The organism is Paenibacillus sp. IHBB 3054 (genome assembly GCF_051594305.1).
In the GTDB taxonomy this organism is placed as follows: domain Bacteria; phylum Bacillota; class Bacilli; order Paenibacillales; family Paenibacillaceae; genus Paenibacillus_AQ.
In genome coordinates this window covers 114,690-172,360 of sequence record NZ_JBOFBG010000002.1, presented here as the reverse complement: position 1 = coordinate 172,360, position 57,671 = coordinate 114,690, and the positions used below count along the sequence as shown (strand labels likewise).

At 50.0% G+C, this 57,671-nt stretch carries 45 protein-coding genes and 1 pseudogene (2 of these 46 cut by a window edge); 38 read left to right on the top strand and 8 right to left on the bottom strand.

Annotated features, from left to right (window positions below; genetic code table 11):
- Positions 1-194 carry the final stretch of a glycoside hydrolase family 36 protein gene (locus ACQ76X_RS04440; protein WP_438491852.1) on the top strand. Its footprint begins 1,594 nt before the window's first position, so 194 of the gene's 1,788 nt are visible here — the last part of the coding sequence; the start codon falls outside the window, past its left edge; it ends in the stop codon at positions 192-194.
- Positions 195-1,163: 969 nt separating this feature from the next.
- Positions 1,164-1,637 (top strand): Cys-tRNA(Pro) deacylase, encoded by a 474-nt coding sequence (gene ybaK, locus ACQ76X_RS04435; RefSeq protein ID WP_438491850.1) that lies wholly within the window; start codon positions 1,164-1,166, stop codon positions 1,635-1,637.
- Between the two features lie 61 nt (positions 1,638-1,698).
- Here ybaK and ACQ76X_RS04430 read toward each other — a convergent pair whose 3' ends face one another.
- The gene (locus tag ACQ76X_RS04430) at positions 1,699-2,445 is read right to left on the bottom strand and encodes a YdcF family protein (RefSeq protein WP_438492103.1); all 747 of its coding nucleotides are present in this window, start codon (positions 2,443-2,445) and stop codon (positions 1,699-1,701) included.
- Between the two features lie 372 nt (positions 2,446-2,817).
- On the opposite strand from ACQ76X_RS04430, the gene ACQ76X_RS04425 reads away from it, so the two are divergent.
- From ACQ76X_RS04425 to ACQ76X_RS04400, 6 genes are all read left to right on the top strand, one after another.
- Entirely contained in the window at positions 2,818-4,416 is a 1,599-nt protein-coding gene (locus ACQ76X_RS04425; protein WP_438491848.1) for a response regulator, read from the top strand.
- Positions 4,417-4,449: 33 nt separating this feature from the next.
- Positions 4,450-6,198: a cache domain-containing sensor histidine kinase gene (locus ACQ76X_RS04420; RefSeq protein WP_438491846.1), complete on the top strand. Its 1,749-nt coding sequence runs from the start codon at positions 4,450-4,452 to the stop codon at positions 6,196-6,198.
- Positions 6,199-6,228: 30 nt separating this feature from the next.
- On the top strand, positions 6,229-7,575 hold the full coding sequence (locus ACQ76X_RS04415) for an ABC transporter substrate-binding protein (RefSeq protein ID WP_438491844.1): 1,347 nt from the start codon (positions 6,229-6,231) through the stop codon (positions 7,573-7,575).
- A gap of 366 nt (positions 7,576-7,941) precedes the next feature.
- A complete protein-coding gene (locus tag ACQ76X_RS04410) occupies positions 7,942-9,294 on the top strand; it encodes an ABC transporter substrate-binding protein (RefSeq protein WP_438491842.1) in 1,353 nt (450 codons plus the stop codon).
- An 83-nt stretch (positions 9,295-9,377) separates the two neighbouring features.
- A complete protein-coding gene (locus tag ACQ76X_RS04405) occupies positions 9,378-10,310 on the top strand; it encodes a carbohydrate ABC transporter permease (protein WP_052092152.1) in 933 nt (310 codons plus the stop codon).
- A gap of 1 nt (position 10,311) precedes the next feature.
- Positions 10,312-11,148, top strand: coding sequence for a carbohydrate ABC transporter permease (locus tag ACQ76X_RS04400; RefSeq protein WP_197073602.1), 837 nt, complete (start codon positions 10,312-10,314; stop codon positions 11,146-11,148).
- Positions 11,149-11,249: 101 nt separating this feature from the next.
- Here ACQ76X_RS04400 and ACQ76X_RS04395 read toward each other — a convergent pair whose 3' ends face one another.
- Positions 11,250-12,188, bottom strand: a complete 939-nt coding sequence (locus ACQ76X_RS04395; protein WP_438491839.1) for a helix-turn-helix domain-containing protein — start codon at positions 12,186-12,188, stop codon at positions 11,250-11,252.
- A gap of 176 nt (positions 12,189-12,364) precedes the next feature.
- On the opposite strand from ACQ76X_RS04395, the gene ACQ76X_RS04390 reads away from it, so the two are divergent.
- From ACQ76X_RS04390 to ACQ76X_RS04380, 3 genes are all read left to right on the top strand, one after another.
- Entirely contained in the window at positions 12,365-14,476 is a 2,112-nt protein-coding gene (locus ACQ76X_RS04390; RefSeq protein ID WP_438491837.1) for a glycoside hydrolase family 52 protein, read from the top strand.
- 225 nt (positions 14,477-14,701) lie between these two features.
- Positions 14,702-15,070: a BlaI/MecI/CopY family transcriptional regulator gene (locus ACQ76X_RS04385; RefSeq protein ID WP_438491835.1), complete on the top strand. Its 369-nt coding sequence runs from the start codon at positions 14,702-14,704 to the stop codon at positions 15,068-15,070.
- Positions 15,067-16,974 (top strand): M56 family metallopeptidase, encoded by a 1,908-nt coding sequence (locus ACQ76X_RS04380; RefSeq protein ID WP_438491833.1) that lies wholly within the window; start codon positions 15,067-15,069, stop codon positions 16,972-16,974. Before ACQ76X_RS04385 ends, ACQ76X_RS04380 begins: the two co-directional genes overlap by 4 nt.
- Positions 16,975-17,055: 81 nt before the next feature.
- On the opposite strand, the gene ACQ76X_RS04375 is transcribed toward ACQ76X_RS04380, so the two are convergent.
- Positions 17,056-18,162: a glycoside hydrolase family 88 protein gene (locus tag ACQ76X_RS04375; protein ID WP_438491831.1), complete on the bottom strand. Its 1,107-nt coding sequence runs from the start codon at positions 18,160-18,162 to the stop codon at positions 17,056-17,058.
- 245 nt (positions 18,163-18,407) lie between these two features.
- Here ACQ76X_RS04375 and ACQ76X_RS04370 point away from each other — a divergent pair, with 245 nt between their 5' ends.
- The gene (locus tag ACQ76X_RS04370) at positions 18,408-19,859 is read left to right on the top strand and encodes a glycosyl hydrolase family 28 protein (RefSeq protein ID WP_438491829.1); all 1,452 of its coding nucleotides are present in this window, start codon (positions 18,408-18,410) and stop codon (positions 19,857-19,859) included.
- On the opposite strand, the gene ACQ76X_RS04365 is transcribed toward ACQ76X_RS04370, so the two are convergent.
- Positions 19,856-20,758, bottom strand: coding sequence for a helix-turn-helix domain-containing protein (locus ACQ76X_RS04365; RefSeq protein WP_438491827.1), 903 nt, complete (start codon positions 20,756-20,758; stop codon positions 19,856-19,858). The genes ACQ76X_RS04370 and ACQ76X_RS04365 overlap by 4 nt on opposite strands.
- 91 nt (positions 20,759-20,849) lie before the next feature.
- Here ACQ76X_RS04365 and ACQ76X_RS04360 point away from each other — a divergent pair, with 91 nt between their 5' ends.
- The 3 genes and pseudogenes from ACQ76X_RS04360 to ACQ76X_RS04350 all read left to right on the top strand — a co-directional run bounded on the left by ACQ76X_RS04360 (position 20,850) and on the right by ACQ76X_RS04350 (position 23,908).
- Complete coding sequence (locus ACQ76X_RS04360) at positions 20,850-22,439, top strand: glycoside hydrolase family 43 protein (protein WP_438491825.1); 1,590 nt, start codon at positions 20,850-20,852, stop codon at positions 22,437-22,439.
- Between the two features lie 34 nt (positions 22,440-22,473).
- Positions 22,474-22,626: pseudogene (locus ACQ76X_RS04355) on the top strand (DUF5060 domain-containing protein); the annotation flags it as partial.
- A 1,147-nt stretch (positions 22,627-23,773) separates the two neighbouring features.
- Positions 23,774-23,908: a DUF5605 domain-containing protein gene (locus ACQ76X_RS04350; protein WP_438491823.1), complete on the top strand. Its 135-nt coding sequence runs from the start codon at positions 23,774-23,776 to the stop codon at positions 23,906-23,908.
- A 192-nt stretch (positions 23,909-24,100) separates the two neighbouring features.
- On the opposite strand, the gene ACQ76X_RS04345 is transcribed toward ACQ76X_RS04350, so the two are convergent.
- Positions 24,101-24,295, bottom strand: a complete 195-nt coding sequence (locus tag ACQ76X_RS04345) for a hypothetical protein (RefSeq protein WP_438491821.1) — start codon at positions 24,293-24,295, stop codon at positions 24,101-24,103.
- A 458-nt stretch (positions 24,296-24,753) separates the two neighbouring features.
- Here ACQ76X_RS04345 and ACQ76X_RS04340 point away from each other — a divergent pair, with 458 nt between their 5' ends.
- The gene (locus ACQ76X_RS04340; protein ID WP_438492101.1) at positions 24,754-29,508 is read left to right on the top strand and encodes a LamG-like jellyroll fold domain-containing protein; all 4,755 of its coding nucleotides are present in this window, start codon (positions 24,754-24,756) and stop codon (positions 29,506-29,508) included.
- Positions 29,509-29,610: 102 nt separating this feature from the next.
- Here the strand turns inward: ACQ76X_RS04340 and ACQ76X_RS04335 are convergent, their stop codons facing one another.
- Positions 29,611-29,925, bottom strand: a complete 315-nt coding sequence (locus ACQ76X_RS04335; protein ID WP_038593196.1) for a winged helix-turn-helix transcriptional regulator — start codon at positions 29,923-29,925, stop codon at positions 29,611-29,613.
- A 200-nt stretch (positions 29,926-30,125) separates the two neighbouring features.
- Between ACQ76X_RS04335 and zwf the strand changes: the two genes are divergently transcribed.
- The 6 genes from zwf to ACQ76X_RS04305 all read left to right on the top strand — a co-directional run bounded on the left by zwf (position 30,126) and on the right by ACQ76X_RS04305 (position 35,430).
- A complete protein-coding gene (zwf, locus tag ACQ76X_RS04330; RefSeq protein ID WP_438491819.1) occupies positions 30,126-31,664 on the top strand; it encodes a glucose-6-phosphate dehydrogenase in 1,539 nt (512 codons plus the stop codon).
- 71 nt (positions 31,665-31,735) lie between these two features.
- Positions 31,736-32,629, top strand: coding sequence for a phosphogluconate dehydrogenase (NAD(+)-dependent, decarboxylating) (gene gnd, locus ACQ76X_RS04325; RefSeq protein ID WP_438491817.1), 894 nt, complete (start codon positions 31,736-31,738; stop codon positions 32,627-32,629).
- 216 nt (positions 32,630-32,845) lie between these two features.
- Entirely contained in the window at positions 32,846-34,135 is a 1,290-nt protein-coding gene (locus tag ACQ76X_RS04320) for an L-cysteine desulfidase family protein (protein WP_438491815.1), read from the top strand.
- A gap of 160 nt (positions 34,136-34,295) precedes the next feature.
- Complete coding sequence (locus ACQ76X_RS04315; protein WP_438491813.1) at positions 34,296-34,496, top strand: hypothetical protein; 201 nt, start codon at positions 34,296-34,298, stop codon at positions 34,494-34,496.
- Positions 34,497-34,816: 320 nt separating this feature from the next.
- Positions 34,817-35,134 carry a transposase gene (locus ACQ76X_RS04310; RefSeq protein WP_438491811.1) on the top strand — a complete coding sequence of 106 codons (318 nt, stop codon included), beginning with the start codon at positions 34,817-34,819 and terminating at the stop codon, positions 35,132-35,134.
- A gap of 11 nt (positions 35,135-35,145) precedes the next feature.
- Positions 35,146-35,430 (top strand): IS3 family transposase, encoded by a 285-nt coding sequence (locus ACQ76X_RS04305; RefSeq protein WP_438491809.1) that lies wholly within the window; start codon positions 35,146-35,148, stop codon positions 35,428-35,430.
- 224 nt (positions 35,431-35,654) lie between these two features.
- Here ACQ76X_RS04305 and ACQ76X_RS04300 read toward each other — a convergent pair whose 3' ends face one another.
- Positions 35,655-36,410 carry a DeoR/GlpR family DNA-binding transcription regulator gene (locus ACQ76X_RS04300; RefSeq protein ID WP_076109577.1) on the bottom strand — a complete coding sequence of 252 codons (756 nt, stop codon included), beginning with the start codon at positions 36,408-36,410 and terminating at the stop codon, positions 35,655-35,657.
- 569 nt (positions 36,411-36,979) lie between these two features.
- Here ACQ76X_RS04300 and ACQ76X_RS04295 point away from each other — a divergent pair.
- The 7 genes from ACQ76X_RS04295 (at position 36,980) to ACQ76X_RS04265 (ending at position 44,615) form a co-directional block, all read left to right on the top strand.
- A complete protein-coding gene (locus tag ACQ76X_RS04295) occupies positions 36,980-38,131 on the top strand; it encodes an iron-containing alcohol dehydrogenase (protein ID WP_438491807.1) in 1,152 nt (383 codons plus the stop codon).
- A 26-nt stretch (positions 38,132-38,157) separates the two neighbouring features.
- Positions 38,158-39,636 (top strand): rhamnulokinase, encoded by a 1,479-nt coding sequence (gene rhaB / locus ACQ76X_RS04290; protein ID WP_438491805.1) that lies wholly within the window; start codon positions 38,158-38,160, stop codon positions 39,634-39,636.
- Between the two features lie 205 nt (positions 39,637-39,841).
- Positions 39,842-41,098: an L-rhamnose isomerase gene (rhaA, locus tag ACQ76X_RS04285; protein ID WP_038593179.1), complete on the top strand. Its 1,257-nt coding sequence runs from the start codon at positions 39,842-39,844 to the stop codon at positions 41,096-41,098.
- Between the two features lie 58 nt (positions 41,099-41,156).
- Positions 41,157-42,002, top strand: a complete 846-nt coding sequence (rhaD, locus tag ACQ76X_RS04280) for a rhamnulose-1-phosphate aldolase (protein WP_438491802.1) — start codon at positions 41,157-41,159, stop codon at positions 42,000-42,002.
- Positions 42,003-42,174: 172 nt separating this feature from the next.
- On the top strand, positions 42,175-43,269 hold the full coding sequence (locus ACQ76X_RS04275) for an NADH:flavin oxidoreductase (protein ID WP_438491800.1): 1,095 nt from the start codon (positions 42,175-42,177) through the stop codon (positions 43,267-43,269).
- 34 nt (positions 43,270-43,303) lie between these two features.
- Positions 43,304-43,432 carry a hypothetical protein gene (locus ACQ76X_RS04270; RefSeq protein WP_438491798.1) on the top strand — a complete coding sequence of 43 codons (129 nt, stop codon included), beginning with the start codon at positions 43,304-43,306 and terminating at the stop codon, positions 43,430-43,432.
- A complete protein-coding gene (locus tag ACQ76X_RS04265; protein ID WP_438491796.1) occupies positions 43,425-44,615 on the top strand; it encodes a beta-ketoacyl synthase N-terminal-like domain-containing protein in 1,191 nt (396 codons plus the stop codon). Before ACQ76X_RS04270 ends, ACQ76X_RS04265 begins: the two co-directional genes overlap by 8 nt.
- A gap of 12 nt (positions 44,616-44,627) precedes the next feature.
- Here the strand turns inward: ACQ76X_RS04265 and ACQ76X_RS04260 are convergent, their stop codons facing one another.
- Positions 44,628-46,205, bottom strand: a complete 1,578-nt coding sequence (locus ACQ76X_RS04260) for an alpha/beta fold hydrolase (RefSeq protein ID WP_438491794.1) — start codon at positions 46,203-46,205, stop codon at positions 44,628-44,630.
- 470 nt (positions 46,206-46,675) lie between these two features.
- Between ACQ76X_RS04260 and miaB the strand changes: the two genes are divergently transcribed.
- The 9 genes from miaB to ACQ76X_RS04215 all read left to right on the top strand — a co-directional run.
- Complete coding sequence (miaB, locus tag ACQ76X_RS04255; RefSeq protein ID WP_438491792.1) at positions 46,676-48,283, top strand: tRNA (N6-isopentenyl adenosine(37)-C2)-methylthiotransferase MiaB; 1,608 nt, start codon at positions 46,676-46,678, stop codon at positions 48,281-48,283.
- A 60-nt stretch (positions 48,284-48,343) separates the two neighbouring features.
- Positions 48,344-48,760 carry a RicAFT regulatory complex protein RicA family protein gene (locus ACQ76X_RS04250; protein WP_341380381.1) on the top strand — a complete coding sequence of 139 codons (417 nt, stop codon included), beginning with the start codon at positions 48,344-48,346 and terminating at the stop codon, positions 48,758-48,760.
- Positions 48,761-48,898: 138 nt separating this feature from the next.
- Positions 48,899-49,669: an NUDIX domain-containing protein gene (locus ACQ76X_RS04245; RefSeq protein ID WP_038593164.1), complete on the top strand. Its 771-nt coding sequence runs from the start codon at positions 48,899-48,901 to the stop codon at positions 49,667-49,669.
- A gap of 22 nt (positions 49,670-49,691) precedes the next feature.
- Positions 49,692-50,234, top strand: a complete 543-nt coding sequence (locus ACQ76X_RS04240; protein ID WP_438491790.1) for a cysteine hydrolase family protein — start codon at positions 49,692-49,694, stop codon at positions 50,232-50,234.
- A gap of 53 nt (positions 50,235-50,287) precedes the next feature.
- Positions 50,288-51,739 (top strand): nicotinate phosphoribosyltransferase, encoded by a 1,452-nt coding sequence (locus tag ACQ76X_RS04235; protein ID WP_438491788.1) that lies wholly within the window; start codon positions 50,288-50,290, stop codon positions 51,737-51,739.
- A gap of 319 nt (positions 51,740-52,058) precedes the next feature.
- Positions 52,059-53,288, top strand: a complete 1,230-nt coding sequence (locus ACQ76X_RS04230; protein ID WP_438491786.1) for a glycosyl hydrolase family 8 — start codon at positions 52,059-52,061, stop codon at positions 53,286-53,288.
- Positions 53,289-53,712: 424 nt separating this feature from the next.
- Complete coding sequence (locus tag ACQ76X_RS04225) at positions 53,713-54,723, top strand: 2-oxoacid:acceptor oxidoreductase family protein (protein ID WP_438491784.1); 1,011 nt, start codon at positions 53,713-53,715, stop codon at positions 54,721-54,723.
- Between the two features lie 26 nt (positions 54,724-54,749).
- Complete coding sequence (locus ACQ76X_RS04220; RefSeq protein ID WP_341378875.1) at positions 54,750-57,056, top strand: thiamine pyrophosphate-dependent enzyme; 2,307 nt, start codon at positions 54,750-54,752, stop codon at positions 57,054-57,056.
- Between the two features lie 225 nt (positions 57,057-57,281).
- Positions 57,282-57,671: the 5' portion of a DUF1349 domain-containing protein gene (locus ACQ76X_RS04215; protein WP_438491781.1), read on the top strand. Its footprint extends 213 nt past the window's final position; the window shows 390 of its 603 coding nt (coding positions 1-390); its start codon is at positions 57,282-57,284; its stop codon lies beyond the right edge, outside the window.

Genomic DNA, 57,671 nt, shown 5'->3' with positions numbered 1-57,671 from the left:
TGATTATAAACGGTACCTTGCTCTCCCGTATCGTAGTGGAACTGGACCGGGAATCCGGTCAGCGGGAGGTCATTGTCCGGGATTGTCAGGGAAACGTGGTTTCGATACAATCAATGGCTTGGAACAGCGGGGTTTACGCCATGGAGGTTCCGGCGGCTGGGGTTATCACGATTCGTGCCATTCTGGCGGAATGACGAGTAAGTAAACCAGTACAGTCCATAGAGATAGAAGCGTATTATAACCGCTGATCGAATCAATGCGGTGGAATGAGCATAGATGCTGCCGATCCAGTCGATGTAGTGGAATGAACGTGGATGCTGTGATCCAGCTGGAGTGGTGGAATGAGTGTGGATGCTGTGATCCAGCTGGAGTGGTGGAATGAGCGTGGATGCTGTGATCCAGCTGGAGTGGTGGAATGAGTGTGGATGCTGTGATCCAACTGGAGTGGTGGAATGAGTGTGGATGCCTTGATCCAACCGATGTAGTGGAAAGAGTGTAGAAGCCGCTGGCACAGCCCTTTGTAGCTGGGGCAGCGGTTTTTTGTTATACGGAGGCGGTTAGGAGGAAGGCATGCGATGAGCGGTTGTATAACATCAAACTACTGTCTCATAACACATTTAAGCATTGATTTATGATGTCTATGGTTTGTATATCTGTATAGATAGCTTTCGAAGAGCCCGTATTGGCCTTCAGGCGCAGACTTTATCGCTTCATACATACTGCTCGGGTATCGCTACCGATCTTTTTAACGGGAAAAGTTAACGCTAGGTAAAACCGAACAATCTGATTGGAGTAACTAGCGGGAATTTCGCCTGCTAATAAATCTTATAACAATAGAATTTGAATATTCATCAATATTAGCGGTACGGATTCCCGCTACATTGTTCAGAAGAAGGATATATACATAATTAGCGGGAGGTATTCCCGCTACAAATGTTTAAGCAGTTTTGATTGGGTGGTGGATGATTTTTACAGGTTGGACCTTATCTATATTGTTGTTTTTGACAATTGGTGTTGTTAATGTTCGAAGTCATTGATGAAGTTGATGAAGTTGATGAAGTTGATGAAGTTGATGAAGTAAATGTCCATGATATAATAAATAGAAGCAATTACGCTGCAAAAACTCGGTAGCTATGAGGGGCTGCCGGAAAGGCTGATGAAGGATGCAAATAACCAAAACGAATGCTATGCGGATGCTGGATGCCAAGGGAATTGGCTATGAAATACATACCTATGATAATGAGGACGGGGCCATCCACGGAACTGCGGTAGCGGAGAAGATTGGCAGACCGCCGGAAACCGTCTTTAAGACGCTGGTCTCGCATAGCGGAGCAAACCTGTATGTGTTTGTCATTCCGGTTGCCGAAGAGCTCGATCTGAAGAAAGCCGCAAGAGCTGCGGGTGAGAAGAAGATTGAAATGCTTCCGCTGAAGGATCTGCTGAAATGGACCGGTTATGTCCGGGGCGGCTGTTCGCCGGTCGGGATGAAAAAGCTGTATCCGACCTATATCGAGCAAAGCGCGGAGGGACTGGAGACCATAGCGGTTAGTGGCGGCAAGATCGGCATGCAGATTGAGCTTGCACCGGATGAACTCGCCGGAATGGTCAATGCGAAGTATGGCGATTTGATTAAATAGAATGAAGCAGAAAAAGCAGCGGCCCGGGGAAGCTTGGGCCGCTGCTTTTTTGTGTCTGCTCTTAAAAATGCGCTGCCAGTATCCCCAAGTATTCCTTCAGCGCGATTCCGGTGTTCTCCGCTGAACCGGGGGAAGGGGAGAACTTGCCTAGATAGAAGGAAGATTCCCGGCTGGCAATGTAATCAGTGGGAAAGGCCAGCGGAGACAGCCCGGCATGTTCAAACTCCAGCATGGCACGCGCCATATGGAAGCCTGAGGTTACGAGCACGGGACGGCTAAAGCCGTGAGCCTTCATCAGCGCAGCCGTATTTACGGCATTTTGCTCTGTGTTCAGCGACTGGTTCTCCGCCAGTACATCAGCCTCGGGGATTCCTAACCCGATTAACTGGCGTTTGGCGATGTCAGCTTCATTCCCGCTATCGGTATAGACCTGTCCGCCGGAGAATAGAATCGGCAGCCCGGTCTCGCGGTACAGCCGCGCGGCGGTCAGCAGCCGGTTCGCCGCCGGTCCGAGCAGGTTGCCTTCACCGTCCAGATCCCGGTTACCGGAGGAAGCGCCGCCGCCCAGCACCACAATAACATCGCCGTCAACGGTGTTTGGCTGGTCATATTTCCGCTCCAGACTGCCGATTAACGGATCGGCAACCAGGCTGGTCATGGACAGATAGAGCAGCAGCGTGATGCCCAGCAGTACCAGGGCGGGGCGGCGGTTTTTTCGCCATAACCACACGGCTACCGCGGTGAACAACAGTACAAACAGACCCGGCGGCAGAATGAAGCTGTAGACGAATTTAATAATATAGATCAGCAGGATCAACCTCCGTTCCCTTTATATGTATACTCTATAGCCGTATTGTACCACGTAAGCTCTCCATATAGATGCTTAAGGCAGAAGGACGATGCCTCGCCGAGCCCCTTTTTGAATACGTGACTAAGATGATAAAGTTTCCCCTATAATCCCATGTTCGAACAGGCATTTGCAATAGGTGGATTTTGAAGTGCACATACACATATTTCTTAAAAAACTGCGCTTATCTGTTAAAAAAGCGGCACCCGGCATTCCTTCCTTCCGTGGTAAAGTATAGGTGGATCAATCTGGTTATAATGGCACTGTACAATAGGGGAAGCTAGTCTGCTAAGATGGGAACTAACGAACGAATATACAAGCGGAGGGAAAGCGATGAACAGAAATATTCGGGTGCTGCTGGCGGATGATGAACCGGTAATTCTGCGCGGGCTCAAAAAGCTTATTTCCTGGGATGCGCTTGGTCTGGATATTGTCGGAGAAGCGTGTGACGGCATTGAGCTGAAATCAATGATAGCTGCCTGCAACCCCGATCTTGTAATTAGCGACATCAGCATGCCGGGATTTACCGGAATTGATATTATACGCGATATTCATGAGTCCGGGCTTCCGATCAAGGTGGTGTTTATCAGCGCCTATCAGGAGTTTTCGTATGCACGGCAAGCCCTGCAGTACGGGGCTCTTGATTATCTGGTGAAGCCGGTGAACACCGGCCAGCTGGAGCAGGTCGTGAGCAGAGCCGTCGCTGTAATCCGCCAGGAAACGGAAGAAGAGCGGAACAAGGAAATGCTCAAATCCTATGAACGGAAGAATCATTCCGTAACCATTGAAGAATTGCTCGAACAGATTACCGACGGCAGCAAAGGAGCGGCGGCGGCACTGGCCCGCATGGGCAATATAGCCATCAGCCGTTATGCCACCGTATGTGTCGTGGAGATTGACGAATACAGCGGGATGCCCACCCGCTGGGAGGAACGCGAACGCAAGCTGGTAGAATTCGCGTTGTCCAACATTATCAAGGAAACCGTAGAAGAGGCGGGCAGCGGTTATGTGTTCCGCAAAGGAGAGCGCTTCGGAATTCTGCTTCAACACGAGCATGAAGGGGAGCCGCAGCGGTTGATGGAAGATCTTCACCATAAGATCAACAGCTTTCTGAAGCTGCAGGTGTCTATCGGGGTCGGCAAGTCCGTGAGTGGCATCGAAGAGGCGGTGGAATCTTACCGCAGTGCGCTCAAAGGCCTCAGGGCCCGATATTTTGCCGGATTAAACCGGGTTATCCCAGATATTGAGGAGCGCCAGGAAGCCTCGTTCCCAATATCAGAATTGACCTCCCTTCAAGCTTCACTTTCGGAAGCGCTTAAATCGCTGGATAAGGAGCAGCTTGCTGCAAGCTCCGGGAAACTGCAGGAAGCAGTACAGCTTCTGTCGGGAGACAGCCGGAATCAGGCGGTTTCCCATATCTACAATGCCATTATTCAGCTGGAGCAGGAGCTTGCTGACTATGGTGTGGACGCCGGGCTGCTGGTTCAGGACGACAAGCCGCTGCTGGAGAAATTGACCGATGCGCCAACCTATGCTGAGCTGCAGCAGGCATTTGAGGATGTCGTCAATAAGATGTATGATCAGCTGGCCTGTAAGGCTGGCGGGAAAGAGATGCCCCAGCTCATGCAGGTGAAGGCTTATGTGGAAGAGCATTATGCGGAGAACATCACACTGGAGTCAACAGCGTCACTGGTTTATATGAATCCGTATTATTTCAGCAGTTTCTTCAAAAAGCATACCGGGCAAAATTTCAAATCCTATCTCACCGAAGTCAGAATGGGCCATGCGCTGCGCCTGCTGCTGCAGAGTGACCTGATGGTGTATGAAATTGCCGAGCTGGTGGGCTATAATAATGCCCGGCATTTCAGTGATATGTTCAAGAAGAAATACGGCAAGCTGCCGCAGGAATATAAACATTCACTCAGAAATTAACAGACATTTTTCTTAGAGAAAAGAGGGGTGTTCGTGCTGATCTGGGGACGCAGATCCAAGAGCATTTTCGTGAAATTTTCCGCTTCCTTTTTATTGGTCGGGCTGATACCGCTGCTTGCACTCAGCTTCTTCTCCGTGAAGACCTTCTCTGGCTATGTGGAGCGCTACACCACCAGTAATTTGCAGCAGATGGTTCTGTATATGAGCTACAATCTGAATACCGCATTTAATCAATATAATGAAACCTCCAAGCTGATGTATACCGGCCGTTATGAAGGTTTTATTGAGAGCTATACACAGAACCAGGCGACCAATGTCAATGAGCGGGAGCAGATCAACACCATTCCGATTGACTCCTTTCTGAAGACGCTGCTATTCAGCGATCCTTATATTACAGGAGTGCAATTTGTCCGCCAGTCTGACGGCAAGATTTATTCCCAGGAGAAAGAGAACCGCTCGTTGTCCGGTGAACCGGTCCCAATCCCGGCCTGGCTGGCGAAGATGGAAGAGAACCCCTCGAAGGTGGAAATCTTTCCTACGCATATAGATAATTATTTCTTCCAGTCGCAAAGACAAGTGTTCACCATCGGGCGCAGTCTGATTGACACCTCAGGGCGTGTGACCAAAGAACCGAAGGTTGTGGGAACACTTTTTCTCGATATCGACACCGCTTTGTTCCAGCAGTTCTTCAGAGAGCTGAATCTTGGGGAGAAGGATGAACTGTATTTGCTGGACGGTGAAGGCAGAATTTATTTCAGCAATCAAAAAGAGACTTCAGGCATCATCGCACAGCCAGACAATCAGAACAATGAAATGATTATCCTCAGCGAGGATATCCCTTTTTTGCAGGGGAAGCTTATCGCCAAGATCCACCGGGGCAGCTTGTTCGAACAGCTTCTGTCTGCCAGAACCACCGTATACATCGCCATTCTGATCTGTGCCTTTGTAATGATTATTATGGGAGTGTGGTTTTCCCGCAGGCTTGCCGCTCCGATCCGTGAGCTCATAAAACAGATGACGGTGGTGGAATCGGGCAAGCTGGACATTCAGGTCAGCGTGAATACCAATGATGAAATGGGCCGGCTGGCGCATGGATTCAACCGGATGGTGGAGCGGCTGCAGGTCTATATTGATGAGGCGTACGTGGCTCAGATCAAGCAGAAACAAACAGAGCTGAATGCGCTGAAAAGCCAAATCCGCCCTCATTATTTATATAACACGCTTGAAGTTATCCGTATGAATGCGGTGGACAAGGAAGCCGGAGAAGTGGCCGATATGATTCTTGCCCTCTCCAACCAGCTGAAATATGTCATTGATTACGGGGAAGACCGTGTAAGTCTTGGCAGTGAGCTGGAGCATTTGCAGAATTACTTTTATATTATTTCCGTCCGTTTTGAGAACCGGTATGAGCTTCATCTGGACATCGCTGCTGACATTCAGATGGATTGGCCGATACTGAAACTTTCGCTGCAGCCCATTGTAGAGAATGCGGTTCAGCACGGCCTGCGGCTTAAAGGGAAAGGTACGGTAGGCATCACGGTGGAACGTCGGGGGAATGTCCTTGCGGTCACCGTGTACGATGATGGCATCGGCATGAGCAGGGAAGAACTGGCGCGTATTACCCAATCATTGAATGATGCCGAGGCCCCCAGCAAAAATGTTGGTTTGAAAAATGTGCATGAGCGGATCCGTTCCAGCTTCGGTGAGGCGTACGGGTTGTCCGTCAGCAGCCGCGAGCATATCGGAACCTCCATTACACTGCTGTTTCCGATTAGCGAATAATCCCACATTATACCCGGGAGGTCACTGCTTATGTTCTGCAAAAAAATGTTTACCCTGCTGTCTTTACTGCTGCTAATGACCACCGGCATTCTGACAGCTTGTGAGAGTGATCGTGGCTCTAACAGTAATTCTGCGAATCATGGGGGTGACGTTACAGGAGCTGACGATATTGAAGCAGACAGCGGGGAAAAGGTTCAATTCAGCATCGCTTATGCAGCCGGCGACCCGGCAACCAGACAGGCCATTGCGGCGGCGATCAAAAGCTACATGCAGCTTCATCCCCATGTGATGATCAATGATGTGGCTGAGATGTCCTCAAACGCCTACCTGGATTGGCTGAAAATCAAGGACGCGGTAGGGGAGTTTCCGGATTTGCTTGAAATGCGCGATACCGAAGCCTTTGCTGCTGCCGATAAAATTGTCCCGCTGCCGTCCGATTTAGTGGAACTGTTCGATCACCCGCCGCTGGTTGACGGCAAGGTCTGGAACGCACCGCTTTTCATAAACGTGCCAGAAGGGATTATCTATAGTAAAAAAGCCTATGCTGCTGCCGGTATTACCGAGCTGCCGACAACTTACTATGAATTCCTGGACATCCAGGAAAAGCTGAAATCGAGCGGCATTACTCCCCTGGTTGTCGGCGGTAAGGATATATTCCACATGGGCTTCTGGGTGAATAAATTTCTGATTGACGAGGTGTACTCCAAGGACCCGGACTGGAACTCCAAGCGTACTGCGGGAATCGTCAGCTTCACGGATGATAATGTGATTCAGGCGATGAGTGATTTTAAGGATCTGTTCACTAATTATGTGAATAAAGACTGGCTCAGCACCGGAGATAACCAGACGGCTTCCATTCTCGTATCCGGCAAGGCGGCGCAGCTTTTCTCGGGAACCTGGATGTTCTCGCAGATAGAGGAAGCCGATCCAAGCTTCGAATACGGATTTTATGCTGTGCCTGACCGTGAAGGCAACATAAATGTTGTGGGACTGCCGTCTCCCTCAGGCTGGTCCTTGTCGGCGGAAGCCGCGGGTGACCCTGACAAAAGAGAAGCAATTAAAGACTTTATCAGGTTTTTCTTTGCCCCGGAACAATATTCCACCTTCCTGGCCCGGCTGAACGTGATTCCCTCTACCACAGACAAGATTACCTACAATACGGGTGAACAAATGAAGGCAGCTCTGGACCTGATCAAGGATCCGAAGGTGACCAAGTCACTGAAGATCAACAACTGGTGGGGCAGCAACCTTATTCCTCAGCAGTTCCGCAACTGGTACTACAAGCTGCTGCAGGAGATGGTAGTGAAGGGTGGTAACGTAAGAGATTATATGAAGCTAGTGGATGCAGAATACGACAGGCAGGTAAAGGAAAACTAGCCTTAGTAAGAGTAATCTCTTGAAGAAACTTGATGATAAAGTAGCCTTTTTATACAGACGGAGGTCCCCGGACCTCCGTTTTTTTGTACTTTTTGGGAATGCTCAACCACTTCTGCTTGGGTTTTCCTCTTAAATTTACCGCACATGAGCCTTAAGAAACTTCATTCTAACCCGAATCGGCGGGTGCTATGCTAGTAGCAAGGAAACGCTTTCGAAAAGATGATGCGCACATCAAACCCCAGTTTCCAGTCTGCAACCAACTTACGGTTCCACAGCAGTTTTCCAAAATTCATACTCTGTTTTATACGAAGGTACGAAGTGTTTCCCGTAGTGATGCTAACAAAATTTTAGGGGGTTGTTCTACAGATGATTACAAAAACAATGACAAAGCTGTCAGTGACGCTGCTTGCTGCTACGGCTATCCTGTCGGCTTGCGGCAGCAACAATAATAACGGAAATGCCAATACCGGTGATAAGACAGCGGCATCCAATGCTCCGAGTGCGGCAGCGGCGGATACGAAGAAAGAGGTTAGTTTCACCATCGGTTACGCCGCCGGTGATCCTGCAACGAAACAGGCGATTGCCAATTCGGTCAAAGCCTTTATGGCAGCTAATCCGAATGTGAAGATTAAAGATCTCAGCGAAACGACCTCCGCCGCTTATCTCGATTGGCTGAAAACCAAAGATGCGGTAGGTGAATTCCCGGATTTGGTGGAAATGCGTGATACCGAGGTATTTGCCGATGCCGGTAAAATTGTTGAGCTGCCAACCGACCTGCTGGATTTATTCGATAATCCTCCGCAGGTAGAAGGCAAGGTCTGGAATGCTCCGCTGTCCGTCAACGTGCCACAAGGCATTATTTACAGCAAAAAAGCTTATACCGATGCCGGAATTACTGAACTCCCCAAAACCTATGATGAGTTCCTGGCGATCCAGGAGAAGCTGAAATCTGGCGGAATCACCCCGCTGGTGGTTGGCGGTAAGGATATTTTCCACATGGGCTTCTGGGTGAATAAATTCCTGATTGACGATGTGTATTCAAAGGACCCGGATTGGAACTCCAAACGTACGGCCAAAACAGTCAGCTTTACGGATGCCAATGTGGTTCAGGCCATGACGGATTTTAAAGACCTGTTCAAGAATTACGTCGACAAGGGCTGGCTAAGCACCGGTGACAACCAGACGGCATCTATTCTGGTCTCCGGCAAAGCCGCTCAGCTCTACTCCGGCACATGGATGTTCTCGCAAATTAAAGAGGCCGATCCAAACTTCGATTTCGGGTTCTATGCGATTCCTGACCGTGAAGGCAAAGTGAACGTAATTGGCCTTCCGTCACCTGCCGGCTGGTCTCTGTCCGCTGAAGCCGCCAAAGACGCCGACAAAACACAAGCCATTAAAGAATTTATCAGATACTTCTTTGCACCTGAACAATATTCACCGTATCTGGCCAGCGTTAATGCCATTCCATCCACAAAAGAGAAGGTAACCTACGAGACGGGCGAGCAAATGAAGATAGCCCTGGATTTGATTGCTGATCCTAACGTTACCAAATCCCTGGCAATCAACAACTGGTGGGGGGATAACCAGATTCCGCCGCAGTTCCGCAACTGGTACTATAAATTGCTGCAGGATTTGGTTGTGAATGATGAAGATGTAGCTAGTTATATGAAACAAGCCGATACCGAATACGATGCGCAAGTGAAGGCTAATCAACAGTAAAGAAAGAGCGTCCGGAAGAGGAGTGCCTCCGTTCAAGGTGAACCACTCCTCTTCACCGGCGATCTCCGGGAGGGAGAGTAACTATGGCTACAGCAATAGAGAGAGCAGACAAGCCGCTGGCGGCAGCCGTTCCGAAGAAAAAGAAGAAGTGGCAGTCCTACGCGTTCATGTTTATTTTGCCATCATTTTTGATTTATACGTTGTTCGTTATTGTTCCTACTGTAGGAAGTATATATTTAAGCTTCACCTCATGGGATGGCATCAGCGAAGATGTGAGGTACATCGGGTTCGCTAACTTTGTGGAAATCTGGCATAGCCCCCGCGTTCACAACGCGCTGAAGAATACTTTGCTTATGACGGTCAGCCTGGTAGTGCTGGAGAATATCGCCGCTATTGCCTTGGCCATTCTTGTAGATAAAGTACGCTGGTTCCGCAATCTGTTCAGAAGTATTTTTTATTTCCCTACTCTGCTCAGCGGGATTGTAATGGGGTTTGTCTGGGCCATGATTTTGAACTATAACTTTGGTGTGTTTAATCAGATTCTGGATAGTGTCGGGCTGGGAAGCTGGATGGTAGACTGGCTCGGGAATCCGAAGTATGCGATGATTTCGATCATTTTGTCCACGGTGTGGAAAGGCGCGGGGTATTACATGATCATCTATCTGGCGGGGCTGCAGGGCATTCCTGCTGAGCTGAATGAAGCGGCGAGCATTGACGGTGCGAACGGCTGGCAGCAATTCCGCCACATTACCTTCCCGCTATTAGCCGGATCGATGACCGTATGTATGGTGCTCTCCATGATCAGTGCGCTGAAGATTTTTGATCAGATTGCAGTAATGACCGATGGGGGCCCCGGCTTTGATACCGAGACATTGACCTATATTATTTATAAAGTCGGCTTTGGCGAACTAAGGCAGGGCTTTGGTACGGCGCTGGCAATGGTGCTCTTCCTGATCATTATGATTATTACGGTCATCCAGGTTAAATTCCTCCGGAAACGTGAGGTGCAGATGTAATATGACGATTCATACGAAAAAAAGACTCTGGGAGATTTCCCTGTTTATTGTAACGCTGCTGCTGGCGATCATTTTCTTTTTCCCGATCTTCTTTAACCTGATGTCCGCCTTTAAAAGCAACGCCGAAATTATGAGGGACGCCATCGCGTTCCCTAAGGGATTATATCTGGACAGCTTTAAATACCTGCTCACAGAAACCGAATTTCCCCGGGCGATCCTGAACAGTCTGATTCTAACACTGGTTTCGATCGTTGCTCAGGTCTTGATCATTCCTATGGCGGGTTACGCCATCGAACGCAGAAATGTCCGCTGGACCAAGTTTATGTTCCTGTATTTCCTGGCCGGGATGATGATTCCGTTTCAGGCTTACATGATCCCTTTGTTCAAAGAGCTGAGAATGTTCGGGTTGTACGGAAGTCTTGCCGGTCCGATTCTGGTCTATGTTGCCGGGGCTGTCGGCTTTGGCTGCCTGCTCTACACCAGCTTTGTCAAAGGCATTCCGCAGGAAATTGAGGAAGCGGCAGAGATTGACGGCTGCTCCCGTTACGGAATCTTCTGGAAAATTGTCTTCCCGCTTATGGGACCGGTTACGGCAAGCATGGTTGTGCTTAACGGTCTGGGGATCTGGAATGACTTCCTGCTGCCGATGCTCGTGCTTCCTTCAGGCGAAGCCAAGACGATGGTCGTGGAAATCTACCGCTATATCGGTGAATTTTCCTCCCGCTGGGATATGATTTTTGCCGGAACAGCGATGTCCGTTGTGCCTGTGCTGATTGTTTTTGTATCGCTGCAAAAGTATTTTGTTAAAGGCATCGCCGCAGGCGCTACCAAAGGTTAAGCATAATCTGTTATTGAGGCTGCCCCTAGATCACAGGGGCGGCCTTGCTGCATTTCCCTATACACTGCCGGGCTTAACCTTTCACTTTCAACCCCTGATGTTTAGCTTAATTTATCGTTTGACAGCTCAGGATCAGCTGTAAGCCTGCGGTAGCCCATTGGAGGCAGGCCAGTCCAGCGCTTAAATTGTTTGCTGAAATGGGAGACGTCGCGGTAACCGAGCCGATGGGCAATCGCTTCGACGGACAGGCTGTTGTCAAGCAGCAGCAGCTTGGCATGGCGGATAATCAGATCGGAGAGATATTGTCTCGGAGACATCCCGTAGATCTGACGGAAGGCCCGGTTGCAGTGATTCGGGCTATAACCCAGCTGCGCTGCAATGCCTTCAATACCTTCACCACGGCTGCCTGTAGCTTCTGCCGTGAAGACGGATTCCTGCAGCAGGCCTTCGATGGCATTCGCCAGGGCAACGGTATTCTCCGTGACTCCCGGAAGTGCGCTTCCAGAAACAACAGGCATTTCGGCCAAGACCCAGCCGCTGAGTGCGGTGAATAGCTGCAATGAGGCGTTCAGTATCATCAACCGGTTCAACTGCGAATCGCTGGCTTCGGAGAGAATCACCCTGCTGATGATAATGTCCAGCGCAGAGCGGATAGACCGCAGCTCCGGGCTGCTCCCGCTGAGACTTACCGTATCCATCGTCATTAGGGAACGCCGCAGAATCAGATCATCAATATCAAAATGCAGGCAGAAATAAGTCATTTCATTGCCGGAATCCGCGCCGAGGCTGGAATGCTGCACGCCGGGGCGGATGAATAGAATATCTCCGCTTTCCTGAACGTAAGCGCGGCCGCCGACCGTCATTTGCTGCCTGCCTTGCAGAACTACATTGATTTCAAACATTGGGTGGGTATGTACTGGATACTGCCACTGCGTATTTACTTTGCGCCAGTGGGCGGCAAAAATATGAAAAGCTGCCTGGATGTCTGGTGACATCCGGCCGTCGAGGGAATGCTGAATGCCGGGATCATTTGACTTCATTGCCATCCTCATTTTCGAATAGAATATGGGTTTATTATAGCATAGCTTGCTCCAGGCGATTGATTTGCCCAAATAATAGGCGGCTTTGGCCCTGTCGCACCCAGGGCGGCATAGATAACATAGAGATAGAGCCCGGCCGCCGCCGGGAATCAGCCTGGAGGGAGTGTTTTTACGATATGCCGCAGAATCAGTTTTTCAACGCCCATCATTCACCGATCGGCTCTTTTGCCAGCTTTACATTAGGATTTAAGGGTGCGGGAGGCGGCTTTGATCTGGAAGCCGGGAAGCCGCCCAGACAGAATATATTTATCGGACTGCAGCGGAAGGATGGCAGCGGCTTTGATACGCTGCCGTTTCACGAGCATGACGGGGAGGATGAGAGCAAGCGCTACGATATCGAGAATCCTGATCCTAAACCGTCTAAGCCGCGGATCCTCTTTCCGTTTGCGGACGGGGAAATTGTCCGGGATTTCAAGCTGACTACAGACAGCTGGCAGGCCGGTGATTTGACCTTTCGCATTTATTCGCCGGTGCGGTCCGTGCCGGACCCGGAGACGGCTTCGGAAGAAGAGTTGAAGGGGATTTTGCTGCCGGCACTGCTGGTGGAATTTGAAGTAGATAACACTGCCGGTGAAGTTGAGCGGCGTGCATTTTTCGGCTTCCAGGGCAACGATCCCTATAGTGCGATGAGAAGACTGGATGATTGCTCCGCAGAGCTTGCCGGTGTCGGTCAGGGAAGATTTGTGGCGATTGCCGCAGAGCAGGGAACGGCAAGGTCGGCCATGCATTTCAAATTGGAGGATATTCTGCTGTCGGAGCTGGAGGAGAATTGGACCTTTGGCCTTGGCCGGGTAGGAGCGCTTGTTATGGATGTTCCGCCTGGTGTCCGGAAGACCTACCGTTTCGCTGTCAGCTTCCACCGGTCAGGTTACGTTACCTCCGGTATGGATGCTTCTTATTACTACAACCGCTATTTCAGCAATGTGGAGTCCGTGGCGGAATATGCGTTGTCGCATTTTGATGAATTGAAGCAGCAGGCGCTGCAGGCGAACAGCCTGCTGGAAAACACCGGCCTTAGTAGGGATCAGACCTTTATGCTGGCCCATGCTATCCGCAGCTATTACGGCTCGACGCAGCTGCTGGACTACAAGGGCAAGCCGTTCTGGATCGTAAATGAAGGCGAATACCGGATGATGAACACCTTCGACCTTACCGTCGATCAGCTGTTCTATGAACTGAAGATGAATCCATGGACGGTGCGCAACGAGCTGGATATGTTCGTAGACAGATTCAGCTACGTCGATACGGTCCGCTTCCCTGGCGACCAAACGGAGTACCCTGGAGGTCTCAGCTTTACCCATGATATGGGGGTGGCAAATGCTGTATCACGTCCCGGTTATTCCGCCTATGAGATGTACGGCATTGACGGCTGCTTCTCGCATATGACTCATGAACAGCTGGTCAACTGGGTTCTTACGTCGGCCGTTTACCTGGAGCATACAGGCGATCTTTCCTGGATGGAGCGGAATCTGACCGTGCTGGAGAGCTGCCTGCAAAGTATGCTGAACCGCGATCATCCGGACCCGGAGCAGAGAAACGGAGTTATGGGCCTCGACAGCTCGCGCACAATGGGTGGTGCCGAAATTACCACCTATGACAGCCTGGATGTTTCGCTTGGCCAGGCCCGCAACAACATCTATCTTGCCGGGAAGTGCTGGGCGGCTTATCTGGCCATGGAGAAGATTTTCCGGGAGAATGGAAACACGGAACTGTCAGAAACAGCCGGAGCTCAAGCAGAACGCTGCGCGGCAACTATTGTTGCCAGCGTGACAGAAGATGGTTATATCCCGGCAGTGATTGGGGAAGGGAATGATTCGAAGATCATCCCGGCGATTGAAGGTCTGGTCTTCCCGTATTTCACAGGCTGCAAGGAAGCACTGGAACGCGGAGGCCGGTTCGGCGCTTATATCGCGGCATTGGAGCGGCATCTGGAGGCGGTTCTTGTGCAGGGTGTCTGCCTGTTCGAGAACGGCGGCTGGAAAATCTCCTCTACCAGCAACAACAGCTGGCTGAGCAAAGTGTATCTCTGCCAATTTATCGCCAGACAAATTCTTGGGCTGGAATGGAATGAAGCCGGCCGGGAAGCGGACCGGGCGCATGTGGAATGGCTCACGCATCCGCAGCTTTCCATTTGGAGCTGGAGCGACCAGATCATCTCCGGGGAAATTACCGGCAGCAAATATTATCCTCGCGGGGTAACAGCTATCCTGTGGCTGGATGAACACTAAGCGGAGTGCTCCAGCACAAGCACAAGGCGAGTATTTGATATAGGGAATACCAGAATAAGCGGTCCTCCGGTTAGATCATGACCGGGTGACCGCTTTTTAGTCATTTTGAAATACGGAAATCCTGTAAGAGAAATAAAATTTCCAAAAACTACTACAGTAGTCTTGAAATGTGCAGACTATCGTAGTAGTATGAACTTACAAACTATTGCAATAGTCTGAAAGGAGATGATCCATATTCAAATTAAACTTTTTGACTCTGAGCTCAAGGTGATGGATGTCTTATGGAAGGAAGGGACTATAACCGCCAAGCAGCTTGCTGAAGTCCTGAGTGAGCAAGTGGGCTGGAACAAGAATACCACCTACACTGTGATCAAGAAATGTATCGACAAGGGTGCCATAGAACGGCTTGAACCTAATTTTCTCTGCCGGGCTATTCTCCCTAAAGAACAGGTACAGGAACAAGAAACAGCTGAGTTGATAAACAAGGTCTTTGACGGCTCCACCGAGATGTTGTTTGCTTCCCTTTTGAACACGAAGAAACTATCCGCTAAGGAGATCGCAAGACTCAAGCAGCTCGTGGAGCAATTGAAATGAGCTGGCTGATGGATGTTTTTCAAATGAGCCTGACCGCGGCTGTACTCATTATTGCGATCGTGGTTGTTCGTGCGCTAACCTTGCATAAGCTCCCGAAGAAAACGTTTCTCGTACTTTGGGGCGTGGTGCTCTGCCGTTTGCTTATTCCGTTCTCGATCCCGTCTCCCTTCAGCTTCTACACAGGTTTAGAGAAGCTGGAGCGGGTATTTAGGACAACATCCTCAACTCCGCCTCCTGCGGAAGCAGCAAGAATCTTACATACCGTGAATTTTTCAGGGACAGCGGAGTCAATTGGAAATGTCGCGTCATCGGGATCGGCATCAGCATCCATTTCACCTCTTGTCATCATTGGGCTGCTAGGGATGTGTGCCTTTGCCCTGTTTTTTATCGTGACCTATATTAAATGCCGCAGGGAGTTTCAAACCTCTCTGCCGGTCGGGAATGATTTTACCGCCCGTTGGCTGCAGGCACATCCCCTGCGCCGGCAGGTACAAATCAGGCAATCGGATCAAATCAAAGCGCCGTTGACGTATGGCATTCTCCACCCTGTAATACTCATGCCTAAAGATATGGATTGGACTGATGAAACGAGGCTGCGGTATATTTTTACCCATGAATTTGTGCATATCCGGCGGTTTGATGCATTGACCAAGCTGGTGTTGACATTTGGCCTGTGCCTGCACTGGTTCAATCCAATGGTGTGGGTGATGTATATCCTGGTCAATCGTGATATTGAACTCTCCTGTGATGAAACCGTCGTGCGGACATTTGGGGAACCCGTAAAAGCGGCTTATGCTATGACGCTGATTGGGATGGAGGAGAAGAAAAGCAAGGTGACTCCGTTATTCAATAGCTTCAGTAAAAATTCAATTGAAGAGAGGATCATTGCGATTATGAAAATGAAAAAAACGACAGCTTTTGGATCTGCAGCTGCATTGCTGCTGATTGCGGGTACAGTCACTGCTTTTGCAACCAGTGCTGCTAAGCCGGTTTCTGGCAGTGCTTTGGGTGATAATTCGCTGGCGGTTTATGAACCCTACGGTCTGGTCTATGATGCAAAAAGCCACGAGTTAATGTATCAAAATGAAGAAGTCCGTGATTTCTTTGATGAACAGGCGGGAGTCGGCCAGTCCATGATGGATGGAACTGTAGATGTATATGCAGTCTATAAGAATGGCAAACTGGCCGGAATCGAAAAGCGGAGCCCGGAAGAGTTCAGCAAGACAACAGCCGAGAAGAAAGCTTTGCAAAAGGAGTTCGCTGAGAAAAGAAAGGAACTCGGTATTGCGGACAATGAAGACTTCGCCTATTCGGATGATTCCGAGGGCCAGCCTGACACAGCGGGTCAGTCGTCTGGTACTGCTTATTCCTATAGCGATGAAACTGGAGCAGTTCAAATCAGTATCAATGACGGGAAAACGTGGACGAGTGAAGAAGCATATGAACAAGCAAATCCGACGCCAGAGGTTGTATGGTGGACCTATGAAGAATATAAAGCATGGCTTGCGGAAGAAAAGAAATCGCTGCAAACGATCATCGGCGGAAAAGGCTGGAATCCGACCGACGGCTGGTATGAATGGACCCCCAAGAAGGTTAATGAGGCCATCGCCATGTATGAAGGAATATTGGAGGATATTAAGAAGGGTGTGAAGGTCTCAAAATCGGTGGATGGAAAAGATGACGTGATATTGTCGTATAACCCTGGAGAAATAGAGGTATCTTCAGCCCACGGAATGACAATTTCCGATGACAACGGAAATACATCAGACATCGGGCCCTATGACACCAAAGAAGAATTGCTGGCTGCAATAAAGCTTTATTGCGAAAGACAGGTGAAAGCTGGAAAGTTAACTCCAATAGAAGCTGAAAAACTGATCAATGAAGCGAATACTCAGCATAAATAAACTGTACGTATCAATACAAAACGCCTTGTCCTCTTAGGGAGAGCAAGGCGTTTTCTATGGTCACATGCTTCATTCTCAAGCTTAGAAAATGCGATGTTTCCATCCATTCAATTTCGAGACAGCTTCCACATAGTAGTAGTCCCCGTAAATCAGTGACACGTCGATGAAGGAGGTTCCGCTGCCCGTACCGTGCAGCAGAATGGCTTCATGCTCCGGCTGGTTCCAGGTGGCGTAGTTCTCTGTCAGCGAGCGCAAGATCCGTTCTGCAGCATTAGCGTAAAGGCTCTTCTCACCGGGCGGAACAACTTCAGCGAGTTCCAGCAATCCGGAGGCAGCGATGGATGCAGCCGAGCTGTCTCTGAACATCCGCTTGTCATCCTCCAGACGGAAATCCCAATACGGCACCTGATCCTCAGGCAATGCCGCGATGAAATAATGGGCAATCCGCTTGGCCGTATCCAGAAAACGCTCATCCCCGCTGTGGCGGTAAGTGTTGATGAAGCCATAAAGTCCCCAGGCTGCCCCGCGGCTCCAGCAGGATTCGGCGGAATAACCCTGTCCGCCAAAGTTCTCGATGTATTCTCCGGTCTCTGCGTCGAAGGAGAGAATATGTTTGGTCGATCCGTCTTCATTGACGCCATATTTCATCGCCGTTTCGGCATGGCTCACAGCAATATGCTTGTACCGCGGATCGCCGCTGACCTTGCTCGCCCAGAACAGCAGAGAGATATTCAGCATGCAGTCGATAATTACCCAGCCGTATTTATCCTCATTCCACGCACGGATGAATTTGCCCACCGGATTGTAGCGTGCAGCGAGGAAATTGGCGGCCTCAAGTCCTCTGCGCAGCCCATCCTCATCTCCGGTCAAAGTATTCTTGATTACGGCTGTCGGCAGAAATTGAAAACCTACATCATGATGCAATTCAACGGTCGGTTTAACAAACCATTCCTCGAGTGTGCCGTCCCAATGCCAGGCGGCCTCCTTGTACAGGTCCTTTCCGGTCATATCATGCATAATCCACAGGAGGCCCGGCCAAAAGCCCGTCGTCCACCAGTCTGAGCCGATATCGTCAAATTTGCCGTCTGCTCCGGCGAAATGCGGGCATTTGCCGCCGATTTGCTCCACCATGCGCGTTACCTTTGTATCGAGTCTGTCCATGATTTCCTGCCAATACGTTTTACTCATCGCGAATCCTCCAATGTTTAGATGTGCCCCCAGTATATCGCTATCCGTATTGTCAAAGTTGCGATTTGATATTCAAAAATATCGAAATATTGTCATGATAATAACTGAATAAAGATCATTCGCGAATTCCACAACTACTGCTAACGCGACAAAATATAAACATTTCCTTATAACGTTGCCAAACTCTTGTGCGGCCCCTGAACTTTATAATATGAATAGGAAAATTACAGGGGGGACTCAGGTCAATGAACCAAGTGCAAATTTATAACGCTCCTAATTACATACCGCTCAGGGAGGATTTCAGGGTTAAGGTTCGTCCGGTTGGAGGGGAATGGCAGCCGCTTTTGATTTACGAGGTCAAAGTGGACATGCATCAGGTCCGCCCGGCATCGCTCGCTTTTTTTGATCTGCAGGGTGTGGCTGAAGTGGAAATTACATGTCTCTATACAGAAATTACTCATGTGAATATTGCTCCGGCAGCAAGAAATATCAAATTTGAGCAGGATGGCCGCAAACTCTCATTCCTGTTGAACGGCCCGCAAAAGCTTTCGGTGGAAATAAACGGCGACCGTTTCCGTAATCTGCATCTGTTCGCGAATGAGCAGGAGGAAAATGTGCCTCAGCCTGGGTATGCCAGCGTGCACCTGATTCAGCCGGGCATTCACCGGACTCCCGATCTGTTAAGCCTGCTCGAAACGACCAGAGAGGCCGGAGGCGGAACCCCGCAAACACTCTATTTTGCACCAGGCACCCATTACATCGAAGAAACGGCATTTCCGGTGCCCTCGGGAACGACCGTATATCTTGCCGGAGGGTCAGTCCTAGTAGGTTCACTGGTGTGTGAAGGAGTAGAGGATGTAACCATCCACGGGCGGGGTGTCATTTATTTGGCGGATTTCCACCGGTTTTCGGCTTTTCGCGGTGTACGAATTGTCTTCTCGCAACGGGTGAATGTGGAAGGAATTACCGTCATTGACCCGCCGCATTACAGTGTATTTATCGGGCAGTCTGCTAAGATTTCGATCAACAACCTGAAGTCATTCAGCACACGGGGCTGGAGCGACGGAATCGACATCATGGCGAGCAGCGATATTGACATCCGTGATGTCTTCATGCGGAATTCCGACGACTGCATCGCCATTTACGGCTCCAGATGGGATTTCTATGGAGACAGTCGTAACATTAGCGTACGGGACTCCATTCTATGGGCCGATGTGGCTCATCCGCTGATGATTGGCACCCATGGAGATCACCAGCGGAGCGGGGATTTGATCGAGAACATTGTGTTCGAGAATATCGATATTCTGGAGCATCATGAACCTCAGGAGAATTATTGGGGAGCACTGGCGATTAATGCCGGGGACCGCAATATGGTGCGGAATATCCTGTATAGCGATATCAGGGTGGAACGGATAGAGCAGGGTCAGCTGCTGGATCTGCGTGTGGTGATGAACAAGGATTATAATCCGGAACCGGGCTCGGGCATCGAAAATATTACGTTCCGCAATGTCCGTTATGACGGAGCTGACATCCAACCTTCCCGTATTTATGGATACGATGGAAAACGGGGCGTAGACGGTGTATCTTTTATCAATTTGCAGATCAATGGCGAAGTGATAGGAGAGGCGCGCACAGACCTAATGCTGATCAATGAATATGCGCGCAATATTGTTTTTGTAAGTGAAGATTCCCGTTAATTACTCTTCCGGTATTTTAGGGGAGTGGTGCAGAGGACTCTTTTGAACAGCTGGTTGAAATAGGAGGCATTCGGGAAACCCACCTTGATACCGATCTGCTCCACAGGCATGTCCGTTGTGCTGAGCAAGCGGCAGGCTTGCTTGATCCGCCGGGCGGTCAGATAGTCGACCAGGCGGCTTCCCGTTTCCTGGTGGAAGATCCGCGAGACATAAGACTTCGATAAATGGGTCTCCGCTGCGAGCTGCTCGAGGTTCACCTCTTCCTGGTAATGCTCCTCGATCCAGTTCATGATCTGCTCGGAATAGCGGAGATTCCGCCGTTCCTTCGGTTGGATCAACATGTTGCCGCCGGTTCCCAGGCAGCTCAGTAATTGCGTAAGCAGCATTGTAATATCCTCGGAATCTTCCACTGGGGAATGGGTCCGGCACTGATCATACTGGGTATAAATCCATTGTATGGCCTCATTCTGACTGCCGAGATCAAACCCGCAATAGGTGTTCTTGCCCTGCCATAAGGCAGAGAAGAGCGCCTTGCGCTTGGGGAAGTCCTTCAGCAGATTCTCAGCGGTATGCGGATCCACATAGAAAATGCTGCGCACAAATGGGCATTCCGCAGAGACCTCCGAATAAATCCGGTGCAGCTGATAAGGCTGGAAAAAAAACAGCATGCCGGAGCGGATATCATACATTTGCTGATTGACGACAACATTGCCCTGACCGCTGTGGATATACATGATCTCGCAGCACTGGTGCCAGTGGTAGTAGCCCTTGTAATAGTCATCGGTGTATAGCTGATAGTCCCAGATCAGCGACTTGTGGTCCGTGAAAATAACAGGTTCGAACAGCTGCTTCATAGTTCCTCCATCATGACAAAATACAAACATTTTATAATAACTCATTATAACTTTCAACTCCTGCAAGCGCTACAATATTAACTGTAAATCCAAAATTTAAATAGACAATCCAATCATCCCTGGAGGTTTAGAATTTATGGTGCAACCGATTGTGAATCCGGTATTGACCGGTTTTCATCCCGATCCGTCTTTTTTACGGGTTGGGGATGATTATTATATTGCTACATCTACTTTTGAATGGTTCCCGGGTGTCGAGATCCACCATTCACGCGACCTGATTCACTGGCACTCGCTTACCCGTGTACTGACGGAGTCTTCGCAGGTTGATCTGCGCGGCAACGTAAGTTCCGGCTCCATTTGGGCACCGGCGCTTTCATTTGATAACGGGTTGTATTATTTACTGTTTACGGATGTGAAATCCCGCAAGAGTGTGTATAAGGATCTGCATAACTACCTCATTACAGCGCCCGATATTAGGGGGCCATGGAGTGAGCCGGTCCGGCTGAACGGCAGCGGATTTGATCCCTTTCTGTTCCATGATACAGACGGCCGGAAATGGCTGCTCAATATGCACTGGGATTTCCGCAAGAGCCACAGCAATTTCTCCGGTATTATTATGCAGGAATATGATCTCTCAACCGGCAAGCTGACCGGTCCGGTGCACGAAATCTATAAAGGGACGCCGACCGGAGTTACGGAAGGTCCGCAATTGTACAAACGCAATGGCTATTACTATCTGCTTGTTGCTGAAGGCGGCACAGGTGTGAACCATATGGTCACCATGGCGAGAAGCCGCAGCTTGACCGGTCCTTATGAAACGGATCCCGATTATCCGATAATGACGACCGCCCATGACTTGACCTATCCCTTCCAGCAGGCCGGTCATGGGTCACTGGTGGAAACACAGAATGGCGAATGGTATATGGCCCATTTGTGCACACGCCCGATTCCCGGGACAGGGACGATGAATCCGCTCGGCAGAGAGACGGCGATCCAGCACTGTGTATGGACCGAAGATGGTTGGCTGCGGCTGGCGCATGGCGGGAAGCTGCCTGCTCTTGTGACAGAGGCGCCGGATCTGCCGCCGTATCCCTTTGAAGCGTTGCCGGAACGCGATGAGTTCGACAGCGAAGAGCTGGGGTATCCCTATCAGGGACTTCGTATTCCTTTTGATCCTTCATGGGTCAGCTTGACGGAGCGTCCGGGTTTTCTGCGTCTGACTGGCAGAGAATCGCTGGCTTCCCTGCATAATCAGAGTCTGATCGCCCGCCCGATCCAGCATTTTGCCTGCAGGGTGTCCACTTGTATGGAGTTTAGTCCTGTTAGCATGATGGAAATGGCGGGACTGGTACTTTATTACGATGACAGTGACTATTATTATTTGCGGGTAACTGCCGATGAGATCCGTGGCGTAAGCCTTGGCGTTGTGCTGTGCAGAGCCGGTAAATACGATGAAATCTCCTCCATGCAAATCTCGGTGAAGGATTGGGAGCGCTACTATCTCAAGGCAGAGATCAACGGGCGGGATATCGTTTTTTACGCTTCCCCGGATGGAGAGGTCTGGACAGCGATGTGTACACCGCTTGATTTCGGCACACTGTCCGATGAATACGGCGGCAAACTTGGGTTCACCGGCTCTTATGCAGGAGTCTGCGCCCAGGACCTGGACCAGCAGAGTAAAAAGGCGTATTTTGACTTTTTTGAATATAAAGCACTGGAAGGATAATGGCGTAGGCAATAAGAGGAAATGGGGCTTGTGAATGAAACAGGAAGCTGAACGCTGGGGTTTGTTTGAATTGGAACTGAACGGGCCTTGCAGCGGCAATCCATTTGTGAATGTTGACCTGACCGCCGAGTTTAAATACAACAACCGCGTGCTCCGGCCAGATGGTTTCTATGATGGTGAAGGGCGCTATAAAATCCGTTTCATGCCTGACACCGTGGGGACTTGGACATATAGAACCCGCAGCAACATTGCGGAGCTGGATGGTATCAGTGGAGAATTTGTCTGCGTGGAAGCTGGAGAAGGTAACCATGGGCCGGTATGTGTGAGCAATCAATACCATTTTGCCTATGCGGATGGCTCGCCACATTTCTCCTTCGGCACTACTTGCTATGCCTGGACTCATCAGAGGGAAGAATTGCAGGAACAGACCCTGGCAACGCTGAAGTCCGGGCCGTTCAATAAAATCCGCATGTGCATTTTCCCCAAGCATTATGACTATAATCGGGTTGATCCAGCAGACTATGCTTTTCAGGGCTCTGTATCCGGGGGCTGGGACTTCCGCAGATTTAATCACGTCTTTTTTGCCAATCTGGAGCGGCGTATTCTGGATTTGCAGCAGCTGGGGATTGAGGCGGATATTATTCTTTTCCATCCGTATGACCGCTGGGGTTTCTCCACAATGGACCGTGAAAGTGATGACTTCTATTTGCGTTATGTCGTTGCCCGGCTGGCGGCTTTCCGGAATATCTGGTGGTCGATGGCCAATGAGCATAATCTGATGCGGGCGAAAAAAACGGAAGACTGGGATCATTATTTTCAGCTGGTGCAGGAGCTTGATCCATACCAGCATTTGCGTTCCAATCATAACTGGCAGGGCTTCTATGATCACGGCAAACCGTGGGTGACTCATTGCAGTATTCAGCATCCCGATCTTCTGCGGGTCAAGGAATGGCGCAATCTCTACCGCAAGCCGGTAGTTGTTGATGAATGCTGTTATGAGGGCAATATCAACCATGACTGGGGGAATATCACAGCCCAGGAGCTAGTGCGGCGTTTTTGGGAGGCGGCGGTGCGGGGCGGATATGCCGGACATGGCGAAACCTATGTGCATCCCGGCGATATTTTATGGTGGTCTCATGGGGGAGAACTTCACGGGGACAGTGCGGAGCGGATCTCCTTCCTCCGCAGTATCATGGAGGAGGGACCTGGTGAGGGGATCGACCCGCTCCCCATGCCCATGCTGGATGGAGGCGCAGGGAAGGCGGGCGAATATTATCTCTATTACTACGGCAATCAGCGGCCGGCCTTTAAGAAGCTAATTTTGCCACCCGATCATGATTACCGGATTGGAAATTATCGATACATGGAATATGACCATCACTGCTGTGCAGGAGCTAGTACGAGGAGACTACCGCATCGAGCTGCCTAATAAGCAGTATATGGCCTTGCGGATTACCGCAGTGAATTAACTCAAGGACTTCCATTGCTTGCGGTAAGCAAGCGGACTGCAATCTTCGCGTTTTTTGGATTTTGTACATGGATAGTTCCCAAAGAAGCCTGCATGCGCATTTGTGCTTGCAGGCTTCTTTGATATATTGATGACATGAATGTTTCCGTTATCATTTATGCCGACTCGATCTATAATTGTCATCGGTCTTTGCTTATTTCTTCGATGAATCCTTTAACTGCCGGATCTCTTCCTGCCGCTGTTCGTACCGCTTGAGAATATTCGGTATTGCCTCCTCACGTGCCTTTTGAAGTCGCTCCTCTGCCAGAAGATTCAGCTGTTCTTTCTGCTCCGGGCTTACCTTGTACACATTCGCCGTGATGACCCCGGTTGTTTCAAACTTTGACACGAACTTCCACCTCCACATTTTGGCTTTCGTTAGTGTTCTTATTGTATCATAGGCACTCCCACGTCAACGACTCCTGTAGCAGTGATATACATACATTTGCTAGCCTGAAGCGGATCACAGCGTTTCATTTCATATTTTTTATTTTGCTGAAGTTTATAATCAACATAAATATAAAACGATTTATTTTAATATAAAATTCTAATTGACTAATTGCCGATTGTACCGTTAAAATAAAACCGTTCAAGCCGACTTATGATATTTTAGTTTTTGTTTATCTAAAATAAACCAAACCTTACGGCAGAACATTTTTTTAATGACTACATGAAAGCGTTTTATTTGCAGGTGATAAAAGGGGAGGTGCCGCATACCAGAAAGAAGTCCGCTAATTTCTTGATATTGTAATCGCAAGGCCAGGCATGACTATTTTTTAGAATCGGAGGATCTCACATTTGAACAAGATGACTGGTAAGCTAACGTCTTCGTTTCTTGCGCTGCTGCTGCTTGTACCTTCGCCGATCATGGCGGCTTCCGGGACTGTGAAAGATAACAGCAAGGCGGGGCAGCTTACAACCAAAATCTCAGTGCCTGACTATACAGGCCACTGGGCACAGGATGATTTTCAGACATGGGTAGATAATGGTCTGCTCACGGGTTATGGGAACGGTGTTTATAAACCGGAGCAGAATATCACCCGCGCAGAGTGGGTTTCACTTGTAGGCAGAGTATTTAATCTGCAGACTCTGAGCGAGAGCAGGTTTAGTGATGTTGTGGAAGGAAGCGTTTATTATAGTGATGTTATGAAAGCGCTATCGGCCGGTTTTGTGTCGGGTTACAGCGACGGGACCTTCCGTCCCGCCCAAACGGTCAGCCGCCAGGAAGCGGCCGTGATGCTGTACCGGTTGTTCCAGCTTGATGCTTCAACCGCCGCTGCCGCGCCGAAGGATGCCGCGGAGCTGCCGGAGTGGAGCAGGGAAGCTGTACTTACTTTGCTGGGAGACGGTTTCCTCAGCGGGTACGAGGATGGCAGCATTAAGGGGAAACGAGCGGTAACGAGAGCTGAGGCACTGCGGTTAATCAGTAAACTGTCCGGGCAAATCATCCTCAAGAGCGGAACCTACAGCGATTTGACTACCCGGAACGTTGTTGTCAGCACTGCCGGAGTGGAGCTCAAGAACGCCAGCATTGCGGGCAACTTGTATCTCACCGAAGGGATTGCTGAAGGGGACATTACCCTCGACAACGTAAAGGTCGCAGGCAAAATAGTTGTCACTGGCGGTGGTGAAAACAGCGTTGTCATGAGCAATTCGACGGCTTCCAGGCTGGTGGTGAACAAAAAGAACGGAAAGCTGCGCGTCATAGCCAAAGGCAGCAGCGCTGTAACGGACGTCATTGTTCAGTCTGGCGTCAAGCTTGAGGAGGATGCAGCGGCAACCGGGACGGGCTTCAGTAAAATTACAGTGGAACAGACATTGTCCAAAAATTCGGTGGTATCGCTTAGCGGCAGCTTCGACTCAGTAGTCGTGAATGCACTGGGTGAGCCGACATTGGTATTAAACAGAGGCAGCATCACTGACATGACGCTTAACCGTAAGACGGGACTGCGCGTGGAAGCGGGCACAGAGATTAAAAATCTGAAGGTTGGCGTGAAGGAGCAGATTACTGTCCACGGCAGCGGCAAAGTGATTTTTGACCCGGTCTACAGCTCCCTGATCAAGCTGGAAACACCAGCGGCAACGGCTACTGCTACAGCGACTGCGGGCAGCGGGGGAGGGACCCCGATATCACCGACAGCGACACCAAGTCCGATGCCAAGTGCGACACCAAGTGCGACACCATCGCCGTCACCAACGGCTACACCGGTGGTTTCGCCGGAAGCGACCGCGCCGGTGTTCAGCAATGTATCCGTGCATGATCCCTCAGTTGTGAAGGATGGCGATACGTATTATGTCTTCGGTTCGCATATTGAGGCGGCTGAGTCGCAAGATTTGATGAATTGGAGCACTTTCACCAACGGCTATAAAACGCCAGATAATGTACTCTACGGTGATCTTTCCGCGAATCTGGCGGAATCCTTCGCCTGGGCCGGGGAGAACGATTCCGACAGCAAAGGCGGTTTCTCCGTTTGGGCACCGGATGTTTTCTGGAATGAGGACTATGTTAACGAGGATGGAACCAAGGGCACTTATATGATGTATTATTCCACTTCCTCCACCTATATTCGTTCAGCCATTGGCTACGCCGTTTCGCAAAATATTAAAGGACCTTACACCTACGGGGGAACCGTGCTGTATTCCGGCTTCACGGCAGGCGAAGCTTATGATGCGAACAGTGATGTCAACAAAAAATGGACGAATACCAACATTCAGACGCTGATTGATGATGGAATACTAGAGGCAATGAATCCGGCCTGGTTTAATACCGACGGTACGTATAACAATAAAATGTACACAAACGCAATTGACCCTACGCTGTTCTATGATAAGGACGGCAAGCTGTGGATGACCTACGGATCATGGTCGGGCGGGATTTTCGTGCTGGAGGTTGATCCTGCAACCGGTGAGCCCAAGTATCCGGGAGAAGACGGGACGACAGCGGACGGCAGAATCATCGACCGCTATTTTGGAACCAAAATCTCGGGAGGCAATTATAAATCCGGTGAAGGCCCGTATGTAATGTACGACAAAAATACGGACTACTACTATCTGTATGTAACCTATGGCGGTCTTGCGGCAGATGGCGGCTACAGTATGCGGCAGTTCCGTTCGAGCAGCCCAAGCGGTCCTTACAAGGATGCAGCAGGGCAGGATGCGGTGCTCACCACGGATGGTGACCACTCGGCATACGGCAACAAGCTGCTGGGCAACTTCCTGTTCACGAACGTGAACGGCGATCCGGACTTCCCGGTCTATGGCTATGTCTCATCCGGCCATAATTCGGTATATTACGATGAAGACAGCGGGAAGACGTTCAACTTCTTCCATACCCGGTTCCCTTACCGGGGCGAAGCTCATGAGCTTCGCGTACATCAGATGTTCATGAATGAGGACGGCTGGCCAGTGGTCGCGGCGCACCGTTACTCCGGCGAAACTATCGGCAAAGTAGCGGCGGAAGACATCGCCGGTACCTACCAGTTCATCAACCATTGCAAGGATATCAGCGCCAAAATCAAATCAAGCGCCGATATTGAACTCCTGGCAGACGGAACCATTGCAGGATCGGTGAACGGGACCTGGAAACTGAAAGACGATTATTATGCCGATCTGCTCATCAACGAGACACAGAACGGCACTGCCGTTGAACGGCTGTACAAAGGTGTCTTCGTCAAGCTGTGGGATTCCACGCGCCAAGATCATGTCATGACCTTCACTGCCATGTCGGATCAAGGTGTTGCCGTCTGGGGCAGTGCGCTGGAAACACTGAGCGATGAGCAACTGGTGGCCAATGCTTCAAGCGGCCTGACACTTGGCAACACAAGTAAAGTGTACAAGGATCTAACCCTGCCGAGCGAAGGTGTACGCGGTATTGCGATAACTTGGTCTTCGTCCAATGAAGCCGTTGTTGGAAATGACGGGAAGGTAACACGGCCGGAGGTTGGCAGTGGTGACACGTCTGTGGAACTGACGGCTACGATTCTGCTTGGCAAGGCGAGCGCTACCAAAACCTTCACAGTAGGTGTTGTAGCACTTAGCGGCAGTCAACTGGAGGACGGTTTAGTTGGCGCCTATGACTTTGAGGGCAATCTCGAGGAAAGCGGCGGACGGCTTGAAGCGGGGGTGGAAACGGGGAACCGGGTGAACAACACCGGCGGTACGATCACTTATGTAAGCGGTGAAGACGGACAGGCAGCACAATTGGATGGCAGCTCCGGCATCCGTTTGCCAAACGGCCTGATTTCCGGAAGCTCCTATTCCGTGGGCATGTGGCTGAATCCGGATGAACTGACAGCCTTTACGACTGTGTTCTTCGGAGCGAAGTCCGATACGAACTGGATCAGTCTGCTTCCATACGGCAACGGTGTCGCAACCACCCGACTTTGGTTTGGCAGCGAGGCCTGGATGGATGCGGATACGGGCCTGCAGATTAAGGCAGGTGAATGGTCACATGTGGCCTTTACCTACGATGCCGGCACAGTCAAAATGTATGTGAATGGTGTGCTGAAATCGACGAAAAGCGGATTTACCAACGTATTTACAGATGATTCCGGCGTGTTTGCCCTCGGCGTCAACTATTGGGATATCCCGTACAAGGGCCTGGTTGACAAGTTCCGGGTCTATGAAAAAGCATTGTCACCGGAAGCCGTGGGCTGGCTGGTGAATGGTGAGCCGGAAACGGATACGAAGGTGACCTCGATATCCTTCGGTAGAGCAGTCCAACAAGTAGCTGCAGGCAACAGTTATACCCCGGTGGTCAGCATACTGCCTGCCAATGCCGGCAACCAGCAGCTGGAGTGGAGCTCAAGCACTCCCGAGGTTGCGGTTGTCGATGCTGTGACAGGTGTAGTAACGGCTCTGAAGGTCGGGGATGCAAGTATTACTGCAAAGGCGACAGATGGTAGCACGGTTACGTCCAGCTATCAAGTGAAGGTTACAGATGGGCAAATAGCTTATTATGCGTTTGACGGCAATTTGCAGGATTCGCTGCAGCTGTCTGCGGCGGGCAAGGTAACCGGTGACAAAGTGGACAGTGCAACGGTCGGCAGCATTACCTATGGGACAGGTGTTGCCGGACAGGCGGCTGTCTTCGATGGTACATCCGGTATCCGGCTGCCTGACGGGCTTTTGAACAGCAGTACCTATTCTGTCTCCATGTGGTTAAATCCCGCGCAGCTGACGGATTTCACGACCACCTTTTTCGGTGCAAGCACCATGGACAGCTGGATCAGCCTGGTCCTGCAAAATGCCGGCGGCCAGACGCTGCTTTGGTCAGGAACGGCCTGGTATGATGCTTTAACCGGTCTGCTAATCCCGCTGAATGAGTGGACACATGTCGCTTTTACAGTACGTGAAGGTGAAGTCAAAGTGTACTTCAACGGATCGGAGAAATTCTCCGGCACGGGCTTCCCGGATGTGTTTACAAATAAGAATGCCGTATTCACTTTGGGCATCAATTACTGGAATCCACCGTTCAAAGGGTTAATCGACGAACTGAAGGTCTATAGCAATACGCTTTCGGCGGAAGACGTGCTGGCAGAGTACAATCTGAACAGTAATTAACAATTAACAGACATTTGCAAACAATAGTAACCCGAAAAGAGGGAGAACCGGAAGCCGTTAAGGCTTGGGTACTCCCTCTTTTTTTACGGTAAGGGGTTGGAGTTATAACCATTTCATCGCCCATACCTCCACATGGCAGAGTGCTGCTCCAAGCTCCTGCCCTTTTTCCGTTAACGAATATTCCGTTTTTACGGGGCGGTCCGGGATGACCACACGATTTAGCAACCCGCACTCTTCAAGCTCCTTCAAGCGTTCATTCAGCATTCGTTTGCTTAAATCCGGGATGATGGCATGCAGCTCGCTGAAGCGCTTGGGTCCTTCCATTAAAACGTGGATGATAAGATTAACCCATTTCTTCCCGATGATATGATAGGCATGTTCCACCTTGGCGAGCAACGGTTTGAAATCCTGCTTCATAGCCTTTCCCACCCCTCAAAGTTATTATTAATATCCTCCTTACTATAGCATAGTAAAAAGTTCGTGAAAATAAGTACTTTTCGTAAATGTCAGAATGAGGTTGACGAATACTTTTTGCAGTCGTATGATGGGTGTTATAAAAGTTTGCGAGTAATAATAAGTAACCTCATAAACATTTGACAACAACGGGAGGAATGAAAGTGGAATCATCAACCTTTGTACTTTTTGGCGCCACAGGAGATTTGGCAAAACGTAAAATATACCCTGCATTATATAACTTGTTCGCAGATGGCAAGCTTTCCGGTCCTCTCTCGGTCATTGGTCTCGGCAGAAGAGAGCTCAGTAACGAAACTTTCCAGGCGCAAGTGCTGGATTCGCTGCGCACCTTTTCCCGGCGGAAGGTAGAAGAATCGGCGGAGCTGCAGGATTTCCTGCTGGCTTTTGAATATAGCGTGCTGGACGTTGGACGTCCGGAGGATTATAAGAAATTGCTGGCGCATGTGCAGCGCCGTGAGGAACTGCTGAACATTCCGGAGAACCGGATGTTTTATTTGTCTGTAGGTCCTGAATTTTTCGGGCCGATTGCCGGCAACATTAACACAAGCGGACTAGGTGACATCAAAGGCTGGAAACGCCTGATCATCGAGAAACCGTTCGGCAGAGATTTGAAATCGGCGCGGGAGCTGAATGACAGCCTGAATGCAGCTTTTACCGAAGAGGAAATCTTCCGGATCGACCACTTCCTGGGTAAACCGATGGTCCAGAATCTTGAAGTACTGAAATATTCGAACCCGGTGCTGAGAGCGTTGTGGCAGAACCGCTACATCGCCAATGTTCAGATTACAGCCGCTGAGACGGTTGGGGTAGAGGAGCGGGCAGGTTATTATGACAAAGTCGGCGCTCTGCGCGATATGTTCCAGAACCATATGCTGCAGCTGCTGATGATGATGGCGATGCAGCTTCCCAAGGGCAGTACGCCGGAAGATGTCCGCAGCAAGAAGCGGCATGTGATCCGTTCGGTGCGACCTTTGCTGAAAGAAGACGTGGCCCGGCATGTGGTCCGTGGACAATATGCGGCTGGTGAAATCCGGGGCAGCAAGGTAGACGGCTATACTTCCGAGCCGGGAATTGAAGCTTCTTCGCAGAATGAGACTTATATCGCGGCCCGCCTTTGGATTGATGATCCATTATGGAGTGAGGTGCCGTTTTATATCCGTACCGGTAAACGGATGAAAGAGAAATCAACAAGAATCGTTATAGAGTTCAAAGAACCGTTTAATGATTTGCATAACAAAAACAGAGGGAAGCTGGATCTTGATCCTAACCTGCTGGTGATCGAAATCGGTCCCGGCGAGGGCATCTCACTGCAGCTGAACACCAAAAATCCGCGCCAGCACGGGCAGCTGGAGCCGGTCAGCATTAAGCATGAATCCGGTAATCCGGATCTGCCGGAAGCTTATGAGAACCTGATTTACGATGCTTTGCTTGGAGATGCTACTTTCTTTGCCCATTGGGAGGAAGTCGAGCTGTCCTGGCAGTGGGTGCAGCCAATTATTGAAGCCACTGAGGAAGGCACTCTGCCGCTTCATTCGTATGCTGCGGGTTCCTACGGACCGGATGCGGCCGATGAGCTGCTTGGAGAGGACCACTGGTGGTTGGATGATGAGCTCCCTGCGGAGCAGCATGAGCCGAATGGTGTTCATGAGATCGATCCTGTGGCCATCCGGCCGGGTGCTTGATTCTGCCCTTTGTAACTACTTGCGCACTTGTTTTTATAAGATCCAATTAATAATTTTCGGAGGGATATCTAATGAAAGTAGGATTAGTCGGTTTAGGGAAAATGGGCTTCAATCTGGGCCAGAACCTGCTGGAGCACGATCATGAAGTTGTAGCGTTTGATGTGAATGCCGCTGCGGTGGAGGAGATGGGTTCTAAAGGTGCAGCTATGGCGAAAAGTCTCTCCGAGCTTGTTAATAAGCTGGAAACCCCGCGGGTTGCCTGGATTATGGTTCCACATCAGTTTGTCGATTCTGTCATTGCTGAGCTTACACCGCTGCTGTCCAAAGGCGATATCATTATCGAGGCCGGAAATTCACACTACAAGGAATCGATCCGCCGCCATGAGGCGTTGAGCAAGGAGGGAATCTACTTCCTGGATGCAGGAACCTCCGGAGGGATGGAAGGCGCCCGCAATGGCGCTTGCTATATGATTGGCGGAGACAAGGAAGCCTGGGTAGTGGTCGAACCGCTGTTCCGTGATACCTCTGTGGAGAACGGGTATTTGTACGCCGGAAAGTCCGGCAGCGGCCACTTCCTGAAGATGGTGCACAACGGGATTGAATACGGCATGATGGCTGCGATCGGCGAAGGTTTTGAGGTGCTGGAGAAAAGCGGTTATGACTTCAACTTTGAAGAAGTAGCCCGCGTGTGGAACAACGGTTCCGTCATCCGCTCATGGCTGATGGAGCTGATAGAACGCGCCTTCTCCAAAGACGCCAAGCTGGACGAGATCAAAGGGATTATGCACTCCTCGGGTGAGGGCAAATGGACGCTGGAAACGGCATTTGACCTGCAGGCTGCGACACCGGTCATCGCCATGGCGCTGCTGATGCGCTACCGGTCGCTTGAAACCGATACGTTCACCGGCAAGGTGGTCGCCGCATTGCGCAACGAATTCGGCGGCCATGCAGTGGAGAGCAAATAAGGAGTTCTGGAAACACATAGGATAACAATAGGCAGCAAGACTTAATACCATCGTGGTATTGGGGCTTGCTGCTTTTTTGCAATGCCAAACAGGTTAAACCCGCCAGAGAAATGGCATGAACGGACAATTTCCAGAGAAGAAGGGTCGATCTCTCGGCATTATTCCTGTACTATATAAGAAATGCTCCGACAACAAGAGGAAATGGTGATATCGAACATGGTTAATTTATTGGATGTTTTGAAAAAGGAAGTAGTTCCGGCGGAGGGATGTACGGAGCCGATCGCCGTCGCTTATGCAGTCTCCTTAGCAGCGGAGCTGGTTCAGGAAGAAATCACGTCGATTCAGCTGTTTCTTAGCGGAAATATTATTAAAAATGCTATGGGTGTAGGCATTCCGGGTACCGGACAAAGCGGTCTGCCTATCGCAGCTGCCTTGGGGGCGGTGATTTACCGGTCCCATAAGAAGCTCGAGATATTGTCAGGGCTGTCCCAGGCAGAGCTGAAAAAAGCCAACGAGATCATTGACCGGAAGCTGCTTGAAGTGGAGCTGAAAAACACGCCCGAGAAACTGTATATTGAGGCGCGGGTACACAGTGAGAGCCACACAGCTACAGCGATTATTGCCAAAGAGCATACGCATGTGATCTTTCTGGCCAAGGACGGGATCGCACTTGATCTGCCAAAAGACAAGGCGGATTGCGAGGGATCCGAGGAATTAGACCCTGAGGTTTATGCGGTTTCCCTGGACGGAATTTTTGAGTTCGTCCGGACTGTCGATTTCTCCAGCCTTCAGTTTCTTTTGGAAGGCGCGGTAATGAACAAGGCCATCTCCGATGAGGGATTGCGGGGCGATTACGGGCTGCAGGTGGGTAAAAAAATGTTGCAGCAATCGGCGGTCAATCTGTTTGGCAATGATGTGGCCAACAAGGTTATCGCTGCTACAGCTGCAGCCTCCGATGCACGGATGGACGGCAGTGCAATGCCGGTGATGACGACGGCAGGCAGCGGGAATCAGGGCATAGCGTGTACGCTGCCGGTGATTGAGCTCGCCCAGCTCATGAACAAAGACGAGGAGACGCTGGCGCGGGCACTGGCCCTCAGCAACCTGATCACCGTCCATGTCAAACATTATATCGGGCGTCTGTCCCCGCTATGCGGATCGGGCATCGCAGGCGGAGTAGGGGCCAACAGCGGGATTATCTATCTGATGGGCGGGAGCCTGGAGCAGATTAAGCACGGGATACAGAATACGATAGCCTCTTTGTCGGGGATGATCTGCGACGGTGCGAAATCCACCTGCGCGCTGAAAATCTCCACGGCTACCAATGCAGCAATTCAGGCCGCTACGCTGGCCATGAACAATATTTCGCCCACCGATAGGGATGGGGTGATTTTTGAAGAGGTGGAAGATACGATCCGCAACATGGAGAGGCTGGTCCAGGAAGGCCTTGCCGCAACGGATACGACAATTCTTAACATCATGCTGTCTAAGGGAGAGGTAATGTAATCAGGCAGATTGGGTAGTGATGCGAGGCTGCTGTCTGACGTTATGGATGCTGCGAATGGCGTGGCTGATGTGACAGATGTGAAAGTCGCGACTGACGAGAATTGATGCGACAGATACGATTGACGCGACTCATGCAACACATGCAACTCATGCGACTGATGTGACTGATGTGAAAAGTGTGACTGACGCGAATGATGCGAATGATGCGATTGATGCGACTCATGCAACTGATGCAACTGATGCAACTGATGCAACTGATGCAACTGACGTGACTGACGTGACTGACGTGACTGACGTGGATGATGCGATTGATACGATTGACGCAACTCATGCGACTGCTGTCCAAGCTCAAACGATATAGCATTCTGTGTTACCAGACCGGCTAACGGACCGTAAAGCCGCTATTCTATAATAATAGTCCGGAATGTCTTTCTTACGGACCGTATAGCTGTTATTCCCGGAAAAAACGGCGAAATGGCGCTGGGAATGAAAAATAACATCTCTGGAGTCCGCTTTGTGACCGGAAACAGGGTATTTTCCGAAATAACGTCACTGGAGTCCGATGCGCATAGTACAGAATCGCCGCCATGTGCGTATTGCGCAGCATGGTTGCAGTTAGAATAAATAGTGGACCCCCGTTAACGGACGGACCGATAATGATAGCAACGGAGGTGTGTTCACATGGGAGAACAACGACAACGGTATAACGAAGAATTCAAAAAGCAAACGGTGAAGTTCATTCAAGAACAGACGAAGACCTTAGGTGACTTAGCGGAAGAGCTTAACATCCCGAAAAGTACGCTGCATCAGTGGATGGGTCAATATCGGGAGCTAATGAATGAACCGGCGGCGAGTATGGATCGGGTACGGGAACTCGAAGCACAGTTGAAAGCCATGACTCGACAGCTCCAGGAGAAAGAACACAAACTCGCCGATGCAGAAGAAGAACTGGTGATCGTAAAAAAAGCGGTGCACATCTTCAGCAAACCAAGGAACTAAGATTCCAGTTCATGGAGAACCATCGCTCCGAGTTTCGCTTGGAGAAGATGTGCGATACCCTACATGTGTCAAGGAGCGGTTATTACAAGTGGCGGAAGGGAAAAACCAGCACACAGAAACTCCGCAAAGCAGCGGTTATGGAGCGAATCCAGTATCATTTTAACGATCATAAGAAGCAGTATGGGAGTCCGAAAATCACCCGTCTGCTGCACCAAGAGGGCTATACCGTTACCGAACGCACCGTGAGTGTGTACATGCGGCAAATGCAACTCCGCTCCGTCGTATCTAAATCATAACGCGTACAGACTACGGACTCTAAGCATGAGCTATCCCAACAAGAGCAGCCTTTCTCATCCGAACAGGAGGGGAATGCCGCTCTTGTTTTTTATAACACCCTTATTGCTGCCCTGTTATTGCCCCAGTAATATCCTCGTATTGCCCTGGGTTGTCCTTCCATTGCTTTCATACGTTTCCTGTTGCCACAACTATCTTCTTCAGTGACCAGGCCCTTCCGCAGAGGTCAGTACAGCACCTCAACATTCTCCTTCGCGAGCCGCTTGAGCCAGGCTTCTGATGGTTTGCGGTCCGTGATCAGCACGTCGATTCGGTTAAGCTGGACCAGCTGTGTAAAGGCGGTCTTGTCGAATTTGGTATGGTCGGCGAGCAGCACAACCTTTTCGGCCTGGCGCAGCATGTATTTCTTAAGCTCGCACTCCGGTTCGTTGGAATCGGTGATACCGCGTTCCATATCAATACCCTTGCAGCTGATCACGGCAGTATCTACGTTGTACCGCTGGATCGTGTCATGGGCGACAGGACCCACAAGAGAGAGTGAACGGTGGCGCAAAGATCCGCCGGAGGAAATGATATTCATACCGGAGCTGGCGAACTCATGCAAAATATTGATGGAATTCGTAATGACCGTCAGATTGTTTTTGTTGCCTAGCAGCTTGAGAAATTCAAAGGAAGTCGAGCTGGGATCGACCATCAACGTATCACCGTCATTAATCAGCTCAAGCGCCTTAAGCGCGATGTTGCGTTTGATATCAGTATTGATAGCACCCCGGGTGACAAACGGCAGATCCTCATTGGTATGCCTGTTCAGCATAGCCCCCCCGTATGTACGGCTTAAAATACCGTCCTTTTCCAGCTTCTCCAGATCCCTGCGGATCGTTTCTTCCGTTACTTCAAACATGCGGCTTAAATCAGAGACCAGAACTCTTTTATCCTGATGCACTAAATCTATTATTTTTTTGCGTCTTTCAGCTGCGAGCATCATAATCACCTTTCCGGAGTTATATAGATTGAACTTGTGATTTTCTATTTTGGGGTTGGCCGTGACTCCAGAGAATGTTTGGACTTCCAGCTGCTGTTAGGTTTGGATTTCCTGACATAAACCGCGCGGTAGAAATCCAAACCTAAAGGCGGACGCTATCGCTCCTACAGTTCCAAAATTCTCCTCCGCCACTTTTCCCTAAGTGTATTTTCTCAAGTTCAATCTATATAGAACTATTTTATAAATATAGACCTAACGATCTGTGTTTTGCAATAAACTAAGGAGATACAACATTAATTCTATTATAACCTTCGTGAAACAGACAATAAACAAATAAAAACAACATAAATATTATTTTAAATGTTGACAACAAAGATACAAGGCGATACGATGAGAATATCATTATTCCTTTGAAAGCGCATGCCTCTTAGAGGAGCGCCAGAGCCGGTCCGCTGCGAATCTTCAGAGACCAGCCTGAAGTGCCACAGCCGAATGAAACCAAGCTTGCAGAGGAAAGAGTGTTAACTTGTAAACGCTGTATATAAATTGCCTGGGAGGCTGGTCAATCAATGAGTACTCATGTTTATTATGTTCCTTCTATCAACATTATGGGAAAAGGCTGTCTGAAGGAAATCGGGCCGTACATTCAAGAGCTGAATTTGCAGAAAGCGCTTGTGGTCACCGATAAGTTTCTGGTCAAAAGCGGAATCGCCGGCAAGCTGCTGGCTGTTCTGGATGAAGCGGGAATTAATTATGTCGTATATGATGAAGTCAAACCTAACCCAACCTGTAAAAATGTCCACGACGGCGTTGATTTTCTGAAGCAGCATGAATGCGAATATCTGGTGTCCATCGGCGGTGGTTCGCCGCAGGATACAGCCAAAGCCATCGGTATCGTCGCTACCAATGGCGGACATATCGCAGAGTACGAAGGCGTACACAAGTCACAGCATAAATCGCTGCCTATTATTGCGGTGAACACTACCGCCGGAACTTCAAGCGAAGTGACGATCAACTATGTCATTACGGATGAGGAACGCAAGGTGAAGATGGTTATGGTGGATAAGAACAGCATTGCCACCATCTCGGTGAATGACCCTGAGCTGATGGTTGACAAGCCGGCTTCGCTTACTGCGGCAACAGGAATGGATGCCCTGACTCATGCTATTGAAGCATTAGTGACGCCAGGAGCTTATCCGGTCACCGATGCAACGGCATTAGCTGCGGTGGAGCTTATATTTGCCAATCTGGCCCGCACGGTGAAAGACGGCCATGATATTGAAGCGCGTGAGCAGATGGTTTACGCAATTTTCCTTGGAGGCTTGGCTTTCAACAATGCCGGACTCGGATATGTGCATGCCATGGCGCATCAGCTTGGCGGAGTATATGATTTGCCGCATGGGGTGTGCAATGCGATGCTGCTGCCATATGTAGAAGAAGAAAACGCCAAATATGTACCGGAGAAATTCAGAAGTATCGCCAAGGCGATTGGCCTGCAGGTGAACGGCAAAAGCGACAAGGAATGCGCCGATTTCGTAATCGAATCAATTAAAGCGCTGTCCAAGGAAGTCGGCATACCGGCCAAATTATCCGAGCTGGGTGTAGATGAGGTCGATCTTGACCTGCTCGCTGAAAATGCGATGAAGGATGCCTGTGCACCAGGAAATCCATTCATTCCTACCAAAGAAGAAGTCATTGCCCTGTTCCGCAAAATCCTCTAGAACATCTTTTAATAAGGAGATTCCCTATGAACAATCATATCGCCGTCGATATCGGCGCCTCCAGCGGGCGGCTAGTGCTCGGAACCATCGTGGACGGGAGTCTCACCCTGGAGGAAATTCACCGCTTCAGCAATGGATTCACCGAGCGCGACGATTCCTGCTTCTGGGATGTGGATTATTTACTGGAGCAAATCATTACCGGGCTGCAAAAAGCAAAAGCAGGGGGTGTGACGAAATGCACCCTCGGGATTGACACTTGGGCGGTAGATTACGTCCTGCTGGATGCTGAGGGAAACCGAATCCAGGAGGTATATGCTTACCGGGACCGCAGAACGGATGGGGTCATGGAAGAGGTGGCGAAACTCATTTCTCCGGAAGCTGTTTATGCCAAGACGGGGATTCAGCAGTTAACATTTAATACGTTATATCAGCTGTATGTCCATGACCGTGAGGAGCTGGCTAAGGCGGATCACATTTTGCTGGTGCCCGATTATCTCTACTATAGATTGTGCGGCCGGAAGATCAACGAGGTCACCAATGCTTCGACCACTCAGCTGCTCAATCTCGCAAGCCGTGATTTCGATCCTGAGCTGCTTGCGTTGCTTCAGCTTGAAAGAGCGCAGTTCGCCGGGCTGACCGAGCCCGGTGAAGATCTAGGCAGCATCAGTGATTCACTGATGCAGCAGTATGATCTGCCGGAATGCCGGCTCATTTGCGTGGCAACCCATGATACGGCTTCCGCCGTACTTGGCATCCCGGCGCAAAGCGGGCGATCGTCAGCATATATCAGCAGCGGCACCTGGTCGCTGCTTGGCGCTCAACTGGCTCAGCCGATTAATAACCGGAGTGCAAGAGAAGCCAACTATACCAATGAATGGGGTGCTTATGGCACCTACCGGTTCCTCAAAAACATTATGGGACTGTGGCTGATCCAGGAGGTGCGCAGGCTGGACGGCTGCCGCTACAGCTTCGCTGAGCTGGCTGAACAGGCCGCTGCCGCTGAAGGCTTCCGCAGCCTGATTGCCTGCAATGATCCGCGTTTTTTGAATCCGGATAATATGATAGAAGAAATCCGCCTATTCTGTGCCGAGAGCGGCCAGCCTGTTCCGCAGTCGCCGGGTGAACTGGCACGCTGCATCTTTGACAGTCTGGCGTTGTCCTATCGCAGCTATCTGGAAGAACTCGAAGCGCTTACTGGCACAGCCATCGAAGTGCTGCAAATCGTCGGCGGTGGAGCGAACAACGAGCTGCTGTGCCAGCTGACCGCAGACGTAATCGACAAGGAGGTCCTTGCAGGACCCACTGAAGCCACCGCACTGGGAAATATTGCGGTGCAGCTGATCCAGTCGGGCAAGGTCGCGGACATCCACGAGGCCAGAACATTGATCGGGCAATCGTTTAAGATCGAATCCTATCTACCCCGGCCTATGCCGCAGCTTGGCGAGCTGCTGGTCCGCTGGGAGGAGCTGAATGCAGCGGAAACGGCTACAAGTGAAGGCGCATAAGCTCCGCTTTGGAAGCGGGTTTTGCTCGAAGAATACTCCTGGAAGTATTGCTCACAAAACTAAGCCTACGCTTTCGAAAAGAGTTTTACCTGAAGTAAACCGATGGAGCAGATGCTCACAAAACTAAGCGTATGCTTCCGGAGCAAACTTTGTCCGAATAATACCGCTGGAAGTATCGCTCACAAAACTTTTAGGAGGATGCGTCATGGATCAGAGCATCATGAACAGCTATAACGAAGCCAAGAAACTGTACGCCGCTCATGGCATTAATGTGGATGAAGTACTGGAGAAGCTGGCACAGATCAAGATTTCACTGCACTGCTGGCAGGGAGATGATGTTAGAGGTTTTCTGTTTAAGGATAAGGAGCTTAGCGGCGGGATTGCCGTAACCGGAAGTTATCCCGGCCGCGCCGGTACACCAGAGGAGCTGCGTCAGGATTTGGAGAAGGCTTTATCGCTGATTCCGGGCAAGCACAAGGTCAACCTGCATGCGATTTATGCCGACACGGACGAAAAGGTGGATCTGGACGAACTGGAACCGCGCCACTTTGCATCGTGGGTAGACTGGGCCAAGGAGCAGGGACTTGGACTTGATTTTAATCCGACCTGCTTCTCCCATCCGAATGCGGCAGACGGGTTCACTTTGAGCCATGCGGACGAAGCCATCCGCAGCTTCTGGATTAAGCATTGCAAGGCTTCCCGGCGGATCGCCGAGCATTTCGGGCGTGAGCTGGGACAACCCTGCGTCACCAACTTCTGGGTGCCTGACGGTTATAAGGATACCCCGGTGGACCGCCTGGCACCGCGGATGCGGCTGAAAGAATCATTGGATGAAGTGTTCAGCGAAGAGATTGATCCACAGTATAATATTGATGCCGTGGAGAGCAAGCTGTTCGGCATCGGCTCAGAGAGCTATGTGGTCGGATCGCATGAATTTTATATGGGCTACGGGCTGACCCGGGGTAAAGCGATTTGCCTCGATGCCGGTCACTTCCATCCGACTGAAGTGATTTCGAATAAGCTGTCCTCCATTCTCATGTTCAGCGAGCAGCTCCTGCTGCATGTCAGCAGACCGGTCCGCTGGGACAGTGACCATGTGGTGACCATGGATGATGAGCTGCTGGAGATTGCCCGGGAACTGGTCCGCGGAGATTTGCTGCCGCGCACGAATATTGGTCTGGACTTCTTCGACGGCAGTATCAATCATATTGCGGCATGGGTCATCGGCACACGCAACACGATCAAAGCCTTGCTGCGTGCGATGCTGGAACCAGTAGCGGAGCTGAAGGCTGTTGAACTGGCCGGTGATTACACTTCCCGCCTCGCACTTGTCGAAGAATTTAAGTCCTATCCATTTGGCGCGGTTTGGGATTATTACTGCGCTTCGCAGAATACACCGGTCCGTGAACAATGGCTGGCTGAGGTCAAGAGCTACGAGCAGGAAGTGCTGGCGGCAAGATAGGCAACGGCTAACCAAGACGTGACTATATTAAGCAGTGTATATAAAGGAGAGAAGACATATGAGTACATCCGTAATGAAGTCCAAAGGATACATTGCCGGCATCGAGGCGCCATTTATTCAGGAAATGTCGGAGATTACCCATCACATGTGGTCGCTCGGCTGGGATGAGCTGAACGGCGGCAACGTCAGCTATTTGCTGGATGAGGATGAGGTAGCTAAATACATTAATGTACGTGAGCCGCTGCGGACGATTAACCTGACCTTCCCGGTCACTGAGCTGGCCGGCAAATATTTCATCGTCACCGGCTCCGGCAAATATTTCCGGAATGTGATCAAAGACCCGGAAGCCAATCTCGGGGTGCTGCGTGTCACGGATAGCGGCGAGAGTGTAGAAGTGCTCTGGGGTCTGCGCAACGACGCCGTGCCGACGAGCGAGCTGGCTTCCCATTTCATGAGCCATATTGAGCGCCTGAAGGTGGACCCCAACCACCGGATCGTACTGCATACCCACGCTACCAATGTCATTGCCATGACCTTCACGCATGATCTGGATGAGCTGAAATTCACCAAAACCTTATGGGAAATGTGCACCGAATGTCTGGTGGTTTTCCCAGACGGCGTGGGTGTTATTCCTTGGATCGTTCCCGGCAGCAGTGAAATCGGCCGCGCCACAGCCGATAAAATGAAGGAATACCGGGTAGTTATCTGGCCGCAGCATGGCATTTTTGTGACCGGGGGCACGATGGATGCTACCTTTGGTCTGGTGGAAACGATTGAGAAAGCGGCGATTGTCTATAACCTGATCGGTGGCAGAGAAATCAAACAGAAAATTACCGACCGCCAGCTGGCGGATCTGGCGGCGGCTTTCCATGTTACACCCAAAGCCGGCATCCTGGAGTTATAAAATACACTTCATAGCGAAGGGCAACCGGACATGGGCAGATTATCTGCCTTTGTCCGGTTTTTTGCGCAGCAGCGGCTGTCCTGAAGATCTGATGCCAGAATTTGCATTTGCCTTCAACTAGCGTCATAATATCCTTACTTAAAGTAATTATATTATTAAATGGAGGTAGTATATGAATACTGATAAATTGTTTACACCTTTTCAGGTTGGAACGCTTTCACTTCAAAACCGGATCGTAATGGCGCCAATGACCCGGGCATATTCACCGAACGGGGTAGCAACTGAAGCGGTTGCCGAGTATTACCGCAAACGGGCAGAGGGTGGAGTGGGCCTGATTGTAACCGAAGGCACAGCGATCAACCATCCGTCGGCCGTCAGCCATCCGAACATTCCGAATATTCACGGGGAGGCTGCTTTGGCCGGCTGGGCTAAGGTTGTAGAAAAAGTTCACGCCGCAGGCGGCAAAATTATTCCGCAGCTCTGGCATGTCGGCATGGCCCGCAACATTGGCGAGCTGCCGAATGCCGAAGCGCTGCCGATTGGTCCATCCGGGCTGAATTTGGCCGGCCAGCAGATTACAGAGCCGATGACGCAGCAGGAGATCGACGGTATCATCGCTGCTTTTGCCCAGGCGGCCGTAGACGCCAAGCGGATCGGTTTTGACGGCATTGAGCTGCATGGGGCACATGGTTATCTGATCGACCAGTTCTTCTGGGAGAAGACCAATCAGCGCACCGATCAATATGGCGGTGATCTTGAAGCGCGGACTACCTTTGCTGTCGAGGTTATTGATGCCTGCCGCCGTGCGGTTGGACCGGATTTCCCGATTGTGCTGCGCTTCTCGCAATGGAAGAGCGGAGATTACTCTGCCAAGCTTGCCCAAACACCGGAAGAGCTGTCCCGTTTCCTGACACCGCTCAGCAATGCCGGAGTCGATATCTTCCACTGCTCCACACGCCGCTTCTGGCTGCCGGAGTTCGAAGGCTCCGAGCTGAATCTGGCCGGCTGGACGAAGAAAATCACCGGCAAACCAACCATCACGGTAGGTTCTGTAGGTCTCAACAGCGAGTTCACCAGTGCGGTGAAGGAGAAGAATGAGGAAGATAACATCGAACGCCTGCTGGAGAAGCTGGAACAAGCGGAATTTGATCTGGTGGCGGTCGGCAGAGCGCTGATCAGTGATCCGCAGTGGCCGGCCAAAGTGCAAAGCGGCAGAATGAATGAGATCATTCCGTTTACGTCCGAGTCCACAAAGACACTGAACTGAACGGCAGCCGGCTAACTTTAGGAGGAAGGAAATCATGAGCAGAGAGGGCTTCAACCGCATGGGAGAGTTTTGGACGGAGCATCCAAAACGCGCAGGTGGGAGAAGTCCTCTTTGTGTTTTCTTTTTATTAATTATCAGGAAAAGGGTGGGGAACGATGAATAAGCGAATAGCAATTACCGGTTTTGGCGTGAAGGTTCCTAACGGAGAGAACAACAACGATTTGTTGGATCATCTGATCAGCGGCGAGTATGATTTCACGGCCAGAAATGATATTACACCGAATCAGGAGCCTTTATGGGTTGGTGAAATTCTTGGGGATTTGGGGACGCTGGAGGATAAGCAGTACAGGGTTCTGCCGAGAATCTCCAAGCTGGCCATTAGTACAAGCGCCGAAGCACTAGCGATGGGTGGACTAGATCTGACGGACCCTGGCAATAAGACGGGGGTGTTCTTTGGAACCACTATGGGCGGTACAACTCCGCTGGAGGAGATGGTCCATTACGCATCTGCCGGCAAGTTCAGAGAAATGCCCGTTTACTGCTGCGGGTTGGTGCATTATCACAGTCTGGCTTCCTCCATCTCCAGCTTTTTTCATCTGACAGGAATCTCGAAGACGGTAACGACCGGCTGCACTGCCGGACTTGAAGCGCTGGAGGACGCCATGCTGTACCTGCAAAGTGGGAAGATAAACACGGCGATTGTAGGTGCAGCGGACAGTAGCAACAATAAAGTGACGGTGTACGGGTTCGGAAAAATAAGAGCGCTGCCATTCAATCAGGAAATCTGGAACTCTGGCTCGCCGTTCAACAAAAAAAGCAAAGGCTTTATACTGTCGGAGGGGGCTGCCAGCCTGATTCTGGAAACCGAAGAACATGCGCTTAGCCGCAATGCAACTATTTATGGCTATGTAGACGCCGTGTCTACGAATAATGACGCTGAATCGGTGAATGGCCAGGACAAAACCGGAAGGAATATGAAGCGGGCGGTAAATGATGTGCTGGGCAACAGAAGACCTGACTATTTTAACAGCCAGGCCTTGGGTTACGACGCTAATGACAGAATCGAGGATATAGTCTCCAGGGATATCTTTCAGCATGAAGTACCGCTGACCTCGATCAAAGGGCTGATCGGCCATCCGTTCAGCGTCAGCGGCCTGGCGCAGATTATTGCCTCCTTGCTCGGCTTTCAGCATCATTTTATTCCCGGAACCATCCGGACAGATCAACATGGCTATGAGCATCTTCCATTAATCACAAAGACTCTCCCGAAAGCCACATCCGAAGTACTGATTACAAGTCATGGATACGGAGGCAACAATGCCTGTGTCTATTTAACGAAGCAATGATGATTTAACAATTTACATACTTTTGGTGTGCTGCAATTGTTCCGCCTTGAGCCGCCATTTCTTCGCTTCATGCTTTTGCTGGTTTTGTTCATACAGGTTAGCGATTTGCTCGTAGGCATCGAACTCTTCCGCATTAAATAAAAGTACATATTTTAAAAACGCTATAGCCGCAGTGAACTTGCCTTGAGACGCGAGATACTCTGATTGCTGATGGGCAAGTGTAACCAGTTGAATCTCCATTTTGACTCTCAGGTGCAGGTTCCATTCCTGGTTTAGATTTCTGAATAGGTCAGGCTGGATCTGCGCAAAAACAGAATGAATCAGTGGTTCCTTCAGTTCAGGATTAGTTTCTTCATTAGCCCGGTTAATCTCCGCCAGCAGAGTCAGCACATCGGAGTCCACAGCAGTCTGCAGTGAAATTTGCTGTTTATCGCTGTAGATCAGCTTCGTGACCTCATTGTTCAGCAGCTGCTTCAGATGGGTGAGGCATACCCGAAGCTGACCTCTGGCTTTGACAAGATCCATATCCCGCCATAATTCTTCACAGAGCCGGTCTCTGGTGACGACGGGATTCAGCAGCAAATAAATCAGCAAATCCTTGGCGCTTCTCCTTCCCCAGCCGCTAATAATCGGAATATCATCTACGGCAACCGTAAATCTGTTGAGTAAATTGATCTTCAATTGTACGGATGGGGCGTTATCGGCCGGATTATTGTTAACCATGTCCAGAAATTCGGAATGCAGATTCAACAGCAAAGGGTCCAAAGGAGCCCTGTTTATCCACTTACTTTTCAGAAAGACTTCAATCTGTTTAAAGGTTTCCTCCGGCTGATCATAAAAAACCATGTTGGATGCATTGTACAAGGTCATAAACCGGCAATTCGGATTGGCCGATGCAATCAGGCTGGACAGATAGGGTGGATACATTGGGTCCTGTTCCCCAGTCAACATTAATGTCGGATGAGTATGCTGTTTGAACAGATCCATAATCTCGTTATGTGCATAAGCAAAGAAATCCAGCAGTTCCAGATAAACGTCAAAGGTGACTTTGGCAAAAGCGCTGTACAGCGCTTCCGTTTCAGCGCTATGGCGCGGATAAAGGGTCGCGTTAGGAATCACGTGGTCAGCAAGCGCCAGCATGGATTGATAAGTCATCAGCTTTTTGCGGTAATCCTTATATTTATTGGCTGTGCCCGACGAATTGAACAAGGGAAGCGACAAAAGAACAGTGCTTCTTACTCGATCCGGATACGCTTTGGCAAAATACAGGGCGATAATGCTCCCTGCCCCATGGGCGATGATATGGAAGGTTTGAATCTGGAGATCTTCCAGCAGTATTCGCAAATTTTCGACAAATAATGCGGCCAGTTTATCAAGGGTAGTCTTGGAGGTTCCGCTTAATCCATGACCCCGGAGATCATATCTTACAATATGGTAGTTGTCAGTCATATATGGAACCATAAAGTCCCAGCTACTCAGATCAAAACCCAGACCATGTATAAGTACCAAGGTTTCAGTGTTGTCACTGGTGTTTTTTGCCGTCTCGTATTCATAATGGATGTCGATGTCATCCCTTGAAAAATAAGCCATTGCTGTACCCCTCTACGTTGCGTTATATAATGATTATATCTGAAAAATGTATAATATTTTATCGTAATATGTGGTTTTTTGTAGAAATGTGTAACGTATGTGTAGCGGTGCTTTGTTAAACTTGGAACAGGCAATACTTTTCAGGGGAGATGATGTGCAGCTATGAAGATGTTTTACTGTATTTGCGTCAAGGATTCTAAGTTCGATTTGGTCTATTTACGGATGTATATCCGCAGATAATAAATGTACGAAATAATAATTATAGACGAACCTTCTTACTTATTAAAGTAGGAGGGTTTATTAGTATGTAGAATTCTAATTGTATCAGGGGATTTAATTTATTCTACCAGATTGCCTTTTAAAATTGTAAAACTTGGATTGCATTTTATCCTTATGCTATAATTTTTTATTAGCAAGAATAAAATTCTAAAGTTTATTTTACAAAGCTTCAATATAAAGGACGTGGAATAATGACAATGGGGAATAACTCACCGGACTTAAAATTCGGCAAGGGTGGTTCGAAAGATTACTCGAAGTATTTTGATTTTTCTGATGCCAAAGTCATCAGTGAAGAAGAAGGCAAAACTACGTATAGAATCAAAGGACGTACCGTACAGATCAATTCCAACCCGGACTACAAAGAGGGCAAGCGCAGGGGCAAGCAGGAAATAGAAGTTATCAACTTTGAAGATACCGATACAAATCAGGCCATGGAGCAGTTTCGCGAGATAAACCGCCACAAACAGCATTATTATTTCATCGCCACCTACGGCTGCCAGATGAACGAGCATGATACGGAAACGATGAAAGGTATGCTGGAGCAAATGGGTTATCTCGCTGCCGAAGACCGCAATGAGGCTGATATTATTCTGCTGAATACCTGTGCGATCCGTGAGAATGCCGAAGATAAGGTGTTCGGGGAGCTGGGCCATCTCAAGACGCTGAAGCTCGAGAAGCCGGGTCTGCTGCTTGGGGTCTGTGGCTGCATGTCGCAGGAGGAAGGCGTGGTTAACCGCATCATGTCTAAATACGGATTCGTTGACATGATCTTTGGCACGCACAATATCCACCGGCTGCCGCAGCTTGTTAAGGAAGCGGTTTATAGCAAGGAGCTTGTTGTTGAAGTCTGGTCCAAGGAAGGCGACATCATCGAGAACCTGCCGAAGAAACGGGAGGGGATGCGTGCCTGGGTGAATATCATGTACGGCTGTGATAAGTTCTGTACCTACTGCATCGTACCTTTTACCCGGGGCAAGGAGCGCAGCCGCCGTCCGGAGGATGTCATCGCCGAGGTTCGGGAGCTGGCCCGTCAGGGCTTTAAGGAAGTGACTTTGCTGGGGCAGAATGTGAATGCATACGGCAAGGATTTTACGGATTTGGATTATACATTCGGGGACCTCATGGACGATATGCGCAAGATCGACATTCCACGCATCCGCTTCATGACTTCGCATCCCCGCGATTTTGACGATAGATTGATTGAAGTACTGGGAAAAGGCGGCAATCTCGCAGAGCATATTCACCTGCCGGTACAGTCCGGAAGTACTGCCGTTCTGAAGAAAATGAGCCGCAAATACACACGAGAGGCTTACCTGGAGCTTGTCCGCAAGATTAAGGCCAGTGTGCCGGCTGCCGTGCTGACGACGGATATCATCGTGGGATTCCCCGGTGAAACCGAGGAACAGTTCGAAGAAACACTGTCGCTGGTGCGTGAAGTAGGATATGATATGGCTTATACCTTCATTTATTCACCGCGCGAGGGTACGCCTGCAGCTGCGATGGAGGACAATGTACCCGCTGAGGTGAAGAGCGAGCGCCTGCAGCGGCTGAATGACCTCATTAAAGAGCAGAGCCGGATCAGCAATGACCGGATGCTCGGTGAACTGGTCGAGGTGCTGGTGGAAGGGGAGAGCAAGAATAACGCTCAAGTGCTTTCAGGCCGTTCCAGCGCCAACAAACTGGTGCATTTTGAAGGTTCGAAGGATCTCATCGGCAGTTTGGTGCAAGTCAGAATTACCGATACGAAAACATGGTACATTAAAGGGGATTGCGTGGCGGAAGCCGCGGCTGTCCTCTAATTATAGAGGAATGGAGCGATGTCAGTGAGCCAGGAAGAAACGCGTTTGAACGAACACGGCATGCCGACCTACAATACCCGCGATCTGATCGTGCGCGAGGATATTATGGGCAAAGCCAAGGAGCTCGCTTCACTCATTTCGACCAGCGAAGAGGTGCAGCATTTCCAGCAGGCCGAGCAAAAGATTCTGAATCATGAACGGGTGCAGGGACTGATCGCCACGATCAAGAAGAAGCAGAAGGAGATTGTGGCCTTTGAGAGCTTCAAGAATAAAGAGATGGTGGCCAAGATTGAGCGTGAAATTGAAGTGCTGCAGGATGAAATTGACGGCATACCGGTCGTGAACGAATTTCAGCAAAGCCAGAGCGATATTAACTATCTGCTGCAGCTCGTTATTTCTGTAATCCGAGACACGGTGTCGGAAAAAATCAATGTGGAAGCCGGCACTGAAGCGCCTCCGTCCACATGCGGTGATTAAATAAATTTCGGGGGGCGGATGCAGATCCGTCCCTTTGTTCAGGTAGGACATCATAATTAATTGATTTTAGAAGTTCAGGTTTGGTACATTAAAAGATACGAACAGTTAAATTAAAGCTGCAGCAAAGGATGATCTAGAGTGAGCGAGAACGCGGAACAAAACTATAACGCCAAAAAGTACCGTACACCGGACGGAGTTCCGGCCGATATTGTCATGTTTACCCTGACCAAACGGGAACGGAAGACGGTCACGAAGACGCTCCCGCTGCGCGAACTGAAAGTCATGCTGATCCGTCGGAAGAAATGGCCTTGCGAGGGCATGTGGGCCTTGCCGGGTGGCTTCTGCCAGGAAGATGAATCTATATATGATGCAGCCACACGTGAACTGAAGGAAGAAACCGGTGTGGACGGCGGACATTTGGAATACCTTGGTGTCTACAGTACACCGGGCCGGGATCCGCGCGGCTGGATTATCAGCCATGCCTTTTTCGCATTGGTGGAGGAGTGGATGCTGGAGCAGAGACAAGCCTCCGATGACGCGGGTGAGGTAGGACTGTTTACGCTGCAGGAAGCGCTCGAAGAGCTGGAGCTGGCTTTTGACCACCGTGATATTATTAACGACGCCTATCTGCGGATTCAGCAGCAAATGCTGCAGACGACGATAGCCAGACAGTTTTTACCGCGGCATTTTACGCTGAGCGAGTTGTACCAGGTCATTCAGACCGTAGTGCCGGAATTTAAGGAACCGAACTTTATCCGCAAAATTACGTCAACCCGCAGCCGGCAGGGTATATTAAAGGAAGTGAGCGATGAAGCAGGCAATCCGCTCAGCTCCAACCAATACTCCCAGCGCCCTGCCCAGCTCTATATGTTTACGGACCACGAGCCATTATTATCAATTTATACTTAAAGCAGATTAAGGAGGTCACTAGATGAAGGCATTGATCGTGATCGATTTCACCAATGATTTTATTGACGGCAGCCTGCCTGTTGGACAACCCGGCATAGAGATTGCGCCCAGAGTGAGCCAGTTGACGGAGCAATTTGTGAAGAGTGGCGATTTCGTGGTGATGGCGGTAGATTTACATGAAGCCAATGATCCTTATCATCCGGAGAGCAAACTGTTTCCACAGCATAATCTGCGCGGCAGCCGGGGGCGTGAGCTGTATGGGGAGCTGCATAACGTATATGAAGCTAACCAGAAAGACATCTATTGGATGGACAAAACCCGTTACAGCGCCTTTAGCGGCACCGATTTGGAGCTGAAACTGCGTGAACGCGGGATTGCCGAGCTTCATCTGATAGGGGTATGTACAGATATTTGTGTGCTGCATACTGCTGTGGATGCATATAACAAAGGTTTTGAAATCATCATACACGAAGACGCTGTGGCGAGTTTCAATGCCGATGGGCATGTCTGGGCGCTGGGCCATTTCCGGGGCAGCCTCGGAGCAAAAGTGGTTACCGTAAAATAGAGAAAACTATAGCACCTGCAGATGCAGCAGTGAAGATATTAGGAGATGAGGATTTGAGGAGAGAGCTTGCTCTACATACGGACAAATATCAGATTAATATGATGTACGCCCACTGGGTAAATGGAAGCCATAAACGCAAGGCTGTATTCGAAGCCTATTTCCGCAAGCTTCCCTTCGGGAACGGCTTTGCTGTGTTCGCAGGCCTGGAGCGGATCGCTCAGTACATCAGTGAACTGCGTTTCACTGAGGAAGACATCCGTTACTTGTCCGAGCAGGAGGAGAATTATGCGCCTGCTTTTCTGGAGGAGCTGCTGCAGTTTCATTTCCAGGGCAGCATCCATTCCATGAAGGAAGGAGCGCTTGTCTTTCCCGATGAGCCGCTGATCCGTGTGGAAGGAACCATCATGGAGGCTCAGCTTGTGGAGACAGCCATCCTGAACTTCATGAACTATCAGACACTGATCGCCACCAAAGCTTCCCGTATCAAGCAGGTGGCGCCCGATGATATTCTGCTGGAGTTCGGCACGCGGCGTGCTCAGGAAGCCGACGCGGCGGTGTGGGGAGCGCGTGCGGCTTATATCGGCGGCTTCCATGCCACCTCCAATATGCTGGCCGGCAAAATGTTCGGCATACCCACGAAGGGTACACATGCCCATTCCTGGGTGCAGAGCTTTGCCAGCGAACAGGAGGCGTTTGATGCCTATGCCAAGGTGCTGCCGGATGGTGTTACGCTGCTGGTGGATACATTTGACACGCTGCGCAGCGGTGTGCCGCATGCGATTAACACTGCGAAGAAGCTGGAGGCAGAGGGTAAACGTATGAACGCCATCCGGCTCGACAGCGGAGACTTGGCCTATTTGTCACGCCAGGCACGCAAGATGCTTGATGAAGCCGGACTGCAGTATGTCAAGATCGTCGCTTCCAATGATCTCGATGAGAACACGATCATGAACTTGAAGTCGCAGGGAGCTGCCATAGATACCTGGGGAGTGGGAACGCAGCTGATTACGGCATCCGATCAGCCTTCCCTCGGCGGAGTGTACAAGCTGGTGGAGATTGAGTCCCCTTCCGGTGAAATGGTACCGACGATCAAAATCTCCTCCAACCCCGAGAAAGTATCTACGCCGGGCAAGAAGGAAGTGTTCCGGATTGTCGGCACCAATGGTAAGGCGCTGGCCGATTATATCAGTTTCCCTGAAGAAACTGGCCCGCGCATTGGTGCCCGGCTGAAGCTGTTTAATCCGCTGCATCCATATATGAAGAAGCATGTGGACCGTTACGAGGCGCTGCCGATGCTGGAGCCAATCTACGTCAATGGTTTCCAGGTTTATAAATTACCGGAGCTTGATGAGATCCGCCGCTACCATCAGGAGCAGCTCGACCTGTTCTGGCCTGAGTATCTGCGCATACTCAATCCTGAGGTGTACCGCGTGAATCTCAGCGAGCAGGTGTGGGACCGCAAGCAGCAGCTGATCGCTGAGCATATGCAGCAGGATATCGAGTAGAAGAGGCTTTTTAAATAGAATGTGATGGACGAGCTGTCCCCTGCAGGCAATCTGCGGATGGGGGCAGCTTTTTATTTTGGTATCCAAGACACAATACTGATTGACAGAAAATAACAGGGATTATATATTAAAGATGTTCTTACTTTCATGACGAATTCAGGAAACTGAATTATCTTTTTTGTCGTGAAAGTTAAAGCGCTTTAACTTTCATTGCTGTTGCCGGAAAGGTTCATGGATTCATTTGAGAGGGGGGAGCTCTGGTTTCGCCGGTTTATTTTCGCAATTGATTCTTATTCTACTATTGAGGAGTGAATCATTTATGAAAAGACAAGGCAAGCATAAACTTGGCTGGAAAAGCTTCTTGTTACTCTGTCTGGCGCTATTTATCCTGCCGGCTGGTTCCGCATTTGCTGCTGTAAACAAACCGTTCCCTCAGCATACGACTTATACGAGCGGCACAATCAAGCCTAACCATGTCACACAGACAAGTATGGACAACTCGGTAAAAACAAAATGGAATGCCTGGAAAGCGGCTTATCTGAAACCGGCAGGCGCAGGCAAATATTACGTAAAATATAATTCGGCTGGCGAAACTGTATCCGAAGCCCATGGCTACGGAATGCTGTTCACGGTACTTATGGGTGGTTATGACAGCAACGCACAGACTTATTTTGACGGACTGTATAATTATTACACCGCACATCCCAGTTCTCTTAATCCTTACCTGATGTCATGGAAGCAGAACAGCAGCTTTGAGAATATCGAGGGGGAAGATTCAGCTACGGATGGTGATATGGATATCGCCTACTCGCTCCTGCTCGCAGACAAACAGTGGGGCAGCAGCGGCACAGTTAACTATCTGCAGGCAGCCAATCATATTATAAATGCAATTATGGACGATGAAATCAATCAGACGCAGTGGACCATCCGTCTCGGCGATTGGGCGAACAGCGGCTCTTACAATACCGCTACCCGGCCATCGGACTTTATGCTGAGTCATTTAAAGGCATTTCAAGCGGCAACCGGAGATAACCGCTGGCAAAATGTTACAGATAAAACCTATACGATCATCAACAGCCTTTATACAGGCTATAGCTCTACCACCGGTTTGCTGCCGGACTTCGTGGTCTACTCTGGAGGGGTCTACAAACCGGCGCCAGCCAACTTCCTTGAGGATGCGAACGACGGGCACTATAACTATAATTCCTGTCGTACCCCATGGCGGATTACAACCGATTACCTGATCTCGGGAGACAACCGAGCCTTGTCCCAGCTTAACCAGCTGAATAGCTGGATCAAGACTAAAGTCAGCAATACGCCGGGCAATATTAAGGATGGCTACAAGCTCAATGGGACCACCTTCGGAAGTTACAACAGCGGTGCTTTTTATGCTCCGTTCGGTGTAAGTGCCATGACCTCTTCGGCTAACCAGAGCTGGCTGAATTCACTTTGGAGCCATACGGCAGGCAGCGCAGCGGAAGATTACTATGAAGACAGCATCAAGCTGTTCTCGATGATTGTGATGTCGGGTAACTGGTGGACTTACTAAACCTTTGAGAATTACAGCAATCCTGGCCCATCTCCGGATGGGTTTTTGCGATTTTCAGACCCGTTTTTCGCTGGGGAGAGTAGTTAACTGTGATATTTATCATGATTAATGTGATAAATTTAACATCTTAATTTTTAATTTTATTGCTAAATTAAGGGTGACCTTGTATCCACAAAAACCTTGGGAAACACGGATTTTTCACACAATTTTCATATATTGTTGCTTGTATGGCAGATTACCTTCTATTAAAGTAACGCCGCTCTGTCGCGTATAAAGAAATCATCTAAAATCCATAAATAAATGTGATTCCCAAAGCGTGGAAAATGCAAGATATGTCACTTCGCGACTTGCAAAATCAAGTTACAATCGTTGAAAAAGTCAAAAGGATGTTATTCTACTTGACACTAAGGAAGGGGTTATGTCGGTGGTACAATTACCAAAATTGAACGATCTCGGTTTCTTTGAGATTCGTCTGGAGTCCATTGGAGGGCTGGGAGCGAATCTGGCCGGTAAGATGCTCGCGGAAGCGGGCGTAGTGGGCGCAGGTCTGAACGGCGTCAGTTTTTCGTCTTACGGCTCGGAGAAGAAGGGGTCAGCAGTAAAGGCCCATATCCGTTTCTGTGATTTGGACACACATATCCGCGATACTTCGCCGGTTGAGCGTCCACACGTCGTTGGGGTTTTCCATGAAGCACTGGCCAAAACCGTCAATGTGACCAGCGGCATTTATGAGCACAGTACCGTTCTAGTGAATTCGGCCAAGACGCCGGAGGAGCTGAAAGAGCTGCTCAAGATGAAGGCAGGCACGATCGCGGTGATCGATGCGACAAGCATTGCCCTGAAAGAAAAGAACCGGGTCAATATGGCAATGCTGGGTGCATTGTTCCGGCTTTGTCCTTTCCTGGATACCGAAACCATGAAGGGCGTAATTGAGAAATCTCTTGGCAAAAAATATCCGCAAGCTGTACAATCGGCGATTACCACCTTTGAACGGGGCTTTAATGAAGTGAAGTTTATGGACTTCGAGCTGCCGGAGGGCGAAAGCATGCCGGAATATGTACGTTCCGACATTTCAACGCTGGGCTATGAGACCCAGCCGATGGGGGGAACCATCATTAATCCGGGCAGCAGCTTCCTCAAGAATCTGAGTATTTCCCGTTCCGGAATGATTCCTGCATATGAGAATGAATCCTGCATCCACTGTGCACAGTGCGATACCGTTTGCCCCGATCAATGTTTTGTCTGGGAAGAACGGCTCGACCGCAAGGGCCGCTCGCAAATGTTCCTGCTGGGCATTGACTATCAATATTGCAAGGGCTGCCTGAAATGTGTAGGCGCCTGTCCGACCTCTGCGCTGTCCATTCTGCGTGAGAAGGAAGGCTATGCGGACAGTCATACGGTGCACCATCAATTCGATCTTATATCGCAGTCTTAATCTTCTGAAGAAAGGTGGAATGAACAGTGGCTATTGATTATGAAAAAGAAGTAGGTTCCGCCAAGGTGGAACAAAAATTCCTGTATGAATCAGGAAATGAAATGGCGGCATATGCCGCACATCAGATTAATTACCATGTCATGGGTTATTTCCCAATCTCCCCGTCAACGGAGGTTGCCCAGTTCCTGGATACGATGAAAGCAAGCGGACAGCATGATATTATGCTGGTTCCTTCGGACGGCGAGCACAGCTCGGCAGGGATTTGTTATGGTGCTTCTACAGCAGGCGGACGCGTATTCAACGCGACCAGTGCTCAAGGCTATATGTTCATGCTGGAGCAATTGCCTGTACAAGCCGGTACACGGATGCCTATGGTCATGAACCTGGTCTGCCGCTCCATTTCCGGTCCGCTGAATATTCATGGCGACCATTCGGATTTGTATTTTGCCCTGAACACCGGCTGGCCGATCCTGATGTGCCGTGATCCGCAGTCCGTCTACGACATGAACCTGATGGCGCTGAAGCTGGCAGAGCATGCCAAGGTCCGTCTCCCGGTTATGGTTGCGTCTGACGGCTATTTCACCTCCCACCAGAAACGCCGCGTGCAGGCTTTCGCCCACCGCGAGGATGTTCAGAAGTTCGTAGGCGAACAGCCGCCAACCGGTTTTACCGATACATTGGACCGCAACAATCCGGTTACGGTAGGCCCTTATATGAATGAACCGGATTATATCAACAACCGTTACCAGCAATCGGTAGCGATGTACAATGCCGGTGAAGTGTTCGAGGAAATCGCTCAGGAATTTGCTGAGCTGACCGGACGCCATTACCCTATGATTGAGGAATACCGGATGGAGGATGCCGACGTAGCGGTATTCCTGATGAACTCCGCTTCCGAAATCATCAAGGATGTGGTAGATCAGCTTCGCCTGCAAGGCATCAAAGCCGGTGCGATCTCGCCGAATATGATTCGTCCTTTCCCGCAGAAGCAAATTGCCGAAGCGTTGAAAAATGTTAAAGCGATCACTGTCGGGGACCGCGCTGACTCTGTTGGCGGACATGGCGGCAATATGGTCAACGAAATCAAGGCGGCCCTGTTCACTTACGGCAACACCACTACCAAGGTAATCAGCCGTATTTATGGACTGGGCGGTAAGGATTTCTTCGCTGAAGATGGACATCATTTCTTCCAGCTCGCTATGGACGCTGTGGTCGCAGATCGCGTAGAAGTGCCGTTCGATTATTATGGACATAATCCTGGTGAAGCGGAAAAAGCTCCGAAACGTTTGCTGAAACCGATGAATTTCGAGTCGCTCAAGACCGGTCTGATTACGGTGAAGCAGGATGAAGTGACCGGCAAGCTGAGTGTGAAGGTGCCTCCGGTCCGTAGCCTGATGAAGAAGCCTAGACGGTTGTCACCGGGTCATGGTGCTTGTCCAGGTTGCGGTATTTTCTCGGGCCTGGAGCTGTTCTTCAAAGGGATTGAAGGAGATATCGTAGCGCTCTACCACACGGGCTGCGCAATGGTAACCACAACAGGTTATCCGTACTCCTCTCACAAATCGACGTTTATTCATAACCTCTTCCAGAACGGTGCAGCTACGCTGTCCGGTGTCGTGGAAATGTTCTGGGAACGCAAACGCCGCGGCGAGCTGGATGGACTGGGCCTGCAAGAGGACTTTACCTTTGTTATGGTTACCGGCGATGGCGGGATGGATATCGGTATGGGACCGGCCATCGGCGCAGCACTGCGCGGCCACAAGATGATCATCGTGGAGTACGATAACGAAGGTTATATGAATACAGGCGCACAGCAATCGTATTCCACACCGCTCGGACACCGTACTTCGACATCCAGCATCGGGAAAACCCAGCAGGGCAAAGTAACACAGCATAAAGACACCGCGCAAATTATGGCGGCTACGAACATTCCTTACGTGTTCACCGGTTGCGAGGCTTACCCGCAGGATCTGCTGAAGAAAGCGGCCAAAGCACAATGGTATGCTCAGAATGAAGGCCTGGTCTATGGCAAGATTCTGATTGCCTGCCCGCTGAACTGGATGTCCGAAGACAAGGATGGAACCGACATCGTATCCCTGGCGGTCGAGTCTTGTTTCTTCCCGCTCTATGAAGTAGAGCAAGGATCGACGAACATTACGTACAATCCGGAAGACAAGAATAAACGGGTTGAGGTCTCCGCATGGCTGAAGACGATGGGCAAAACCCGCCATCTGCTGAAGCCTGAGAACGAGCCTGCGCTGCGCAGCTTCGAGAACGAAGTACAACGCCGCTGGAACCGTCTGAAAGCGAAACATGAGCATCCAGACTTGTAAGATCGAGTCAACCTGTAAGCCATTATATATATTATTTTTCACTATATAAAAGAAATTTAAGCACAAAGCCCGGCGGATTCTTCTGCCGGGTTTATTTGCACAGAATCAAACTTACAGCATTTATAAGCTTCATCCCGCCGCAATGTTAGGTTATATTGTTGTTATGGTAATTTGTGCCTAGCAAGTTAATGGCTTGATGTAAAAACGGAAAGTGGAGGTGCCTAGATGGTAAAGACGAACAACTGGCAGGATGGGATATGGACCAATGAACCGAAGAGCTATGCCGTACAGGGCGATCAATTGATTGTCGAAGCAGTAGAGGGCAGCGATTATTGGCAAAAAACGATGTATGAATTTCAGCATGACAACGGGCATGCACTGCTGGCTCCATGGAAAGATGGAGAAGCGGTTGAAATCAGCTTTTCATTGCAGGGCATCACAGAACTATACGATCAGGCGGGAATTATGCTATGGCATAGCCCTACAGTCTGGATTAAAGCAGGCATAGAGATGAATGATGGCGTGCCTCATGCCGGTGCAGTTGTAACTGACGGATTCTCCGACTGGTCGTTGTCTCCTGTGGCAGAATGGGCCGGAGAGACCGTAACTTTCCGC

What these genes read in the sequence shown, in the direction of transcription:
- ybaK (WP_438491850.1), top strand. Translation starts at nt 1,164, where the DNA reads ATGCAAATAACCAAAACGAATGCTATGCGGATGCTGGATGCCAAGGGA.
- ACQ76X_RS04425 (WP_438491848.1), top strand. Translation starts at nt 2,818, where the DNA reads ATGAACAGAAATATTCGGGTGCTGCTGGCGGATGATGAACCGGTAATT.
- ACQ76X_RS04415 (WP_438491844.1), top strand. Translation starts at nt 6,229, where the DNA reads ATGTTCTGCAAAAAAATGTTTACCCTGCTGTCTTTACTGCTGCTAATG.
- ACQ76X_RS04410 (WP_438491842.1), top strand. Translation starts at nt 7,942, where the DNA reads ATGATTACAAAAACAATGACAAAGCTGTCAGTGACGCTGCTTGCTGCT.
- ACQ76X_RS04405 (WP_052092152.1), top strand. Translation starts at nt 9,378, where the DNA reads ATGGCTACAGCAATAGAGAGAGCAGACAAGCCGCTGGCGGCAGCCGTT.
- ACQ76X_RS04400 (WP_197073602.1), top strand. Translation starts at nt 10,312, where the DNA reads ATGACGATTCATACGAAAAAAAGACTCTGGGAGATTTCCCTGTTTATT.
- ACQ76X_RS04395 (WP_438491839.1), bottom strand. Translation starts at nt 12,188, where the DNA reads ATGAAGTCAAATGATCCCGGCATTCAGCATTCCCTCGACGGCCGGATG.
- ACQ76X_RS04390 (WP_438491837.1), top strand. Translation starts at nt 12,365, where the DNA reads ATGCCGCAGAATCAGTTTTTCAACGCCCATCATTCACCGATCGGCTCT.
- ACQ76X_RS04385 (WP_438491835.1), top strand. Translation starts at nt 14,702, where the DNA reads ATGATCCATATTCAAATTAAACTTTTTGACTCTGAGCTCAAGGTGATG.
- ACQ76X_RS04380 (WP_438491833.1), top strand. Translation starts at nt 15,067, where the DNA reads ATGAGCTGGCTGATGGATGTTTTTCAAATGAGCCTGACCGCGGCTGTA.
- ACQ76X_RS04375 (WP_438491831.1), bottom strand. Translation starts at nt 18,162, where the DNA reads ATGAGTAAAACGTATTGGCAGGAAATCATGGACAGACTCGATACAAAG.
- ACQ76X_RS04370 (WP_438491829.1), top strand. Translation starts at nt 18,408, where the DNA reads ATGAACCAAGTGCAAATTTATAACGCTCCTAATTACATACCGCTCAGG.
- ACQ76X_RS04365 (WP_438491827.1), bottom strand. Translation starts at nt 20,758, where the DNA reads ATGAGTTATTATAAAATGTTTGTATTTTGTCATGATGGAGGAACTATG.
- ACQ76X_RS04360 (WP_438491825.1), top strand. Translation starts at nt 20,850, where the DNA reads ATGGTGCAACCGATTGTGAATCCGGTATTGACCGGTTTTCATCCCGAT.
- ACQ76X_RS04350 (WP_438491823.1), top strand. Translation starts at nt 23,774, where the DNA reads ATGATTACCGGATTGGAAATTATCGATACATGGAATATGACCATCACT.
- ACQ76X_RS04340 (WP_438492101.1), top strand. Translation starts at nt 24,754, where the DNA reads ATGACTGGTAAGCTAACGTCTTCGTTTCTTGCGCTGCTGCTGCTTGTA.
- ACQ76X_RS04335 (WP_038593196.1), bottom strand. Translation starts at nt 29,925, where the DNA reads ATGAAGCAGGATTTCAAACCGTTGCTCGCCAAGGTGGAACATGCCTAT.
- gnd (WP_438491817.1), top strand. Translation starts at nt 31,736, where the DNA reads ATGAAAGTAGGATTAGTCGGTTTAGGGAAAATGGGCTTCAATCTGGGC.
- ACQ76X_RS04320 (WP_438491815.1), top strand. Translation starts at nt 32,846, where the DNA reads ATGGTTAATTTATTGGATGTTTTGAAAAAGGAAGTAGTTCCGGCGGAG.
- ACQ76X_RS04310 (WP_438491811.1), top strand. Translation starts at nt 34,817, where the DNA reads ATGGGAGAACAACGACAACGGTATAACGAAGAATTCAAAAAGCAAACG.
- ACQ76X_RS04305 (WP_438491809.1), top strand. Translation starts at nt 35,146, where the DNA reads ATGGAGAACCATCGCTCCGAGTTTCGCTTGGAGAAGATGTGCGATACC.
- ACQ76X_RS04300 (WP_076109577.1), bottom strand. Translation starts at nt 36,410, where the DNA reads ATGCTCGCAGCTGAAAGACGCAAAAAAATAATAGATTTAGTGCATCAG.
- ACQ76X_RS04295 (WP_438491807.1), top strand. Translation starts at nt 36,980, where the DNA reads ATGAGTACTCATGTTTATTATGTTCCTTCTATCAACATTATGGGAAAA.
- rhaB (WP_438491805.1), top strand. Translation starts at nt 38,158, where the DNA reads ATGAACAATCATATCGCCGTCGATATCGGCGCCTCCAGCGGGCGGCTA.
- rhaA (WP_038593179.1), top strand. Translation starts at nt 39,842, where the DNA reads ATGGATCAGAGCATCATGAACAGCTATAACGAAGCCAAGAAACTGTAC.
- rhaD (WP_438491802.1), top strand. Translation starts at nt 41,157, where the DNA reads ATGAGTACATCCGTAATGAAGTCCAAAGGATACATTGCCGGCATCGAG.
- ACQ76X_RS04275 (WP_438491800.1), top strand. Translation starts at nt 42,175, where the DNA reads ATGAATACTGATAAATTGTTTACACCTTTTCAGGTTGGAACGCTTTCA.
- ACQ76X_RS04270 (WP_438491798.1), top strand. Translation starts at nt 43,304, where the DNA reads ATGAGCAGAGAGGGCTTCAACCGCATGGGAGAGTTTTGGACGGAGCAT.
- ACQ76X_RS04265 (WP_438491796.1), top strand. Translation starts at nt 43,425, where the DNA reads ATGAATAAGCGAATAGCAATTACCGGTTTTGGCGTGAAGGTTCCTAAC.
- ACQ76X_RS04260 (WP_438491794.1), bottom strand. Translation starts at nt 46,205, where the DNA reads ATGGCTTATTTTTCAAGGGATGACATCGACATCCATTATGAATACGAG.
- miaB (WP_438491792.1), top strand. Translation starts at nt 46,676, where the DNA reads ATGACAATGGGGAATAACTCACCGGACTTAAAATTCGGCAAGGGTGGT.
- ACQ76X_RS04250 (WP_341380381.1), top strand. Translation starts at nt 48,344, where the DNA reads ATGCCGACCTACAATACCCGCGATCTGATCGTGCGCGAGGATATTATG.
- ACQ76X_RS04240 (WP_438491790.1), top strand. Translation starts at nt 49,692, where the DNA reads ATGAAGGCATTGATCGTGATCGATTTCACCAATGATTTTATTGACGGC.
- ACQ76X_RS04230 (WP_438491786.1), top strand. Translation starts at nt 52,059, where the DNA reads ATGAAAAGACAAGGCAAGCATAAACTTGGCTGGAAAAGCTTCTTGTTA.